Below are 57,671 nucleotides of genomic sequence, written 5' to 3'. Positions count from 1 at the left end.
GGCGATGGCGTCGGCGAACTTCTCGTTGACCTGGGTATAGACCTTCCACGTCTCGGGGTCGAACTTGGCCTCGTGCGCGAAATCGTGGAACAGCGGCCACAGCGTGTCGTTGGAGTAACCGGCATAATAGCCGTCAATCTCTTTCTGGCTCAGGAAAATCGGGATGCAACGCTGGCGCTCGAACTCGGCGGTGATGGCCTCGACCTCCTCCTTGCTGCGCGTCTGCGGGTCGATGCCGCTCCAGCCGAACCAATAGCAATCGTTGTGGGCCTTGTGGTAAGGGCCGATGGCCGTGGCAAGACCGCCGATATTCTGTTTGAGCGCAAACGTCCCGTCAGGCCTGGCGTACAGCGACATAGGCAGCCTGTTGGAAACGATTATCAAACGAGTCATCCCGACACCTCACATTTCATCAGCGAAACCGACAACCCGGATTGACACGAGCCGCAAGAGAACCAGACATCCCCGGCCGCGATCGGCGGCACGCACTGCGCGAAACCACATCACGACCTGCGCTCCCAGTCGAAACAGGTCACATTTATACCTTTATTATAAGTTAATCGCGTGTAGTTTGTGAACTACTTCTCACAAGGCCGTGTATAGCAAGGGTTTTTCAAGGGTGGTGGAGCGGGTACCACCTAGGGGTCGGTGAAGTATCAACGGAACCCCTTGTCAGGGTGTCGTCGGAATCTTTGCAGGTATCAATGAGGGTGCCACTAGGGGTATCGCATGAGCATCGTCAGGGTGTCAACGAAATCCGAACGAAACCAGCCACGCACCGCGCGCCCCTTTCTCCACCAAGTGGGCACAAGAAATTCAGCTGAATTGACAGAACCACCACTATCCTTGTGAGAAGCAACAGATATATGAATGCGAGCGCGCATGGCGAACGCATGAATGTGAACCCAAACCGTAGGAGGACGTATGTGCGGCATCATCGCTTTTTCTGACCGCAAGGTGCTTGACAAGGACCTGACGATCCAGTCGATGATGAAGATGATCCAGCATCGCGGACCCAACGTCAAAGGCAGCGGATTCTACACGAACGACCAGGTGGCCATGGGCTTCCGGCGCCTGAGCGTCATCGATCTCAAGGGCGGCAAGCAGCCGATCTTCAACGAGGACGAGTCCATCCTCATCACCTTCAACGGCGAGATCTACAACTACAAGAGCCTGCGCAAGGAACTGCTGGCGGCCGGCCACACGTTCCGCACCGAGGCCGACACCGAAGTGCTGCTGCACGGCTATGAAGAGTGGGGCATGGAAGGGCTGCTCGGGCGCGTGCGCGGCATGTTCGCCTTCCTCATCTGGGACGACAACAAAAAAGCCATGTTCGGCGCTCGCGACTTCTTCGGCATCAAGCCGCTTTACTACTATCACGAAGACGGCACCTTTATTATCGGCTCCGAAATCAAGTCGTTCCTCGTGCATCCGAACTTCAAGAAGGAACTCAACGAGAAGGCCGTCAAGCCGTTCCTGATGAACCAGTACAACGACCTCAAGGAGACGTTCTTCAAGGGCGTCTACCGCTTCCCGGCCGGCCATTGGTTCGAATATAAGGACGACAAGCTCGACATCCACGAGTACTGGGATGCGCACTACGATATCGATTACCAGCGCAGCGATGAGGAGACCATCGACGAGATCGACAAAACCGTCGAGGAGTCCGTCGAGGCGCACCACATCGCCGATGTGCCGGTGGGCGCTTTCCTCTCCGAAGGCGTGGATTCCAGCTACGTGACCTCGATTCTGCGGCCCGAGGAGGTCTTCAGCGTCAACTTCGATGAGGGACCGTTCGACGAGGCCGGCAAGGCCAAGGAGCTCGCGGACCACGAGGGGCTGCATTTCAACCAATACAGCGTGAAGGGCGACGAGGCGTTCGAGGACTTCGCCGAGATGCAATACCACTTGGACGAGCCGGACGCGAACCCGTCGGTGATTCCGCTGTGGTACCTCTGCCGCCTGGCGCGCAAGAAGGTGACCGTCGTGCTTTCCGGCGAGGGCGCGGACGAGCTGTTCGCGGGCTATATCAACTATGGCGTGCACACCAAGAGCAAGGCGATCTGGGACTTCGCCTCGGGCGTGCACAAGCTGCCCAACGGCATCCGCAAGGTGATCGCCAGCACCGCCAAGACGCTGCCGAACTTCCCGGGACGCACCCAGATCTACACGCAGGCCGCGCACCCGCGCGAGTACTACACCGGGCAGGCCTGGGGCTACACGATGGAGCAGCCGACAATCTTCAGCTCCTCGGAGGCCAACAATGTGCTGCAGCCGGAATACCGCAATTCGCTGACGGTCAACGGCATCTATCAGGAGGACTTCGACAAGGTGGCCGGCGCCGAGGAACTCAAGCAGATGCAGTACATCGACCTGCACCACTTCATGTTCAGCGACATTTTGCAGAAGGCCGACAAGATCTCGATGGCGCATTCGCTCGAGCTGCGCGTGCCCTACCTCGACCGCGAGGTGGCCGAGCTGGCGAACACCATCCCCTCCTCGAAGCTGCTCAACGAGCACGATTCCAAGGACATCTTCCGCAAGGCCGCCAGCCGGCACCTGCCGGAGGAATGGTCGAAGCGGCCGAAGCTCGGGTTCCCGACGCCAATCAAGGCGTGGCTGCGCGAGGAGAAGTATTGCGCGCAGGTGCGGGCGCTCTTCTCTGAGGATTGGGTGGCTCAGTTCTTCGAGCAGGACCGGATTCTGACGCTCTTGCAAGACAACTTCGACGGCAAAGTGGACGCGCGCCGCCAAATCTGGAACATCTTCACGTTCCTGACCTGGTACAAGCTTTTCTTCGTCGACTTCGACGGGACGCGGGAACGTTACGAGCATCTGCAGCCGGATGTGCAGAAGTTCATGGACGACGGGGTGCTGGTCTGAATAATCAAGGAATCCTGCTGGAAAGCGTACGTTTTCGGACTTTGGAACGTACGTTTTCCAGCGGGATTCTTTTTCTGCGGTCATATTAAGTCGGATATGCCCAATAATCGGCGATTCCGCCCTATCATGGTTCGCATAGCGGGTCATCGGCGGCGCGACGGAGACGTCGTGGCCGCGGCGACGGGATAATAAGGACGATAAAGCCGGCAGAGGCGACAGCGACAGAAGGCGGGCATGAGCGAGCAAACGGACGAGCGACGAACCGATGGCGGTGAAAACGGCGAGCCGAAAATTGAGCCGGACGCCAAGCGCAGCCAAACCCAGCAAATCGTCGTCATGATCGTCGTGGGGCTTGTGGCGGGCGCGTTCTCCGGGCTTTTCGGCATCGGCGGCGGCTCCATCATCGTGCCGGCGCTGGTGTGGCTGGGTATGAGCCAACGCCACGCGGCGGCTACCTCGCTGGCGGCCATCATCCCACTTTCGATATCGGGCGTGGTCTCGTACGCGACGGCGGGCAATGTGGATTGGCTGGCGGCGCTGCTCATGGTGGTCGGCACAATCATCGGCTCTCAGATCGGCAGTTGGCTGCTTTCGCGCCTGCCCGAACTTTTCCTGCGCTGGTTCTTCGTGGCGTTCCTCGCCGTGATGGTGGTCTCGCAGCTGGTGTTCACGCCGTCACGCCACTCCTCAATCCACATCACCGTCGTCAAAGGCATTCTGCTCATTGCCCTCGGCATCATCATCGGCATGCTTTCGGCGCTGCTCGGCATCGGCGGCGGAGCGATCACCGTGCCCACGCTTTCGCTCTTCTTCGGGGCCAGCGACCTCATCGCGCGCGGGACTTCGCTGCTCGCCATGTTTCCCAGCGCCATCACCGGCACCATCGCCAATTGGAAGCGTGGGCTTGTCCATCTGCGCAACGGGCTGATACTGGGCATCGCGGCCGCCGTGGCCACGCCGTTTGGCGCGAGAATCGCAGAAGGCATTTCGGCACGGCTGGGGGCTTATCTGCTCGCCGCATACCTCTTTATCATCATGCTGCGTTCGGCGTGGACGGCGCTTAAGATCACACCCGGCGTTGGGCCGAAGCTCGCGCGGAAATAGGCGATACGCATATTTTTTTCATAATTCCATAATTCGGAATAACCGTGCGAACAGCACATCATCATACTTATTCGGATAATAGGGGGGTGCAGCCGCGCCAGGGACACAACCACGTCGATGAATGCAGCACTAACCGCTGAAATATTCGGAATATAAGTTTAGTGCTGCATTGATATGGCGTCTGCTGGAATCAGAAATTACAAAACGGCGGAATTCCAACGATGCGGTATTCCACACTTATTCTCGGCATAGCAGGGAACGGCAAAAAGGCCCAAAACGCTCACTAGTGCTGCAAAAACGACGAGTTCTTCACGAATTCATTACAAACCAACATATGAAGATAATGCCACTACCGTTTCGCCGAGAAGAAATCGGTGAGGAGCTGGGCGCATTCCTGCTCGCGCACGCCACCGAAGACCTCGGGTTGGGCGCCGATGTGCGGGTCTCGCGGGATGTCCCAGACCGATCCGCATGCGCCAAGTTTCTCATCCCACGCGCCGAACACGATGCGGCCGATGTGGGTCTGCAGGGCGGCGCCGGCGCACATCGGGCAGGGTTCAAGGGTGACCACAAGCGTGCAATCGGCGAGATTCCAACCCTTTTGCGAGCGCGGCCTTGCATTGGTGGAGGCCGGCACGAAAAGCATATCGTCCTTTGAAGCCGAATCCCAATCTCTGGCGGAATTACTACGTGTATTTGTGTCATTCTTATTGGACGTCAAGCGATTCGCGGCGGCACCAAGCCGCGTGGCCGCATCACGCATGGCCTCCACCTCGGCATGGGCCAGCGGGTCGTCGTCAATCTCGCGACGGTTCCGGCCACGGCCGATGATGTTGCCATTGGCATCCAACACTACCGCACCAACCGGCACCTCGCCTTCGATTGCGGCCTCGCGGGCCAATCGCAGTGCCTCGCCCATCGCGTCCTTGATATTCATAGCTCCCAGTGTATAAACATGCGTCCCGTTATTGGTGCCATGAACCTCAGCGATAAAGCAATTAAAAGAACTCATCTCAATCTGCTGACCGCGATGTCAGCGAACCTCCAAACGGCAGAGAACAGACGAGAACCGGGTCAAGAATATCCGAACTCTGCCAACATAAACCCTTGATGGCAACGAACGGACCGAATATCACGAATTCCCGTCCGAAATATGCCGTCGGAAGCAGCAACGACAGAAAAACAGATAACGTCGAGACCCAATCTGCTCGAAATACGCCGCCGAAGAGCGGGCGGAACGCTCGGGGCGTAACGAAGCGCTAGGGCAAACAAGCGTCATGTATAGTGAAAAATGTAAGTATATGTATAACTGCAAACGATGATGTCGGATGCCACAGCGCAAGATGACTAGCTCCAAAAAGGCCACGTCAAAAAACGGCAGAAACGGCAGCGGCAAGCGGAAGCTCCGGAGGAGACTCCGGGTGACGAGTGCCCAGGCAGCGGGAAGTGACTGGACACGGCAACAGCGACCAGAGGTCTCGGAAGAAAGCTCCGAGTGACAACGCACAGACCGCAAGAAGTGGCTGGCCACGGTTGTTTTCAACGACCGGCCCGACGTGTGGAGACAATCGGAAGCACTGGACGCCGGCTTCGAACACAGCCAGACAACGAAGCCGAACGGATGCGAAAGTAGCCGACGCGCATCGGCACTGGAATAAGCACCTGCGTCTGGAGCGAGTCAACCGGCATCATCACACACAAACCGCCAAAAGACGGCGGGCGCAACGACGAGAAAGGTACTGTAGTCTGTGGAAATTTTCGAGCTGATCCTGTGCATCCTGGGAGCCGTCGTGCTCTCGTCGTTCATCAGCAGGTTCATCCCACGAATATCCACGCCGCTGGTCCAGATCGCGCTGGGCGTGGCGGTGACCTACCTGCCCTCGTTCCCCGACGTGAAGCTCAACCCGGCCCTCTTCATGGTCCTGTTCATCGCGCCGCTGCTCTACCTCGAAGCGCACGAAATCGACAAGCCGACGCTATACAAGACGCTCAAATACTCGCTTCCCATGGCCATCGGGCTGGCGCTGGGCACGATGGTGATCATCGGATTCGCGCTGCACGCCGTATGGCCGGCGATTCCCCTGGCCGCGGCCTTCGCGCTCGGCGCCGCGCTCGGACCCACCGACGCCGTGGCGGTTTCCTCACTTTCCAGCGAGGCCTCGTTCAGCAAGGAACAGAAGGGCATCCTGCAAGGCGAATCGCTGTTCAACGACGCATCGGGCGTCATCGGCTTCCAGTTCGCCATCCTCGCGGCAGTGACCGGCAGCTTCTCCATGGCCACGGCCACCAAGGAATTCATCCTCTCCTTCGTCGGCGGCGTCGTAATCGGCCTGCTCGCGGGCGTGCTCGCCAACTGGATCTTCGGCCTGGTGCGCAGGCTCGGCTGGGAAACCATGACCACTCGCATCCTGATGGAGCTCTTCCTGCCGTTCCTGGTCTATCTCGCCGCCGACGACCTGATTCACGTCTCCGGCATCCTCGCCGTGGTGGCGTTCGGCCTGACCGTCCACTTCGACCACACCGGCATCAGCCCGAACGCGGCGCGAACCAACATCGTCTCGAGCAGCGTGTGGTCGGTGCTCTCGTTCAGTCTCAACGGTACCGTCTTCATCCTGCTGGGCATGCAGCTGCCCGGCGCCATGCGCGCCAGCTGGGACGACCATGTGGTGAGCAACGGCATGCTTGTGGCCATCATCCTGCTGGTCTCGGTCATCGCCATCATCGTGCGGTTCCTGTGGGTCTGGCTCATCGCCGCGCCCAAACGCGACCCCGACGGCAACCGGTTCCGCCGCAAGCCGCGCTCGTTGCGTGACGCCGCGGTGATGACCTTTGGCGGGGCAAAAGGTACCATCACGCTTTCGTTGATGTTCACCATCCCCTACACCCTGCAGACGGGCGAGGCGTTCCCGATGCGTAACGAGCTGATATTCGTGGCCTCCGGCGTCATCGTGGTCACCCTGCTGCTCGCCAACTTCATGCTGCCGCTGCTCGCGCCCAGCAAGGATTCCGCGGAGACGGACTCACAGCTCAAAACCATCAGCATCGAGGTGCTGCGCAGGACCGTCGAGGAGCTCAGCAACCGCGTTACCGACGAGAACCGCAGCGTGCTGCTGCCGATCATCGACTCGTACAACGGGCGCATCACCCGTCTGCGCCAGCGCATGGGATCAATCGACAACACGAGGCTTGAGGCGCTGCAGATCGACGCGCTGCATTGGGAGAAGGACTACGTCAAGGAACGGCTCAACACCACCAAGGCCGACGAGACGATGGACAAGCACGCTCAGGAGCTGCAGATCGAGGCGTGCGAGCGCATGCTCGACCAAATCATGGACACGCTGCGCCACACCAACGACAAGAAGAACAACCATCCGGCGGTCTCGCAGATACGCGGACGCGCACATCGGATGAAGCGGCGCATCGTCACGTTGGCCAGGCGGGCCAACCACAAGATCCGTCGCAGCGCGCCGATCCTGACCGAAAACGAGATCTACAACTACATGCGCTCCACACAGATCGACGCCATCAACTACGTCATCGACAAGCTTTACGAAGAGATGCGCGAAGGCAACTACCCCATCGAATACTGCTCGCTGCTCATCCTCGACTATCGCCGCGCGCTGGCCGAGCTGCGCAGCCGCGGGAACTTCAACCGCAGCGCCGACACCATCTCTCGGATCGACGAGGCCAAGCACGAAAGCTTCGCCATTGAGCTCGAGGAGATTCAGAACATGCTCGAGGATGGGGAGATTACCAGGGGCCAAGCGAAGTATTTGAGAAGGAATGTGTATGTGATGCAGGTCGACGCAGACGCTGAGTTATAACGGTATCTGACTGCGCGAACACACTAATTTCGACCTGCATCCTTCGCGTTCGATACTTCGCGCTCACTTCAGCTACGAGAAGCTCACTGGGCTATTGGTGTTGAAAAAACATACTCCAGTTGGGTCCCCATCGCTCTTTCGCGCTCGATAGATCGCGCTCTCATCGGCTAGGCGAAGCGCTATTCGATGCCGGAGGAGATGTTATTGAGGACCAGCCACTGGCGGATGTCGGTGAACTCCTCGAGGCTGACGGCGTGGTCTAGGGTGCGGTAGTCCTTCGCGGTGAGCCAGGTATGCTCCTCAAGCCAGGCGCACGTGGCCTTGAGCTCGTACTTCGGCAAGACGGAATCGCGGTCGCCATAGCCGTAGAACACCGGAACCTGAAACACATCAAGCTCGCTGTCGGCGGGAGCGGTGCCGGGCACCGAGCCACGGGCCACGAAACCAGAGAGCGCGACGACGGCGCGATAACGCTTCGGATTGACGCGCAGCAAATGAATCGCGAGCGCCGCGCCCTGCGAGAAGCCGATGGGCACGATGTCGCGACCGGATTCGATATGCTCTTCCACCCAGTTGTCGACGGCGGTGGCCGCAGCGAAGATGTCGCGGTCGAGGTCATCACCGGTCGGCACGCCCTCATGGAACCAGCTGAACGCGCCGGAACCGGAGCCAAACTCGCCCGGCCCCTCCTCCTGCAGCACCAGCGGAGCACGCAGCGAGGCGAAATCGTTGTAGGGCGCGACGTAGCGCATCATGTCCGCCAGATCGGCCTCGTTGGAACCCCAGCCATGCAGACACAGGAACAGCGGACGCGAAAGCGCGGCCTTGCCGCCGCCGTGCGAATATTGGACGTGGCCGACCGACATGGGCTCGCCGAAGCGCCCAGGAATATCAGGGGATTGGCGGCCAATCAGACCATCGTCGTCGCCATTGTTCTTATTCGTCTCATTCGCAACTTCGCTCATGCCTCAATGATAGGCGGCAAACCCAACAGTCATACAACGAATTTCGCCGGGCGGCACAACGCTGCCGCAGATATAAATCGACGCCGACAACGAATGGCTGATAGTTAACAACTCAGCCACAACCAACCATCACGGCTGACACAAGCCTTCGCGGCCTTACTGCGAGTCCCCGAGAGTCTCGATCTTGCCGCCCCATTCGCTCTGCAGCGCGGTCATCTGGCTTTTGTCGCCGACCGCCATCCACTGGCCGCCATCGAGCAAGCGGTAATCGGCGGCCGCATCGCCACCGCCGCCAAGATATTGGTTGAGCAGACCGCCGGCCTTGGAACGCACCACGGGGCCGTCAACCGTCGCGGCGGTCTTGCTTTCGAATGTCACGAAGGCGTAGCGGCCGGAAACGCAGACGGACACCGCCGAGACCCCAGGAAACTGACTCGCGTCGACGTCGTTCCAGCCTCCCGAGCACGTGCCGGCTTTCGCTTCCATGCCCTTTTTCATCTGCGTGACGCTGGAATATGGGGCCGAAGACGAGGCTGACGCCGCGCCGCTACCCTTCTTGTGGCCAGTCAAAACACCAAGGGACATCACCAGCGCGACCACGACCACAGCCGTTACCATAAGCACAATAAGGGCTACGAGAAACTTGTTCTTATGATGGCGCGTAAGACCGGGAACGGCGACGCCAGCGTCGTCACCGACTTCAACGCGAGATCGGCTCGGCTCCCCGGCTCGATCGGCGAGATAATCGAAGTCGTCTTGCATAGCGCCTCCTTTAATCTGGCACAGATTAGGAATGTACTAACACCGTCGCCAAAGTACGAATAATGCCATTCTAACGGGCAAAGCTATCATCAGACAGCCATCAGTTAACGGTCCAAAAAGGGCAGAAACACGACACTATGCCTAAACGGGCCACTGACGCCCCACCCACGGCCCGTTTTGGGGACGCAAATTACAGGACGCTGGAAACAAGCCACTGGCGAGCGCTCAACGTCATGTTTCCGGCATGAAAACGATGCCATGCTGGAAACCGGCCATTTGTTGACGACCAATGTCACGTTTGCTCAGGAAAGTGCCCGAGAAAAAGAGAAACCCCGGTGCGTTAACACCGGGGCGAGAAAGGAGAGAAGAAGAAAGGTTAAGTTATCGAAAACCGAAATCCAAGTCCTCGGCCAGCTCTTGCTGACAGTTATTATGTAACTCCCCAATACTTAGTGAATCGGCTAAATAGCCTGAAAATTCGCTGAAAATAACGCGTTCCCGGCCTTTATTCACATTTCCCACACCACTCGCGCCATCCACGATAAAGCGATTTACCATATTTACCGTCACAATCAGTGATATAAAATCACCAATTTTCGTTGCAATTTCAACGAAACCAAGCTATAGATAAAACGCTTTATCAAAGTTTGCCTGCTTTGTCGCTCCTTCCACGCCGCCACGTTAAATCCACGCAAGACCAAGCGAACGTCTACACTGAGAGCAGAACCACAATTCAAGCGCAGGGGGATTCATCATGCTGCTGTCCGATCGCGACATTCTGGGCGCCCAAGCCGACGGCCATATCTCGCTCGAGCCATGGACCCCCGAGATGGTGCAGCCGGCCTCGATCGACGTGAGGCTCGACCGATACTTCCGCCTGTTCAACAACCACGCGTACACCTATGTGGATCCGGCCGAGAACCAAGGCGACCTCACCGAGCAGTTCGAGGTGCCGAAGGGCGAGCCGTGGATCCTGCATCCGGGCGAGTTCGCGTTGGCCTCGACTTGGGAATATGTGAAGCTCGACGCGACCATGGCCGCGCGACTCGAGGGCAAGAGCTCGCTGGGCAGGCTCGGCATCCTCACCCATTCCACCGCGGGCTTCATCGACCCGGGCTTCGAGGGGCACATCACGCTCGAGCTTTCGAACGTGAGCACGCTGCCGGTGAAGCTGTGGCCAGGCATGAAGATCGGGCAGATGTGCTTCTTCGAACTGAGCACACCGGCCGCCCACCCCTACGGTTCCGACGGTGTCGGCTCCCATTACCAAGGCCAGCGAGGCCCGACCCCTTCGCGCTCCTACGAGCACTTCTACTGCGCCGAGATCAACGACTGAGCTCAGACGGCTCACCCCTCACGGTGCCAACCAATGAGAAAAGCACCAAAATACGCCCAAAAAGGTGCTTTCCCTGCAGTAACAGCCTGTTTCAGTGGAAAAAGCGTCATTATCGGGGGATTTTGGCGCTTTTTTCACTGAATCAGGCCCCTTGCGGATGGAGACCGGATGGGCTGGCGCGCGGGCCGGGTTAGCGGGGTTGGCGCGGGGTGCTGGGACAATGGGAGCATGGCTAACAAGAAGGGCCCGGTCAAAGGTTCGGGCGGAAAACATCGCAATGCACTGAAGGGCCGCGGGCCGACGCCCCGTGCCGAGGATCGCACATACCACAAGGCTTACAAGGCGAAAAAGCGTAACGAGAAGCGGCAGTTCGCCGACCCCAGGCTGGCGGCACGTCGTCGCGCGGCCAAATACACTTCGGATTCCGATGACTTGGTGATCGGCCGCAACGCCGTCCTCGAGGCTCTGCGCGTGGGGGTGCCCAGCACGCAGCTCTACATCGCCAACCGCATCGAACATGACGACCGCACCCGCGACATCGTGCGCCTGGCCGGCATGCAGGGGCTCAACCTGCTGGAGGCCGACCGGCTGGAGATGGACCGCATCGCCCACTCGCGCAACCACCAAGGCATCATCCTCAAGGTGCAGCCCTACCAGTATTCGTCGCTGAACGAGCTGGCCGACCGCGCCGAAAAGAAGTCGCACGCGATGGAAGAGGCGGATTCGCAGAGCGCCCGCATCGGTGCTCGCCCGCTGTTCATCGCGCTTGACGGCGTCACCGATCCGCAGAATCTCGGGGCCGTCATCCGTTCCGCCGCGGCATTCGGCGCCAACGGGGTCATCCTGCCCGAGCGCCGTTCCGCCTCGGTGAACGCGGCGGCTTGGAAGGTATCGGCCGGAGCCGCGGCCCATCTGCCGGTCGCGCGTGTGGTCAATCTGACCAAGGCCATCGAAGGGCTCAAGGAACGCGGCTATTACGTGGTCGGCCTCGACGGTGGCGGCGACGCGCTCGTAGGCGAAAGCGGATTCGAAAGCGACCCACTCGTGGTCGTGCTCGGTTCGGAAGGTAAAGGCCTGAGCCGCCTGGTGCGCGAGGCTTGCGATTCGATCGCCGGCATCCCCATCAGCAGCACCGTGGAGTCGCTCAACGCTTCGGTGGCCGCGGGCATCAGTCTCTACGCCGTCGCCCGCGCCCGCCGCGAGGCGGCCGCCAAAGCGGATAAAAGTAAAAAGTAAATAGAGAACAGAATAATTTCTGGAAGAAAGGGCCTGCCCGGGCGCTAATAAAACTCGGCCCGAGCAGGTTTTACCTAACGGCGGCGCCTATCCCGATAATCCATAATCACCAGGTAGCCGGTGAGAGCCACCAAAATGATGTCGGCCACGACACTGTCGGTTCTCGAGACAAAAACCGCCAGAATCGCGACGACGAATTCATGGAGATAGTTGCTTCCGCCAGGTCCTTTCTGCTCCTCAGGCATTTCGCTGCCTTTCCGTTGAGTGCCGCGCCACGAATGACGCGGCAACGGCGTATGAGCCGGGCAGCTCATACGATCGCTTTCACCTACGCTACATAGGATAAGCGATGAATTTCATCATATATGAACTGCCGAATCTTCAGAATGCGTTATAATGAATGTTGTTGATACGGCACGCTACTCATCTGCGATATAAAGTCGGGCTATAAGCTTTAGCAGATGATGCCGCAATCAATAGGGCATTGTTCCTTGTCCTCTTTGAAGTGCCGCGGGCCGGTATCCGAATTCGGGTACCGGCCCTTCGGGTATCCGGACGGCTTAAGAGAGTTGCGACAACTACCCCTCAGTGGCTCCAGACGGCGGCGTCTTGGTCGTATTCGTCGGGGTCGTAGTCATCATCGACGGCGGTGGCGGCCTCGCTCCAATCATCGTCGTTGCGAGTACCCGCGTCTTTCACACCTTTAGCGCCTTGCTTGGCAATGCCCTTCGCACCTTCGGCGTCATCCGCACCATCCGCGCTTTCGGCGGCATTGCGCGCGCACGCGATCTTTTCGATGGGCACGTCATCGGCGAAACCAAGCGATGCGCCGATGTTGTCGACCTCGTCGTTGTCGGCGCCGACCGTGTCGGGAATGTCGGCTCCCGCGCCAGCCTCACCCCCGTTGGCCGCACCGTCACCAGCCACGCCAGCAGGATCGTCAAACGTCGAGCTCTCGTCGATGACCCCGGAATCCGCGTCGCCGTTGATCTCCGCGATCGCCTTCGAGTCGAGGTCGTACTTGGGCAGAATCCGCTTGATATAGTCGTTCGCGGCCACGGCGGTCGGCACGTCATGCCCGGCCTTTTCGGCGAGATACCAACGATTCTCAAGCACCTCATGGAAGAACTGCGCCGGTTCGATCTTGGAGCGGTATTCGCGCGGAATCATGCGCACGGTGGGCTCGAAGACCTCGCGCATCCAATCGGTGGCGACGATTTCGAGCTCTTCGCCATCGCGCCAGGTCGAAGCGCGGTAGGCGTCGAGGTCGTTCAACAAACGCCTGGCCTGGTTCTCCTGCACGTCGAGGCCGGTCAAGCGCAGCAGCTTACGCGAGGCGTACCCCGCGTCGACCACGCGCGGCCGCACCAACACGCGCTGCCCGTTGTCGACGGTCTTGACCTCAAGCTCGTCGACGTCGAACCCGAGATCGTTGAGCTTGTTGACGCGCTTCTCGATCTTCCACATCTCGTCCGGCCCGAAGTCCTCCTCGCCGGTGAGCGCGTTCCAGAGCGAATCGTAGCGCTCGAGCAGCCTGTTGCCGACCTCCACCTCGTCGACCTCGTCGGGCAGCAGTTTGCCGGAGCTCAGGTCCATCAGCTCGCCGATGATGTTGGTGCGCGCCAAATCCATATCGTAATTGCGCTGCCCGGGCGAAAGCGAGGTGTGCAGCGCGCCGGTCTCGGCGTCGACCAGGAACGCGGAGAAAGCGTAGGCGTCGCGCATGAACAGGACGTTCGAAAGCGACACGTCGCCCCAATAGAAGCCGGCGAGATGCAGCCGTACCATCAGCACAGCGAGCGCGTCGATCAGCCGGTCAGCGGTGTCGGGGCGGAGATTGCCGGCGAACAGCGCGCGGTATGGCAGCGAGAACTTGAGCTGCCGGGTGACCAGCATCGATTCGAGCGGCTCGCCCTCGCGCGTGTGCCGCCCGGTCACCACGGCGATGGGCTCGACGGTGGGGAGCTCCAGTTTCTGCAGCCGGCGCAGCAGCTCGTATTCGCGGGCGGCCACACGGCTGGTGATCTCCTTCATCGCGTAGATCTCGTCGCCCACATGCACGAAACGCACGACGTGGCGCGAGATGCCGCGCGGCAGGTTGGCCAGCAGGTCCTTGGGCCAGCTCGCCAGCGGCTTCTCCCACGGCAGCGTGAACATTTTCGGATTGGAGCTGGTCGCGGTGATCTTGAGCGCCTTGGGCTCGGCCGCCTCGCCGTCATCCGCCGGCACCGAGACGGACGTCGCCTTCAACGCCCGCGGGTCCAGCTGCGCATTCCCAGTCAATTCCATATCTCCAATCTAGTGCAGACAAGCGATGAATGACATTGGATTTCGCGCACATATATATTGCCTTCCATGCCCAAAAACATTGTCTGGTATCACCCACAAAAAGCGCGAAAAACGCCTAACCAGCCAGCCCATTTCAAGACGCAAAAACCCATGCCACAGCAAACGCGCGGCATGGGTTCGAAAATGGAGTCGGCTAAGAAGGCACTCAGTTCAGGCGCAGCTCGGTGGCCTGGGAGAAGAGGTGCATCTTGGTCGGGTCGATCTTGATCTTGACGGTCTCGCCGACCTTCGGCAGCTGGCGCGGGTTGACGCGAATCGTGGTCAGCTTGTTCTGGTCGGACATCGTGGCGGCCTGCTCGGCGACGGAGCCATCAGTGATGATGTTGCCGTAGATATAGCCGTCGGAGCCCAGGTCCTCGACGTTGGCGACGCTGAGCGAGAAGGCGTTCGGCTCGTCGGCGGCGGCAAGATCCGCGTCCTCCGGACGGAACCCGACGACGATCTGGCCCTTGTCGTCCGCGGTCAGCTTGTCGACGGCCTCGGCGGGCAGATCGATGGTGTCGCCGCCGATCTTCGCCTTGCCGTCGACCACCGGATGGGTGTTGATGTTCATCGACGGCGAGCCGATGAAGCCTGCGACGAAGACGTTCTGCGGCTTGTCGTAGAGCTCGGTGGGGGCGCCGACCTGCTGCAGCTCGCCGAGCTTGATGACGGCGATGCGGTCGCCCATCGTCAGGGCCTCGGTCTGGTCGTGGGTGACGTACAGGGTGGTGACGCCGAGCTGGCGCTGCAGGGCCGCGATCTGGGTACGGGTCTGCACACGCAGCTTCGCGTCGAGGTTGGAAAGCGGCTCGTCCATCAGGAAGACCTTCGGCTTACGCACGATGGCTCGGCCCATGGCCACACGCTGACGCTGACCACCGGATAGCGCCTTCGGCTTGCGGTCGAGGAATTCGGTGAGGTCGAGGACCTTGGCGGCCTCCTCAACGCGCTGGCGAATCTCGTCCTTCGGCACGCCGGCGATCTTCAGGGCGAAGCCCATGTTGTCGGCCACGGTCATGTGCGGGTAGAGGGCGTAGTTCTGGAAGACCATCGCGATATCGCGGTCTTTGGGCTGCATGGTGGTGACGTCGGTGTCACCAATGAAAATCTTGCCTTTGTTGACTTCCTCAAGGCCGGCAAGCATACGCAGCGTCGTCGATTTGCCGCAGCCGGAGGGGCCGACGAGCACGAGGAATTCGCCGTCTTTGATGTCGAGGCAGAGGTTCGAGACTGAAGGCTCGGTGTTGCCGGGGTAGATACGGGTGACATGGTCGAATACGACTTTTGCCATAATAATGTTCCTTTCATCGGCAGGTACGTGCCGAACGATCCGAGTGAGAGGTTCTGCATCCACCCAACAGCCAGCTTCGGCCTTGGATTTCCGCACTTTCATTCATTTATGACGCCCCACGAAGTACTCTCTCCGTCGAGCCAATTCCAACTATACACTTATGGCACCGATGTGCTACGAAAAACGTGACAGAAAAAAGGAGCCGCCTCGCGACGGCTCCGAACAATTCCTTAGCTAGTAAAAGCTAGCCTGTGACCTCAGCCTCGACTGCCTAAAAACTTTGACGACCATCACGACCTTCAATTGGCAATCGGTCGGAAAGCTTCAGCCACTATTCATAGAATAGCACAGCAGAAATATTTATCTCAGATCATTCATCTCGCAGCGTGTCTAGACAGTATTTACATTTTTGTCGAAATCAACTCTCTTACGATATGCTTATAAACGTTCCATTCGGAGTCGGATCCGTTTGGAGCAGAACAATTCCACGGCTAATGAAAGGAGTGTAAACCGTGAGCACTCAAGGAGGGCCGACAGGACCATTTTCCTGTCTAATAGCAGAGGTGTTCAGGTTGCTTCGCATTCTGGCAGGCAATTTGAGCAAGAGGACGGCCAGTATTTGTTTTGTCTTGACCATGGCGCCCCTCTGGCTTGCAGGTGCCGGTTTCGCCATATTGGGCATATTGACCATAGGCCAAATGTTCTGAACCGGTAGGGTCTGAATCGCAGCCGGGCCTCCGTTGGATTTTGTGTCCGGCGGAGGCCTCCCCTTTAAGCATTACGGCCACGAACACGACGTGTGACGACACTCACAACGCATTACATATCCACGGTTCGATAAGTGAATTGGACAGATAGCGCAAGTCTGTGGGTCACGAAATATCGGAATGGATAGTTCGGAGTTGCGCGAGGACGATCAGGCCGCTTTTCATAAGGGTTTTGCGAGGTTCGCCACACTTTCTGAACGCCTCGCGAACGCCCTCTGTACGCTTTCTGAACACTTTTCGAGCGCCAATATACGCCCAGCGAACATCACCGCCAATCGAAACGGCAACCCTTATATCTTTTTGGGACGCAATTCGACGGTATTTTTGCACTCCACTATGCCGCTAACATCGATTGCCCGCCTTATTTCATGCGGTTATCAACGACGTCAAATTCTCGACGAACCACCAAAAGGTAATGCGACGGAAACGCTTTTAAAGTATGATGTAACAATGCAGAAAACGCAATAAGACATCATTTTGACCCCCTTCAGGAAACCTTCACAATTCCCATACTTATCAGGAACGAATAGAAACATTTCTCGTATTTTTCGCTATTTCGATAGGAAAAGTGGGCCTATGAATTCTCCAAAACGCATTACAAATAGTCTATCGGGCCAAAACGTACCTCTCAGGGCTGAAAATTATGCTTTACCTGATTAATATATTTTCCAGTGCGTTTGCGCATTTGGTTTTCCCAATTATTACAATTCGTCAGGCAAACCAATCAAAAGGATTATTTTTACACAATATTCTGCGACAGACGCATTTTAATTATTAAGGTTTATCGCAGATAATCAGGAGCATGAATATGGATTCAAACGAAAGCCCAATCGAGTGGCTGAAGCAGATCACCCACAGTGATTCGATCAACAAGATCTCGAAGCGTAGCGACATCCCCTACGCCACGCTTTACAAGCGGTTCAAGATGGATGACCTCGCCACTGACGAGATCATCGCCATCGCACGCGGCTACGGCATCAACCCCGTCGACGCGCTGGTGAAGACCCACGTGCTCAGCGAGGAGGAGGCCAGCGGCATCCGCGGCGCCAACGCCCTCAAGCTCTGCAGCATCCAGGAGATCGCCAGCGAGATCGTACGTCGCGACGAGTCGAAGAGCTGAACGAGCTCGACGCACAGCCAGGCGCGCTGACGTCAACGTTCCAAACAGGTTGACGTAGCGGCCAAGGCAAGCGAAAGGCTGGCGGCCTGAACCCGACATATTCAAGGGGAATGTCTAGGGTTCGGGCCGCCAGCCTTTCGCGTATCCGAGGGTATTCAGATGTGCTCAGATTCCGGCTCAGCCGTGCGGATGCGTCTCCGGCGGAATCACCGACTTATACGGCTTGTCCTTGAACTGCTCGTTGTATGCAACCTTGGCCTCGCCCAGCAAATCGGCGTCGGTGAGGGCGTCGTATGCAGTCAGCGCGATGGTCTTGGCGGCCTGCACGAGCCCCTTGTGGGCCACGCTGGACTGGCCGTTGGCCACCCATTGCCACGAATGCGCGGGCGTGCCCAGCGGCTCGAAACCGCCGTAGTACTGCGCCGTGGGGGTGCACCAGCTCACGTCGCCGACGTCGGTAGACGCCTGGCCCTTGGTGTCGGTGGTGTAGATGAGCGGGAACTTGCGCAGCGCCATGCTCGAAGCGGCGATCTTCTGCGCCTCCTCCTTGCTCATACTCGGGTCGGCGGCCTGCAGGCGCTCGGCGAGAGGACCCTCGTAACCCTTGGGGTTGTTGGCCTGAATCTTGCGCTCGAACTCCAGCTCGTCGGCGGTGAGCTCCAGCGGCCCGACCAGGTCAAGGTTCTTATCCATGTCCTCGCTCAACGGGTGGTTCGGCACGTAGTTGGCGCACGCGGAATCGAAGTCAATCGAAAGCTCGGTGTCGGTCATCATGGCGGCGCCCTTGGCGATCTTGACGACGCGGTCGTAGATATCCTTGGCCTGGTCGAGGAACGGGGCACGCACGAAGAAGTAGAGCGTGGCCGTGGGGTGAACGACGTTGGCGGACTGGCCGCCGGCGTCGAGATAGGCGTAGTGGATACGCGCGGCGTCGATGATGTGTTCGCGCAGGAACTGCACGCCCACGGTCATCAGGGTGGCGGCGTCGAGCGCGTCACGGCCCTGCTCGGGAGCGGCTGCGGCGTGGGCCGCGACACCCTTGAAGCTGAAGTTGGCCTGCATCACCGCAAGGCCCGATCCGCCGGCGACCGCCGTGGTGTCGGAGGGGTGCCAGGTGAAGGCCGCGTCCACGTCATCAAAGACGCCATCGCGGGCCATGAACGCCTTGCCGTAGCCGCTCTCCTCGGCCGGGCAGCCAAAGAGCTTCAACGTGCCCTTGAGGTGCTTCTCCTCCATCAGCGTCTTGAGCGCGACGGCGGCTCCCAGCGCGCCTGTGCCCAGAATGTTGTGGCCACAGCCCTGCCCGGGAGCGCCCACGACGAGCGGCTTGCGGTCGGGGTTGCCGGCCTCCTGGCTCAGGTTGTCGAGCGCGTCGTATTCGGCGGTGATGCCGATGACCGGCTTGCCCGAGCCGTAGGTGGCGATGTAGGCGTAATCCATGCCGGCCACGCCCTTTTGAATGTCGAATCCCTCGGCCTCGAGGACCTTATAGTGCTGCGCCACCGACTTCGGCACGGTGAAACGCGTCTCCGGCGTCTCCCAAATGCGGTCCGCCGCCTCGATGAACTCGCCCTTCTTCTCGTCGACGATGTCCATGATCCGCTGCTTGTTGCTGTCAACTGCCATGAAACACTTCCTTTCGAATCTCATCAAGCGCTGGCGGCTTTCGGCATCTCGCCAAACGACCTCGCCAAACGCATGAGACGGACACAACGATGTGCTCGGGCGCACTCATCGAAACGTCCATCCGGTTTTCACACCATAAAGCCGCAGGCGTTGCGCACGCTTGGAAAGTCCGAATAGCGGGCGGCGGAGGGGCAACACCCACTTAACCGCGGCGACACCCACTTAAAAAATCCCGCGAAAAGTATAAAACGTTGAGATTCCGGCGCGTACTGGCGATTGGGGCGTGATTTGAGCGAAGTTAAGTGGGTGCCGGATCCCGAAGAGCGCTTGCTTTCACTCCACCACTTTCACATCTGCCACCGCAAGCATGCGAAAACGCCTTTGGCGCCTGATGCGAGGCCGGCGAAGGCCACCGGAACGCACCAGCCGCCAAAGGCGTTGGGAGAATTCGCCTCAGCGGACGCGACGACATGACACGAGGCGCCCGCCAGCAAACTCAAGCTCAGGCGAAAGCTCAGAGCTCCGGGGAGATCATCACCTTGACCTGGTCCTTGTCGGTGGCCAGGGCCTTGATGCCCTCGATGGCGTCGTCGAGGCTGACCTTCTTGGTGATGACCGGCTCGAACTGGTCCTTGTGGTTGTTGATGATGCCCAGGACGGTGTCGAAGCTGTTCTGATAGCAGAGCGTGGTGTAGATGTCGATGCCCTGCATGATCACGTCATCGGTGATGTTGATGGTCAGCGGGCGGCCGAACAGGGCGACGATCTGCAGCTTGCCGGTACGCTTGGTGACGCTCAGCGCGGTGTTGAAGGTGGGCTGCACACCGGCGCACTCGAAGGTGATGTCGACGCCGTTGGGGCATTCCTTCTTGATCTCGGCGGCGACGTCCTGCTTGCTCGGGTTGAGCACGTCGGTGAAGCCGAGCTCGCGGCACTTGGCGAGACGGTTCTCGGCCAGATCGGAGATGTAGATCTTGTTGGCACCGGCGATGCGGGCCAAGATGGCGCAGATCAGGCCAATCGGGCCGGCGCCCATGATGGCGACGGTGTTGCCTTCGCGCAGGCCGCACTTCTTGATGGCTTCGTAGACCACGGAGACCGGCTCGCACAGCGCGCCGAGCTCATAGCTCATGCCTTCAGGCAGCTTGTGGGCGAAGACGTCATCGACGTTGCAGAACTCGGCCATGCCGCCGTCCTCGGAGAAGCCGAGGAAGTTGCCGGCACCGTCCTCGGCGACGACGTTGTTGCAGAAGTTGTAGTTGCCGGCGCGGCAGTTCTCACACTTGCCACAGGCGAGCAGCGGCTCGACGGCGATGGGGTCGCCAACCTTGAGATCGGTGACGGCGCTGCCGACCTTGACGACCTCACCCGAGAACTCATGGCCGAGCGTGATCGGGACGGTCTTGCCGGTCAGCGGGTGCGGATGCGTCGGCAGGCCCCAGCCCGAAGTGTATCCGTGCAGGTCGGAACCGCAGATGCCGCAGTCCTTCACCTTGATCTGTACCTGATCCGGCTTCGGATCGTTAATGCTGACGTCCTCTACGCGAACATCTTCCTGACCATAAATGCGAACAGCTTTCATCATTGAATCCTTTCGTGGTGTTAGGGCTTCAGTGCCCTTATTCACGTATTGTAGAAAATTGTTTGCTGTGTTTATCTCATCAAAGTATAGATTCATGTCTAATTATTGCATTGAATCTTTCGCTCTTGCCCTGCTAAAAACGTGAGAATCGTTGATATTGCAAGCATTTTCAACTTTGGGACAATGCTATGCATCGGCCAAGCACGGTAACGTGATTGTTATCACAATAAAGGATATTCCTTCGCGTCAATCGTTTTCCCCTTGCCGTACAGACGAGCGTCGTCGCGCGCAGTGAAACAGAATTGCGCCGAATGAACCACGCCTGATCGGAGTTTCTTACGTTTCTTCATCACGATGCGACCGAAAACTTGCGTTTTCGTGCGACCACCGTTACCATCACAACCATGACATCGCAAATTCTATTCACAGGCAACGCCGCTGAGCCCATCTCCGGCCAGCGTTGTCTTCTCTGCCTGCCCGCGATGTCCTGTTGTCGCCGCTGAGCGCGCTTGCACGCCGTTTTTGAATACGGGATTCGCGGATCATTCATCGGTTGATTCATTATGCGTTGAGCATTTGAAACCATCGACTTTGCTATCGCGAATTGCATCTGCGCCTCATTTTTGCGACTAATAGATAATAAATAGTCCCGAAATAGGGAATCCCATATCAAAACGGCTGATTCAGCAGTTTCTTTTATCGCGCTCGGCACCCAGCCATCCGCACCGTTTGCGGAAAATCGGCCGTGGGTTCCGACATCCAAGACGTCCAAGACGCCCCAGACATCCCTCGCATCCAAGACACCAAAACATCCAATCAACAAACCAATCAACCATCAAACAAACCACACGAGCCCACCGCCTCCAGCGGCCTCGGAAAGGAATACCAGATCATGACGGCAATCGAATGGGAATGGGTGGCGCTCGGCGTCACCGTGCTGCTTTTCGCGGGGCTCGCGGCCCTGAGCATCAAGAAAAAGGCCGGGTTCAGCGCCCGCGTCATCATCGCCACGGCGCTCGGCATCGTGCTGGGCCTCGTCTTCAAGGGCCACACCACCTTTGTGGCCGCCTTCGGCATGGTGTGGTCGAACGCGATCTCCGCCATCGTGGTGCCGCTGCTGCTCTTCAGCGTCATCTCGAGCATCACCAACCTCGGCACCTCGCTGCGCCTGCGCAACATCGGCGTGAAAACGGTGATCTTCCTGCTGCTCAACACGCTCACCGCCTCACTGCTCACGCTCGGCCTGGCGCTGGCGTTCCGCGTGGGCCAGGGCTTCACCTTCAAGCTGCCGACCAACTACCAGGCCAAGCACGTGCCGTCCACGCTGAGCACGCTGGTGGGCCTCTTCCCCTCGAACCTCGTGAGCAACTGGGCCGCCAACCAGGTGGTGCCGGTGGTCATCTTCGCCATCCTCGTGGCGCTGGCCTACAACGGCGCGGCTTCCACGGCCAAGGGCGCGGCAGCGGTCAAGCCGTTCAAGACCTTCGTGGACGCGGGCAACGTGGTGCTCTCCAAGGCCACGCAGATCGTGGTCGGCTTCACCCCTTACGCCGTGCTGGCGCTGATCGCGGCGGCCGTGAGCAACAGCAACCTCGCCACGCTTCTTCCGCTGCTGCTCGTGCTCGTGGTGGCCTATATCGCCATCGCGCTTCAGCTCTTCGTGGTGCAGCCAGTGATTCTGGGCGTGACGACGCGCACGAACCCACTGCCGTTCTTCAAGATGTTCTGGCCGGCAGGCGTGGTGGCGTTCACCTCTGAGAGCAGCATCGGCACCATCCCGGTGACCGTGCGGCAGCTGCGGCGCGGCGGCGTGCCCGGCGACATCGCCTCGTTCGTCTCGAGCCTCGGCGCCAACCTGGGCATGCCCGGATGCGCCGGCGTGTGGCCCACCCTGCTCGCCGTCTTCGCCGTCAACGCGATGGGCCTCAACTACTCGCCCCTGCAATACCTCATGCTCGTGGGCCTGACGCTGCTGGTCTCCATCGGCACCGTCGGCGTGCCCGGCACGGCCACCATCACCGCCACCTCGCTGTTCGCCGCAATGGGCCTGCCGATCCCGTTCATCGCCATCTCGCAGCCGATCTCGCAAATCGTGGACATGGGGCGCACGGCGCTCAACGTGGCGGGCGCGGCCAACACCGCCGTCATCGTGGCCGCCACCGAGCACGAGCTGGACCAGGACCTCTACCACGGCCGCAAGGAGTTCGTCGACAGCGACGAGAACGAGCTGGATATTAAGGAGCAGCATGGTGGGACGGTTGAGGATGGCGCGGCCGCTGCCAGCACGGGCGTTACAGCTGGAGCTGGCGACAGCGCGAGTGCGAACGCTACGGTTGGAGTTGAAGCCAATGCTGACGCGAACGCAAACGTTGCGGCCGGAGTCGGCACGGATACAGACACTAGCGCAACCGACAAGCCCGCGGTCACGCTCAACCTCAGTCAGTCAAGCAACTTGCTCGACTTCTCCCCCGCCAGCGCCCTCGACGGCCAAGGCGACGACATGTGCGGATTGAAATCCAGCAAGCCCAGTAATAATAAGGAGTGACCAGCCCGATTCCAGCATCGGCCAACAACGTGCACGCCACACCAATCCAGTGGCGTGCACGTTTGGTTTCACGAACCATATATAAGGTATGATTTCACCTCCCGCCGTTGGAAACCGGGAAGACGAAACCCCAGCGTGGTGATTGGTGATGGTGAGTTTATTCAGTTGTAGTTGGTGGTGAGCTTCTCAGTGGTGGGCCGTGATGAGTTTCTCTCCGTGATAAGCCATGGCGGTGATTGATCTGGTGTGCGTTACGGCCGTGGTGGATGCCGCAGCGCACACCAGTAGGTGGTCAGTGGCGTGCTCGGCGGTATTGGGCGTAGACGCTCGTGGCGATGGAGAGTGCGGCGATTGCAGTGAGCAGGATGAGGTTGCTGGCTTGCCACTGGTTGCCGGTCATGGGCAGCTTGTTGACGGTCGGCGGGGTGAGACGCACGATGACAGAGCTGTGGTTGGCCTTGTTCTCGTAGCCCGCCGGGTGGGCTGTGCTGGTACCGGGGCCATCAGCGTTGTCGTAGACGGCAACGGTTGCGTTGCTGCCATTGAGAGCGGTGCCGGCCGGCACATCGACCACGAACGAGCCGTCCGACCCGGTGACGATGCTGCCCGGGTCGCCCGCGTCGAGCGGCGACCCGTCGGCCTTGGCGCCGCTCCTCGTGCCGTCCGGCCAGGTGACCACGATCCGATCGTCGGCCTCCACGGCCCGGTTGGTCTGGGCTGACTGGTCGCCGCTGGTCCAGGCGACGCCCCTGACGGTCGCCTTCACGCCCAAGCCACTAGAGGTGCTGCGCTCCGCGGTGCGCGTGTCGGCCAGACCGGGCGCGACCGTGTCGATGGTGAGCTTGGTACGCGGGTCGGACTCAGCCGAGGTAGTGTTGTCCTTTTGCGTAAGCGTGGAGGTGAACCAGTAAGACACACCCGAGCCAACGTCATCAGACGGATACGGGTTGGTGGCCGTGGTGTAGTCGATGCTCCAAGGCGCGTCGCTGGGTGCGGTGGCAGTAGCGGGAGTCACTGTGTCACTCACAGCTGGAGTTCCCGCCGTACCGCCGGTCTCGGCCACGTATGGATAAGTAGTGAATTTATCCCCATCGAGTGTGCCACCCGGCAAATTGCCATGCACACTTAACGTGCCATCCGAATGAGGCGTGACCTTGTTGATACCCGGCGGATCGAGCGTCTGCCACTGCGCAGTGAGCTTGCTGCCGGGCACCTTCCATGGAATCGTCGAACCGAACGCCCTCGAGGTACCGTCACCATCTTTCCAGCCATTGAGGCGGCTATTGGCTTTGGTTGCGGTCTCGCAAATCTTCGTGCTGGGCACCGGGTCGGCGCAGGTGGTGATGTCGCCGCCGTTGGCGTCGTAGGTAGTAGAGACGAGATAGAGCCAGGTGGGGTCAGTCATCGTCGGCGTAGCGCCCAACCCCGCGTTTGAACTCTTGGTACCTCGCACCGACCAAATGCCTGACACGTCCTCGAACACTGGGTCCGACGAGGACGCACCACCATCCTGCCACAACGAATAGTGACTATACGGAACTGAGTCGCACACAATCGAGCCAACTGACGTCCAGCATAGTGTATCGTCACCCGGACTCAAATTTACCTGCTCTCCAACACGTAACTTCAATAGCGAAGAAGCGTCTTGCAGCATCCCGTAATTCATGTAATACTCACCTGTGTGCGTTTTATTCACACCATCGTAGCGGCCACGCTGCGGCACCGACCCCATGTCCCAGCCTGAGATGTCAAGTGACTCTAATGACGAGCAACCGTAAAACATGTAGCGCATGTCCGTGACTCTACCCGTGTCCCAGCCTGACAGGTTCAGCATCTTACCATTCGGAGTGGGGTCAGCTCCCGTATCAGAATCACCAACCAAGGCAGTATCTTCAGAGAACATGTCGTCCATCGTAGTCACATTGCCTGTGCGCCAGCCCGACAGGTTTCCCACCGTAGTCAGTTTTGCGTCACTCTGGAAGAGACCGCTCATGTTTGTGGCGTTCGATACGTTCCAGTTACTGAGGCCGTCAATGGACTCGAGTTGGGGATCATTCCAAAATGCGGCGTAGAAATCATGAGCAGTTGAAGTGTCGAGATTGGTGACATCAGCACTAGTAAGGCTGGGCATATTACTGAACAAAAATCGGCCACCGGTGTTTGCAATACTGACTCCATTACGGACAATCACCTTGGAGACATTATCTCCAGTCCAAGGAAGGCCAGGATGGGAATCAGTCCCGGTATGGTCAGGCACCTGGCCGTTTTCCAATTCGAGGACACATTCAGGGTTCTCGGTGGTACCTCCAAAGGTTTCCTTCCAGTGAAGTTTATCGGTAGTGCCCCAAGTGTTTTCGCCCGGATGTTGGCAACGAATGAGTTTGACGCATCCATCAAACATACGGGCTTGATCCGCTTCCGAGGGAATGGTGAGGCCGGGCACGCCGATGGTGGTGAGCTCGGCATCGTTACAGAACATGCTACCCATATCAGTGACGCTGCCGGTATCCCAGCTACTTAGATCGACCCCAGTGAGTTTAGGACAGGTGTCGAACAGGCTGTTCATGTTCTCTACGTTGCCGGTATCCCAGTGATCCAGTCCGATGATGGCCTTCAGGTTAGGGTCGTTCCAGAACGCCGCGTAGAGATCGTGGGCCTGACTAGTGTCGAGTCCACTGACGTCTGCGGTAGTGAGGATAGGCAGGTTACTGAGCAGGTAACGACCGCCAGTCTCCCCTAAGCTCACGCCGTTATGAATGATTGCTTTGGTGATGTGGTCACCAGTCCAGGGCAGTCCCGGATCGGCGTCGGTTCCGTTGTGGTCAGGCACTTGGCCGCTGACCAGCTCAAGGATACACTGTGGATTTTCGAGAGTACCTCCCATTGTTTCTTTCCAAGTGAGCGTGCTCCAGTTGTATTCGCCAGGATGTTCACAGCGGACGAGCTTGTCACATCCATCAAACATGCTGGTTTGATCTGCTTCCGAGGGGATGGTGAGGCCGGGTATGCCGGTAGTGGTGAGCTCGGCATCGTTACAGAACATTTCGAGCATGTCGGTGACGCTGCCCGTGTCCCAGTTGGACAGGTCGAGCTTCTGGAGTTTCGGACAGTCCTCGAACATGCTGGTCATGTCGGTGACACTGCTCGTGTTCCAGTTCTCGAGCCCGGTGATGGACGTGAGGTTGGGGTTGTTCCAGAACACACCGTACATATCACGCGCGACGGAAGTACCTAAACCACTAACGTCTGCAGATTTGAGGTCGGGCAGGTTGCTGAAAAGGTAACGCCCTCCAGTCTGTCCTAACGTCACGCCACTGTCAACATTCACTTTGGTGATGTTGTCGCCAGTCCATGGGAGTCCCGGATCGGCGTCAGTTCCGGCATGGTCAGGCACTTGGCCGCTGACCAGCTCAAGCACACATTCGGTGTTTCCCAGGGTGCCGGTAAGTGTCTCTTTCCAAGTAAGGGTGCTCCAGTTGTGCGTGCCGGGATGGGTGCAGTGCACAACGTTCGGGCTTCCATCGAACATGCTGGTCTGGTCGGCGTCCAGCGGGATGGAAAGGCCTGGTATGCCGGTGGTGGTGAGTGCCCCGTCGTTGCCGAACATGCTGCCCATGTCGGTGACCCTACTAGTATCCCAGTTGCTGAGGTCGACACTGGTGAGGCTGGTGCAGGTGTCGAACATGCTGTTCATGCTGGTGACGCTGCTCGTGTTCCAGTTCTCGAGCCCGGTGATGGACGTGAGGTTGGGGTTGTTCCAGAACACACCGTACATATCACGCGCGGCGGAAGCATCGAGACCGGAAACGTCCGCCGACTTCAGATCGGGCAAGTTGCTGAAGAGGTAGCGTCCGCCTGTGGTGCCGATGACGACACCGCTATCCACCTTGATTTTGGTAACCGAGTCGTTGGTCCAAGGCAGACCGGGGTCAGCGTCGGTTCCTGTATGGTTGGGCACACGGCCGCTTTTGAACTCAAGGACGCAATCGTCGCCGTCGACATGTTCGCTCCATTGCAAGGGATTGGTGGAGCCCCAGCTGTGTTCGCCTTCATGTTCGCACGTGGCGTCTTGCGGACCGACGGCGGGCTGGGAACGAGGTAAGAGGTTAGGCGCCGCTTGCGGCGCCGAAAAATTTTGAGATTTTGGTGTTACCGCCGAAGGCGGCGCGCCTACGGGCGCGTCGCCGGTTGGTAAACCAGACGAATCGTTATCGGAATCTAATAAGCTTTGAGTCCACCCCCCCCCGCGGCTCCGGTACCCTCACCAGCGCTCGCGGCGGGCATCGCAAGACCTAGTGACAGCGCGGCGACCAACACCGCGGCCACTTTCAGAGCCTTACCACTCCCAGACATGCTAAACTCGACCCCCATTTGATGCATAAGCCATACAAACTGACAGTAACTGCCCACCAGAATAGCATTACAGGAGAATAAAAACACCTAAATCAACCTAAAAATCGTACGAAAGTCAACAAATTCCACAAACAATCATGCAATAAAAAATACACGAAGAACTTATATAAACACCCTTCATACCAACGATTCAAAGCTTTGAAATAATATACAAAATCAAATAAAAACAACACGCTTTACGTTTTATCGATAATTCACAACTTCTTTTAAATACATTTAAGTCATATGTATATTCAACCGCGATACCGCAACCTCGACCCTATTAAACCACCGCGAAGCCGACGCCGGCAGGCCCAACATCATCCACTCCAACTCAATCCGACGCGACAATCTCCATCAGATGCGGCGACCTCGGTAGTATGGGGAACATGAGCGATTTGAACGCGTTGGACTTGGAACCTGGGCAGATTGTCGGCGGATACACGCTGATATCGCGGCTCGGAGGCGGAGCCATGGGGTCGGTCTGGCGCGTGAAGGACGACGGCGGGCAGGTCTACGCCATGAAGATCCTGCGCGACTCGCTCAAGGACGAGGGGGAGGAGGCTGACGGAGACGGCGAGGACGCCGGAACAGACGCCGCAGCCGACGCACAAAACGCGACCGAAGTTCTTGAACCTGACGGCGAGCCCTCGCACCACCATCACAGCCACAACCCACACGTCACCGCGCGCGAGCGCCTGCGCCGCGAAGCCATGGCCCTGCGCCGTGTGAAGCACCCCGGGGTCTGCGAGATCGTGGATATGGAGCTCGACGACTCGCTGGCCTTCATCGTCACCGAGCTCATCGAGGGGCGCAACCTGCGCGACGACGTGGCGGCGAACGGGCGCTACGAGGGCGAGGACCTCGAACGGCTCGCGCGAAAGCTCATCGAGGCGGTGCGGGCGGTGCACGCCCAGGGGGTGATTCACCGCGACATCAAGCCGACCAACATCATGGTCTCGGCCGCCGGGCCCGTTTTGGTGGACTTCGGCATCGCCATGAGCGCGGGCGAAAGCCATGTGACGCGCACCGGGCTGGTGATGGGCACGCCCGGGTTCATCGCCCCCGAGATCATCGACGGAGCGGAGAGCAGCGAGGCCACGGACTGGTGGTCGCTGGCCAGCGTGCTCGCGTTCGCGGCCACCGGACGGCCTGTGTTCGGCTCCAAGCCCATGATGGCCGTGCTCGAGCGCGAGGCGAGCGGGAGCGCGGATCTCGCGGGGCTGCCGGCGCGCACGCTTGAGGCGTTCCGGGCGGCGCTCAACCCCGACCCGGCGCGGCGCTGCACACCCGAGGCGCTGCTGGAGGCGATCACGCTGGATTCGCTGAACCCGTTCTCACAGGGGGACGAGGACTTCGACGACGATATGGATATGGGCGCGTTTGGCGGGGCTTCCGGGACATCTGGGGACGCCGGGAATAATGGCGCCGACGGAAACGAAAACGGCACCGCTGGAGACAACAGCAATGGCCAGGGGGCGATGCACCCTTTTAGATCGGGCGGCATGGCGGCTTCCGCTCCCCCACCTCCGGCGCGGAACAATCAAGCATCGGACTCGGAGGAATCGACCAGCTCTTCGAACCCGCGCACGTTGTGGCGCGATGACAAGTCCGGCCAAGAGGCGATGACGCAGATCCTCCAGACGAAGGCGGACTCAGGCGACACTTCCGCCACCGAGGTACTCGCCAACAACGGGAGCCGCGATGCCGTACGACCGCAGGCCACGCGGCCGCTCGCCACGCGCACGATGACGGCCAACGCGGCGGACACCGGCAACCCCGACGCTCCAAGCGAGCAAACGATGGCGATACAGCCGCCGGAGACACTGACACAGGCATTCCCGGCGCTCGGCCACAACGTGGTGCAGGCGGGCAGACCGGCGCTGCGGGGCACGAACGAGGGCGAGGCCTACTGGCAGTACCAGCAACGGCAACAGCCACAACCCATGCCCGCACCTGGCACCGACCCTAGCCCGGCGGTGGCACCGTCGGCGCTGCAACTGCCGTCGATGGCCACGGCCTACCCCATCGCGCCGAATCCGGCGGACGTGCGCTGGCGGGCGATCATCTCACGCTCCACGCTGCCCCTGTGGCTGCTCGCCGTGCCCTTCACCCTGCTCGCCGCGCCGCAACCCACCATCACCACGATCGCGATGGTCGCGCTGGTCTGGATTCTGCTTTCCATCGGCTATAGCGAGCTGGCCCAACTGCGGCGCGAGCAGAAGCGCGGCGGTGTGCGCAAGAAGCGCGACACGGCCCTGCGCGTGATCGGCCTGCCGTGGCATGTGCTCAAGGCGCTGATTTTCACCGTTCCCAGGGCACTGATGATAATAGCGATCGCATGGATGGTGCCCATCATCGTCGACGTGGTGTCGGGGCTGCCGACCGTCGACACCCTTTGGACCATCGGCAACTGGAACTTCATGATCGCGATGCCCGCCGCGCTCGGGCCCACGTGGAGCGGGGTGATGGAGTCGGCCTTCGCGCTTTTCGCTTGGATTCTCACAGTTTTCGCGGCCCGGCCGACCATCATACAAATCGGCATGGGGACGCTGTGGGGCGCGAAACGAGGCGCGACCGACGACGGTGCGACGGCGATTGACGCGCAAAATCCGGGCCCGGCGCAACTGGGCGAGGCCGACGATGCCGAACTGGATGAATCGGACGAAGCGCTGGGCGATGGCAAAGGGACCTCGAAACCGCACCTGAAATGGAAAGCGCGCCGCTGGGTCATGCTCATCATTTGGGCCGTGGTCATCGCCGCCGCGATCGCCCTGCTGGCGCAAGGCCGCCAGATCGACTTCACCCCGCTGCCCACCCCGCAGATGTGAGCGCACGAGTTCATGAACCGCGTAAACTGCGAAGGCCACACAAACCGCAAACAGATAATCAAGCCAAAAGCCACGCAACCCTTTATCCGACTTATTATCCGACTTATCTAACGGCAAATTCGTTTGACAGCGCAAAAACAAAGGCGCTCCGGCATACGACAAACGCGCCCATGCGACCATCCTGATCCCGAATAATCGCAATGGCAACGCCGCCAGCAAGCAGGAATTCGGCAACCCATAAACGATGTGAGCAAAACCGCATTATGACGCGAAAGGGACAATCACAAATTCTCTCGCACACGCTATCATGGCGAACAGTGCATGAATATTTGCAAACGTCTTTCAACATGATGGAAAAGGGATAGCATGGCACAGCCCAACACCAAACAGAGCCGCAAACGCCAGACGCGGGCCAACCGCCGCGCCGCCGAGGCCGCCGCGCAAAAGGCGCGCGAGGAGCAACTGGCACGCGAGCGCCAGCAGCAGACCACGATCGGCGTCATCGTCGTCATCATCATCGTGGCGCTCATCGCCATCATCGGCGCGGTCACCTTCCATCAGATCTCCAAAAGCAACGCGGAGCGCAAGGTGAGCTCCACCTCCCTCTACTCCACGCTGCAAAGCACCAAGCCGCGGCCCAACAACGTCACCGACCAGGCCGGGTTTCTCATCTCCAAAGACGGCATGAACAAGAAGGTCGACGGCGCGCCGACCGTCGAGATCTACATGGATCCGCTGTGCCCCGGCTGCGGCTCGCTGCACCGCCAGATCGACAGCGACCTCTCGAAGATGGTGAACGCCGGGCAGATCAACCTGGTCTACCACTTCCTCAACTTCCTCGATCAGGACTCCACCGACCAGTACTCCACGCGCGCCTCGAACGCGATCACCTACGTCGCCAGCCACGATTCCGATACCTCGCAGGTGATGGGCTTCGTCGCCAACATCTACGAGCAGGGCTACCAGCCCAAGGAAGGCGCGGAATACCAGCCGACCAGCAACGAGCAGATCAAGGCGCAGGCGCTCAAGGCCGGCGTGCCGCAGTCCATCGCCAACAAGGCGTTCAGCAAGACCTACGACAAGTGGATCACTGCCGCCAACAACTACACGATCAAGCGCACCGAGCTGGCGACGCCGTCCGGGCAGAACAAGGGCAGCTTCAGCTCGCCGGTGGTCACGGTCAACGGCAGGGTGATGGACATGGCCAAGCTCAACGACCTGGGGATGACGCAGAAGGCGGCGTTGCTCAAGGAGCTCGGGCTCTCCGAGGCGCAGGTGGGGCAGGATGGCAAGATGCCGTCCATCGGCGCGAAGGGCCAGCCGAACTCGCTCGACTGATTGCGGGGATTTCGAGGCTGGGCAGCTAAGCAGCTAAGCAGCAGGCCTGCGGATTCGCTGAGTTCGCGGGTTTGCCGGACTCCCTAAGTCCACAGGCTATACGCTCCATGAACTAGCGGCCGATTGTCTTCGGGATTTCGGGGCTGTCTGGCAAATACATAAACGGGATTGCCGGGGCCATACCGAAGCCTCGCCAATCCCGTTTCTCGTCTCAGCTGCCCCAGCCCCTGCACGTTTCCTATCGCTTAGGCACCAGTCAGCAATAGGCCCCATTGCATTTGTGACCCAAAACCCACGATTAGCGTCACAAACGCAACACGCGCATCCCCACATGTTGCAAACGCGACGCAAAACACACCATTACCGTCACAAACGCAACATCCAGGCCTCCAACCATTGCATTTGCGACGCAAAACGCTCAGTCACCGTCACAAATGCAATAGGCGCACAAGCGAGAATGGACCACGAACTCAAAAATGGCACCAACCCTGCGACAATCGTCACGAACGCAGCACCACTACCTTCAATCGTTACGTTTGCGACGCGAAACCCAGGATTAGCGTCACAAACGCAACCTGGCGTGAATCCAAATTGCAAATGCGACGCAAAACGTACAGTTATCGTCACAAACGCAACCTGACGCGGACCCACGCTGCAAACGCGACGCAAAACACAGAACCTGCGTCACAAACGCAACCCGGCACGCACCCACATGGCAGATGCGACGCAAAACGCACAGTTGGCGTCACAAACGCAACACACGCCGACCCACACATTGCAGATGCGACGCAAACCCTACGATTGGCGTCACAAACGCAACCTACGCAGTCTGCTTCGGGTACTTGGGCTGGCCGTTGGAGCCAATCTCAGGCTGGACGCCGACCACACCCACCTCGTCGTTGGTGAGCCCAATCGCCTGCAGAATGGCCTGCTTGTAGGTGAACCCTTGATCGGAGATGGCGGAGATGTCCATCATCGCGCCGTTGATGAGCACGAGCGGCGTGGTGGTCTTGCCCTTGAACTCGCCGGTCGTGTTCTTCAGCTCGTTGCGGCGCAGCGTGTATTGCGCCACCGCCTGCAGCCAGGGCTTGTATTCCCCGCCGAACGCCTTGCTCGCGATGTCCTGCGGCACCCCCGCGTTCACAGCCTGCTGCTGGAGCTTGTCGTTGCTCACGGGCTGGTAGTCCTGGTTCTCGAGCGGTTGGAAGTCCTCGGAATGGATGTTGGTGAGGAAGTCGAGCAGGTGGTCCGGGTTGGGGTCGTGGCTGGAAATGTAGGCGACGGCGCCCGAGGCTCGCGTGGAATATTCGTCGGTGGAGCTGGCGTCGAGGAAGGTGACGGGATGCACCGACATGTTGACCTGGCCGGCGTCGAGCATCGAGCGGAACGTCTCGTCCATCTGCTGGTGCAGCACGGCGCAGCCCGGGCACATCGGGTCGGTGTAGATCTCGAGGGTGGGCGCGTTGGGCTCGGCCTTGCCGTAACCCAGGTGGGAGAACATGATGCCGCCCTTGTCGTCGGAGTATTTCGGCTTCACCTTCACCTGTTGGAGGCTCTGGTAGGCCTGGTCGACGGTGACGCTTTGGGCAAGGCTGCGCTTGCGGATCGACTTGTAGCTGACCATGCCAATCACGGCGACGAGGACGACCACGAGGACAATCGCCACAAAACCAACGATGTGGCGCTGCCTGCGCTCCTTTTCCTCTTGTTCCTTGTGCGCCTGCAGCAACAAATAACCGGCGTCATAGCCAAACGCGTCAGGTTGCGCTTCGTTCGGCAGGTACCGTTTGTCATGCCGTGCCATCTCTCCCCTTTCAGGCTCAGCATCTCCCCGCAGCAGGGACCGCCTACACAAAGCAATACGTAGAAAGGAACTTGCTCGACCCTTCTACGTATCACATCTTAAACCTTCAATATACAACATAACTATAGAATCTGTCGTATGACATGAACTGATAGCTACCCTGTGTCCATATTTACTATACCAAAATAAGGCCATTTTGTCGCCGTGTATAACGTCCGTTGAAGCGACTTTGCGTAAAACGCAACAAAACTGACAGAATTTTTGTGCTTGTATACATAATTACACACATCACGAAAGATATCCCCGTAATTTCACTTGCTCCGCTTGGCTGCGGTCGGAATTCCACAAGCAATGGGCTTTATTTACAATTACGCGGCTCGCCCGGGGCGCGGTTTCAATTCATTGTTACGCTAGCTTGATCCGATGCCTGTATGCCACTAGTGAATATTATATACAATTATTAAAAACTCTCATTGTATGACAATTACAGAGCTCGCTATCTGCAGTTCGCGACGATTTTCAAATAGACAAATCCGATGATATGACCAATTTTCGTAAACGTCCGATGTTTTGCCGGCGGCGCGCACGCATAGCGACCTATTACGCCGCAGCCAACGCGCACCCGTTGCGCGAAGAAACTCGTGGGCCATCCGGCTGAAGCCCTATCGCCATTTCACCAGTATCCCCCGAACGGCCTAACGCAGCGCACGAACGCGGCGCAACCCCCGACGCACCCTCTCAAACACTGCCTACAGCCCAGCTCACACCACAGCCAACGAACCACACGAACCGACCGCGAGGCAATCTCCCGGTAATGCTAAAATGAGCTAATGTTTGGTCGTTTCGTGGGCTGCCGGCCCGCCTGAACGGCCGATGCCTCCTTAGCTCAGATGGCCAGAGCGGCCGCCTTGTAAGCGGCAGGTCGTCGGTTCGATCCCGACAGGAGGCTCACCGACGCGAAGGGGCTACGGTGGTCGCACAGGCGCGATGGATCGTCTGGAAACCAATGCAACTCTTGCTCGGGTAAGTAGTGGCGCCTTCCAACGCAAGGCCCCACCGACAGGGCGAAACTCCCCCAAATTGCTTCGCCCTTCAGGGGCGGGACGATCCCCTTCAATCCCGCCCCTTTCCCTTTCTTGTGCTGGATTACCGATTTCTTACGCTGAATTATCGACGCGCGCCAGTTCTCAAGCCTCCCCGAAAACCTTCGAAATGGTTCGCCCGATAGCCAAATAATTCATCAAATCTGAATGTTTTTCAATGAATTCGCGGCGGCAATACATTTCTATCGAAAATCGGTTAGACTGCGGAACTAGGAACATAGCACTGAGCTCGCGATTGCTCGGACGTTAATCGCTGAATTGGGGGATGCACGATGGCTCGTCGATGGACACCGCAACACTTCATCACGTTGCGACGCATTCGCGTGATGGTGACCGCCGCCGCCGTGGCGCTGGCCAGCGTCGGGACGTTCGCGGTGACCGCGCGCAAAAGCGTGGCGCTGACGGTCAACGGCGAGACGAAAACCGTCACGACTTACGCCAACAGCGTGCCAAGGCTGCTGCAGGAGCAGGGCGTCAAAACCAAGACCCACGACTTCGTGCAATCGACAGGCGGCACGCAGAACCTCACCAACCACGACGTGGTGACCGTGCGCAGCGCCTACCAGACCACTATCAACATCGAGGGGCGGCAGGTGCCCTTCTGGACGGTGGCGACGAGCGCGGACCAACTGCTCGGGTATTTCAAGGAGAACGACAAGAACGCCACGAAGGTCACCGTCAGCATCACCAACGTCTACAACCAGCTCACCGGCGGGCTCGTGATCAACAAGGCCGGCCCCGTCACCGTGATCGCCGACGGCAAGTCGTCGGTGGCGCCCAACGGCAAGCTTACGGCCGCCTCGATCCTGGACTCCAAGAGCATCACGCTCGGCAAGGAGGACCGCGTCAGCGTCGAGGATGACAACGGGCAGACCGTGCTGCGCGTGCAGCGCGTGACCCATGGGGAGGAGACGCGCAACGTCGCCATTCCCTTCGGAACACGCAACGTAGTGGACCCCAAACTCCAGCCCGGGCAGACCGTGGTGGAGCAGCAGGGGCAGAACGGCAACAAGCAGCAGGTCTATGACGTGACCTACGTCGATGGAGTGGCCGAGAGCGAGACGCTCAAGTCGGAGACCGTCACACAGGCGGCGCTTGACCAGGTGGTGGCCACCGGGCCGGCGGCGGCCAGCGCGGGCGGCGCTAATGGGTCCAACAACGGCTCGAACGATAAGGACAAGAACAAGTCGGACGCCGATACCGGCAAGGCCGACGCGGACGCTGGTAGCAGCGCTGGCTCCAGCAGCACGGGCGGCGGCTCGTCGAGCGCTCCGAGCTCGGGCGGCGGAAGCTCTACTCCTGCACCTACCCCGGATCCCACACCTGCTCCCGCACCCGCACCAACGCCTCCGCCGGCACCGTCAGGCAGCGGTCTTTACCACGCCTCGCCTGGCGCTGCTCAGGCTTACGCAGCCGGTGCGGCGGCCCAATACGGTTGGACCGGTGCGGATTATGACGCTTTGGTCTGGATTTGGAATCACGAGTCTGGCTGGCGCTGGGACGCAGCCAATCCTTCCTCAACCGCATACGGGATCCCGCAGATGCTCTATTACACCAGTGGTGGCGATTGGCGCAATGATGCCGGTGTGCAAGTGGATGCCGGCCTCGCCTACATCGCTGGCCGTTATGGCAGCCCCTCGAACGCCAAGGTGTTCTGGCTGCAGCACAACTGGTACTAAGTCGTCGGTATTCGGTTAAAACCGGAGACGGGCTCGTAATCATTGGATTTTTGACCAAGAATCGCGAATCCCCGTCTCCGGTTTTTCGTTGTCTTCAATTTGCACGGTTACAAAAGTGACCGATACAAACTCAAGAACGGCGGAAAATCAAGGTTCTCGGTTTTCTATCTCCCACTTTTGTAACTCGAGTTTTGGGAACCCACACACTAATTCAAAAATTAAGACTCAATCCCTCGAGATTCCTACAGTTTCTTTGGGAAACCTTGGGTTAGTGTGTGCGGGTATCTTGGAACCATGACGAAACGGACGGCAGACGAGACACAAGACAGCGCGAAAGACAACATGGACCTCGACAACAGCCATACCAGCGAGCAAACCGAAACTGGCCACCTGCTGGGGGCGGGCGACATCCGGCGTATCGCGGCGGAGGCGGGCATCAGCCCGACCAAGAAGTTCGGGCAGAACTTCGTCATCGACCCTGGCACCGTGCGACGTATCACGCGCGAAGCGGGCGTGGACGCCAGCACCAATGTGCTTGAGGTCGGCCCGGGGCTGGGATCGCTGACCCTGGCGCTGCTGGAAACCGGCGCGCGCGTCACGGCGGTGGAGATTGATCCGGCGCTGGCCGAACGGCTGCCGGAAACCGTCGCGGAATTCATGCCCGAGGCCGCAAATCGTCTCACCATCGTCAAGGCCGACGCTCTGAGCCTGAGCCCGGAGACCTTGCCGCAATTCGCGCCGAATCCGCGGACTTCCAACCCATTCACGCTCGTCTCAAACCTTCCTTACAACGTGGCCACGCCGATTGTGCTCACCCTGCTCGAGCGGTTCAGCAACCTCGACCATTTCCTCGTCATGGTGCAGAAGGAGGTGGCCGACCGGCTCGTCGCGAAGCCCGGCTCGAAGATCTACGGGGCACCGAGCGTGAAACTGGCGTGGTATGGCGTCGCCGAACGCGCGGGGCTAGTGGGGCGCAACGTCTTCTGGCCAGCGCCGAATGTCGATTCCGCGTTGGTGTCGTTCACGCGGTATCAGGATGCGCCGGCGACCGACGGCAGCGAAGATAGCGGCAACACCAATAATCCCAATGCAATTGAGCACGTTGGTAGTAACAAACACGAAGGCCGAAACGTCGAAGCGACCAGTCCGAAAATTCGACCTGCAAAGCCCGTCGAGATAGCCACGGAACCCAATCACGAGAAGGTGTTCGAGCTCATCGACGCGGCGTTCGGCCAGCGCCGCAAGACCCTGCACGCCGCCCTGAAGAAACTGGTGCCGAACAGCGCCTACGAAGCGGCCGGAATCGACCCGACCCGCCGCGGCGAGACCCTGACCATCGCCGAGTTCGCCGCGTTGGACAAAGCCGTGGCAAACGTTGGCGCGTAGCCGCTCGCCGCGTCACGCTCTCAGGCTAAAGTGAGGGTCGTCGATATTTCGCCAAAAGCCATGCGCGCCAAGCGCCGCTGGCGGCACGAGTTGACGGGAATGTGAAGTATGCCGGAAAACATGGATGAACGCGAGGCCCGCAGGCAATATGTGCGCCACCGCCAGACGCGAGTGATCCTCACCACGGTCGCGGCGATGGTGGTCGTGCTGATCATCGCGCTGCTGATGTTCTTCCACGTCTTCAGCCACGGCGACAAGAACACCCCCGCCACCCAGCCGAATTTCGGCGCCACTTCGGTGTGCGCGCCGGCCGACCAGTCGGGCACGCCCGCCAAGTACGCGCAGAATTCCGAGGTCAAGATCCGCGTGCTCAACGGCACCAAGTCCGTCGGCTTCGCGAAGGCCGTGGGCGAGGCGCTCGACAACCGCCATTTCGTGGTGACCAACGTCAGCAACTACACCACGCAGAAGATCGAGCGCACGACAATCTATTACGGCGCAAACGCCATCAACGAGGCCTACACGCTCAATTCGAACTTCAACGACGCGAAAATGGTGATGGACAACCGGCAGGACAAGCTCATCGACGTGATCGTGGGCGCCACCTTCAACGACCTGAACAACAAGAAGAACGTTCCGGCGCCGGGCACCAAGATCAAGAACATCCAGGGCTGCACCCCGCTGAAGAAGATCAACACCGCGAAGCTTCCCCAGGCCATCCAGCACGACGCCGCGTGAGCCGGGTTGCGCTGCGCGAAATAAGTTCACCTACCGTCGTTTGCCGGGCGCAGCTCGCTTGACACGGAGCGCCTGAAGTAATCAGTAGTTTGCTCGCATACGAGGCAGTTCTGCACACATTGCAGATTATTCAGCACGCCCCGTTTCGCCATATCTTTTGATACCGATACGGCGAAAAATAGCACTCAGCCTATGTGGCAAGATTCAGCCGGCGATGCCCTCTTCGGCGGCCCAGCGCTTGAGCTCGGCAACAGCGGTATCGTGGTCGGCGGGGCCGTGATCTAGGCGGAAATCGAGCATATGCTTGTAGGCGCGACCAACGGCCGGACCAGGCTTGACGCCAAGGATCTCGATAATCTCGTTGCCGTTGACGTCGGGACGGATCGCGTTGAAGTCCTCTTTCTTCTTGAGCTCGCGCACGCGATCCTCCATCTCATCCATCGCCGAGGAGAACATGAGCGCCTTGCGCTTGTTCTGCGTGGTGGCGTCGGCGCGGGTCAGGCGGTTCAGGCGCTCGTAAAGGCGGCCGGAATCCTTGACATACCGGCGCACGGCGGAGTCGGTCCAAGGCTCGTCGACGTAGCCGTGGAAGCGCAGGTGCAGGCTCACGAGCTCGCTGACGTCGGAGATGATGTGGTGGTCGAAGCGCAACGCCTTCAAGCGCTTGCGCACCATTTTCGCGCCGACCACATCGTGGTGATGGAAACTCACCTTGCCGTGGGGCTCGAAACGTCGGGTGGCGGGCTTGCCGATGTCGTGCAGCAGCGCGGCCAGGCGCAGCGTGAGGTCGGGGGCGGGCACGGGGCCGTCGGGGCCGGTTTCCAGCGCGATCGCGCGGTCGAGCACCATCAGCGTGTGCTCGAAAACGTCCTTGTGACGGTGGTGCTCGTCAATCTCCAGCTTGAGCGCCGGAATCTCAGGGAGCACGATGTCGGCCAGGCCGGAGTCGACCAGCGCCTCGATGCCTTCGTGAGGGCGCTCGGAAAGCAGCAGCTTGGTGAGCTCGTCGCGCACGCGCTCGGCGGAGACGATGGAGATGCGGTCGACCATGTCGGTGATGGCCTCGGCGGTGTCTGGCTCGATACGGAAACCAAGCTGGGCCACGAAACGGACGGCGCGCATCATACGCAACGGGTCATCCTCGAAGGATTGACGCGGATCGACGGGCGTGCGCAGGATGCCCTTGGCGATGTCGCTGGCGCCGCCGAACGGGTCGACGAATTGCAAATCGGGCACGCGCAGGGCCATCGCGTTGACGGTGAAATCGCGGCGCGAAAGGTCGCCTTCCAGCGAATCGCCGTAGCTCACTTCCGGCTTGCGGGAATCGGGGTCGTATTGGTCGGAGCGGTACGTGGTCACCTCGACCTTGACCTCGGTGCCGTCCTTGCGCCGACGCATCGCGCCGAGTGTGCCGAACTTGCGGCCCATATCCCAGAAGCCGTCGTGGCCGAAACGCTTGAGGATCGGCTCGAACTGCTCGGGCCTGGCGGAAGTGCAGAAATCGAGGTCGTGGCTGCGACGATGCAGCAACAGGTCGCGCACGGGGCCGCCGACCAGCGAGAGCTCGTAGCCCTGCTCGGCGAACATCCGTCCCAGCTCAATGGCCTCGGGCCACACCTCAAACTCCACGACTTGCCTCCAACGTCTGGAAAAATCACACTGCTCCCCAGCATACCGTCACCGTTCCACCCGGCGGCAGACGTCGGACGACCATCCGTCCCTCGCTGGTACTCCGGCTCGTTCCTGCTGCTAACCGGTCAATCCTGCTAGAAAACGTACGTTTTTGCTGTCGAAAACATACGAAAACTAGCAGGATTGACTTGTTAGCAGCAGAAACGGAAGGATATTGGCCTCGGACGGACGGTCAAGGCGAGCGGCGCGGCCTGTTAGACGCGGGAAGAGAGTATTGGGCCATAGAAATGGGCTGAGAGTGTACTGAGATGATGGCCGTTACTCTACCTGCACATTGGTCTGAGTAAGGTTGGAACTATGATTACGCCCGCAGACCTGGCCCGCATGATGGCCAACGCCTCGGGCGAGCACGCCCAAAATGGCAGCCAAAGCGACGCTCAGACCAGCCAGCCCGGTGCGATGGGACGTTCCATTGGCGATACAGGCGACAATATATATGACTCGCCGAATACGGTTCAGCCACAGCAATCTGAGGAAACCAAGGATTCGCCGAACGCAACCGTCCACGTTCCGCACCGCTTCACACCGAACGACCTCGCCAAGGCGACGAACGCTGGGGCGAAAGACGCGGATAAGGCAACCTCGGCGCAGGAATCCATCGCGCGGGTGGCGAGCGCGACGCTCGGAGGAATGGCTTCGACGGCTTCCGTCATCAATGCGATTCATGAGGCGGCGAACGTTGGGGATGCGAATGGCGACGCTGATGATGCCATAGCTACCAGCAATACCAACGAAGCCCGGGATTCCATCGCTGCCAATCATGGCCACAACTCGGCCAATCAGAAGAGTACGGATGACGTACACGGCACAAGCGATTCGACCAACAGCGAGGTGGCGAGCGCGGAGAATCGCGGAAATGCCAACGATACCAATAACGACGAAAACCAGAACCACGCTGGAGATTCCGCTGATACCAGCGATACCAATAACTTAGCCTGCCAAAGAGATACCGCCAGCACCAGCGAAAAGGACGAACGGGGGAGCGCAGACTCCGAGACGGCCCAACCTGAAAGCGCGACGTCTGCGGCGACGGCAAACGAGCATCATGTGGTCACCCCGGCCGTCATTCGCCGGATGATGCGGACGACCAGGACGGCGACCGCGTATAGCGTCGGCGACGAGGCCCAACAGCGGGACGATAAAGGCAGCGGCAACGGCGCAGATAACTCCACGCTCATCCACCGGGCGACCAACGCTAGCTCGGCCAGCGCAACCACCGATTTCACGAGCATCGCCCACGTCGCACGGTTCACGCGCATCGAGCGCGGCAAGCACTTCATCAAGCCCGACGGCGGCCCGACGCCCAAGATGATGCCGCTGCACCGCCACAACGACCGCCCCACGAAATTTGCGACGCTGGAGATGCAGGAATTCCCGGTCGTGCGCGAGTATTCCGCCGGGGGCCTAATTTTCGACGACCAGCAGCGCGTGGCCATCATCGCGCGCCATTCCCGCAGCGGCCACATCGAGTGGTGCCTGCCGAAGGGCCATATCGAAAAGGGCGAGACGCCGGAGCAGACCGCCGTGCGCGAGGTGCACGAGGAGACTGGAATTCTGGGCGAGGTGATCGATTCCATCGCCACCATCGACTACTGGTTCACCGGCACCGAAGAGCGCATCCATAAGCTGGTGCACCACTTCGCGCTGCGCCAGATCGGCGGCGAGCTGACGGTGGAGGGCGACCCGGATCACGAGGCCGAGGACGCCGATTGGGTCGCTTTCAAGGATTTGGACAGTGTGCTGAGCTATCCTAATGAACGCAAAATCGCATGGCTCTATGCCAGGAAACTGAACAGGCAGGCAAAAGGTTGACGTCACACTCGCACCCCTGCGCGCTTGACACGCTCGGCGCGCACCCGCGGCCACTCCGGGCAACCCGGCCGACCCGCCGTTTGAGGGCCTTGACGGCCAAGGCGGTTGGCGCGGTGACGTTGCTGTGCGCTCTCGCCACGCTTGCGGCGCCGTCGATGGCGAGCGCCGAAACCATTGCGGCGCCAGAGTCCGCGCCCGTTTCACAGAACTTGCAGGCCGCCTCCACCACGGCCAAACATAACGAATCGCAATCTGCCCCGGCCACCATCTCAATCGCTGAGGCGACGTCTGTGGTCACGGCCAGTTCCGGCTACCACATCAAGGCCGAGGTGCGCAACACAAGCGGCAAGGCGCTGGATGCGGGCACGCTCGTCGTGGCGACCAATGACTTCTACACTTTCGTCTCGCGCACCGATATCCAGCAGTGGGCCGACGGCGACTCGCGCATCACCGTGCCCAACGAACTCGGGCGCGTCAACGTGCCGGCACTGGCCAATGGCGCGGCGACCACCGTCTCCATCGATGTCAACGCCGACGACGCCACGCTCAAGGAACTGGTGAGCTGGGGACCCAAGCCCGTGCGCCTGACCTACAGCGCGAGCGCGGGCGACGGCTCGGACCAAGAACAGGTCGCCACCCATACCTTCTTCACCCGCTCGTCCGATGGACTGAACACCGCGGGCACGCCGCCCATGAACATCACCATCACGATGCCGCTGACCAGCGACGGCTGGCGCGTCAACGATTCCACGCTCAAATCGCTGATGAGCACCGGGCAGCTCGACGGCGATAACAGCAGCAACGCCGGCACTGGTAATAACAATGGTTCCAGCAATAGCAACGCAACGAGCGGCGGCAATAATTCGAACGGCAGCAGCGGCAACAACTCGGCCGCCGGCGTGGCCGACAACCAGACCACCATCAACGCGCTGCTGAAGACGGGCGACGCGAAATCCGCCAAATCTCAGGATTCCGATGACAAGAGCGCCAAGCTCGAGCACGCCATTGACCAGCTCGTCGCCAAGCACCCGCAGTTGCAGGTGGTCACCGATCCGACCTACGCGCAGACGCTTTCGCTGCCCCCGAAATCCAGCGGCATCATGCAGCCCGGGGCCTTCGACATCACGTCCTACAGCGCCATCAACGAGGGCGGTTCCTATGAGCAGGCGGGGCTGAGCGCGCAATCCTGGAACGAGGCCACGGCGGTCTCGCGCTTCCAGAACGCGCTCAACGACAAGAACGCCAAGCCCGCGAGCTACGCCTGGCAGGGGCGCGGCGCATGGACGCTGGAAGCGGTGACCAACGCGCGACGGCAGGGCTATGGCACCGTGATCGACACCAGCGGCACGACGGGCGCGAACGAGGACCTCGACGACACCCTGCGCACCGACAAATACGTGGTGCCCACCGACGCCGGCGATGTCACCGTGCTGAGCGCGCAGAGCGAGCTGAGCCGCCTGGCGCAGGGCGAGGCGACGGACAAAAGCGCGGACGGCGAGCAGAGCACGGCGGGCCGGCTTTCGCGGTTCATGGCGCAGAGCGCGTTCTATCAGATGGAGCGGCCCTACGCCTCGCGCAACCTGCTGGTCTGCCTTTCGCAGGATTCCACGGATTCGATGGACGCGGTGGGTGACACCGACGACCTGATGCACGCCGTGGAGCAGGCGCCGTGGCTTGCGCTCAACGACCTGGGTGCGCTTTCGAACTCGGACGCCCGGCTGAGCGGGGCCAACGCCACGCGAGCGCTGGCGGGTTCCTCGGGCATCCATATGCAGACGCTGGCGGAGATCCGCGGGACGCTCGCCTCGCTGACCGCCTCGCGCACCGATATCGCGCGGTTCGGCAGCTCGATCCTCACCACGCCGGTGGTCGCCGGGGCCGGGGATGGCGCGAATAGCGGCGACGATTCCAGTAGCTCCAATAGCGCCGATAATTCCAGCAAATCGAGCAATTCCACCAATAACTCAAGCAACAGCAAATCTTCGAACGATACATCCGACAAAAAATCAACAGATACATCAACCGGCAAATCAACCGATACCGGCAACAACAAAAGCCACAGCGACTCCGGCGACGTGCAATCCCTGGCCCGCCAGGACGCCAACGTCACGGCGAAGCGCTCGAAGGACGGCTGCACCTGGTTCGACGCCATCATGGACCTGCACGACAACCTGGCCCTGCACGCCCTCTCGAGCGACACCGCCACGGCCAAACGCATGAACGCGAGCGCCCAAAGCCTCGCGACCCAGCTGCTCAACGGCGTCTCCATCACGCCCTCCGAGTCCATCACCGTGGTGAGCGAATCGGCGCAGATGCCCGTCACCGTCAGCAACAGCCACCCCTACCCGGTGAAGGTGAAGGTCTCCTCGCTCACCAACTCCATGGAGATCGCCACCTCGCGCTTCGCCACCGTTGAGGTGCCGGCGCGCAGCGAGACGCAGACCACCTTCCGTGTGCGCGTCTCCACCTCCGGCAGCGCCACCGCCCGCCTGCAGCTGCTCGACCGCAACAGCGACGCGTTCTCGACCCCGCAATCCACCCGCATCACCAGCACCCTGCGTCTGAGCGACATGAGTGGCATCATCTTCGTGGCGGTCGCGCTCCTGCTCGGCGTGCTCGGCCTGTGGCGCCAATTCCATCGCGTAAAGGATCCCGACGAATGAGTTCTTCAGTAGGCCACAACTCCCTGGTGATGGCCGTGGGCACGGCCGCATCCCGCGTGACCGGCCAGGTGCGCACCATCCTGCTCGCCGCGGCGCTGGGCACCACCGGTCTGGCCGCCAACGCCTACCAGGCCGGCTCAACCCTGCCGCAGGTCGTCTTCACGCTGGTCTCCGGCGGCATCTTCAACGCCGTGCTCGTCCCGCAGATCGTGCGCACACTCAAGGCCAAGGACGCCCAGGACCGGCTCAACAAGCTCATCACCTTCGCCATCATCCTGCTGCTCGGCGTCACCCTGCTCATCGCGGTGCTCACCCCCGTCCTCGTGCGCCTCTACGTCAACAGCGGCGAGGACATGCTGGCCCTGACCACCTCGTTCACCATCTGGTGCGTGCCCCAAATCTTCTTCTACGGCCTCTACACGCTGCTCGGCCAGATTCTCGCGGCGAAGGACCATTTCGGCACCTACGCCTGGAGCTCGGTGGGCGCCAACGTGATCAGCTGCGTGGGCCTGACCGTCTTCATCCTCATGTTCGGCCGCGCCAGCCACCAGCCGCTCGGCTATTGGACCAGCGGCAAGATCGCGCTGACGGCGGGCACGTGGACGCTCGGCGTCGCCTTCCAGGCCCTCATTCTCTTCGCGCCGCTCACCCGCATCGGCCTGCGCTACCGCCCGAGCTGGGGCGTGCACGGCATCGGCCTGCGCTCGATGGGCTCCGTGGCCGCGTGGGGCGTGGGGATCGTGGTCATCGATCAGATCGCCAACGTCGTCTACCAGCGCGTGCTCACCAGCATCCCGGGCCGGGCCATGGCGCAACTGCATATCAGCGAGTTCGACGTGGCCGGCAACGCCAGCTACCAGAACGCCAACACCATCGACCTGCTGCCCTATTCGCTCATCGCGGTGTCGGTGGCGACGGCCGTCTTCCCCAAGATCGCGCAGGCCATCGCCGACCACGACGTCGATTCCGCGCGGCGCGACCTGAGCGAATCGTGGCGCAACGTGTGGCTGATGATGTGCTTCTTCACCGTCGCCTTCGTGGTGATGCCGGTGCCGATCACGCTCGCGCTGCTGCCCTCGATCAGTGTCAAGGAGGCGGTGCTCATCTCGGGACCGCTGATGTTTCTGTCGATCGGCCTGCCGTTCTCGTCCACCTACCTCATCGTGCAAAGAACGTTTTACGCTTTTGAGGACGGCTTCCACCCGTTCCTCTTCATCGCGGCGCAATCGGGCATCCAGGTTGTGTTGCTGTTGGTCGGGACGCTTTTCGTTTCGCCATTTAATTGGGCATCGCTTACCGCGTTTGTGCTCTCGATCAGCTATGTGCTCTCATATCCGCTATTATTCGCAATGTTACGTAAACGTTTTGACGGTACGCTTGACGGGCGGCGGATCGGCACTACATTTGTAAAGGGTATTATCGCTTCGTTTGTCGCGATAATCGGCGGTCTGGTCATGCGTTATCCGACCTATGCTCTGTTCCACGCCGATATCGAGACCGGCGCCGGAGTGCGGGGAGGGCACATGAACTGGTTCCAAGCGGTTGGCACCTGCGCGGTGCTCGCCATCATCATCCTGCTGCTCTACGTGGGCACGCTTTCGATCCTGCGCACCCGCGAGCTGACCCTGCTTTGGGATGGCGTGACCGCCCGGTTCGGCAGGGTGGCGCCGGCGGATCCGGACATGGCCAATATGGCCGACCAGCCGGCGGCCGCGCGGCAGAATTCCAGCAGGTTCGACGGGGACGCGGAGAACCGTGGAAACAGCACGGCTGGCGGAGCCAACGGAGCCGCGCAATCCGACGACACAGACGACACGTTGGACGAACCGGACACGCTCACCGAGCCGGGCGCACCGGTCGAGCCGACATCCGAAAGCGCACAAATCACGCCGCCGCGGCGTAAAGGCCCCGCGCAACACCACGCCGAGGTGCCCTTCGATCCGCTTGAGGAGAAGGCGCGCAAGGCGTTGGCGGACGCCGTCCGCAAGGAGATGCCGGGCTTCGGCGAGACGCCGGGCGCGGATTCCGATTCGAGTTCGGATTCGCCCTACGAGGCATTCCCCCTGGAGCCGGAAGTGCTGGGGAACGGCATATTCGTCCCCTCCAGCGAGCGTGCCGCGCAGGGGAGTTCGGCAGACGACGAGTCCGCCTTCTCGTATCCGTTGGAGCCGACCGAGCCCGAGAACACGGTGCATCCCACCACGCTCATCAGCGCGCAGGGGGCGCAGCGCGCCGGCAACCGCGGGGTTCCGAGGCGCACGGGAGGCCGGCAGGGGCGGGCTCAGGCCCCGCTGCAGGTTCCGCTGCCCCGCAATAGCGGTGAAACCGCTGACGAACACGGGTCGGGTGGCTTCGACAGTCGCCATGCCGGCAACAGCGCGAACCTCGCTGATATCGACTCCGGCACGAACGCCCCGGCACCGGCCGACCTCGGCTGGCTCACCCGGACCGCTCTGCACCTGCCGTACGATTTTGACGACGGCTTTGACCTCCCCAACTCGCCGGCGCGCCACGCGGCCGAATGACGCGAAACATGCGCCCAAAGCCCCGCCAACACCTCTTCACAAAACCTTGCCAGAACACCCAGGCGTAGGGATACCCGCACGGATAGAATGAAAATGACGGCCTCGACCGCCGCAACGCCTTACGATTCGACCACGAAGTAGAGATCACTATGAAGCCACAGCTTGGAGACATCATCAGCAACCGTTATACGTTGGTGTCGCTGTTGCGCAGTGTTCCCGGGCTCGAGGCGTGGAAGGCGAACGACCGCATTCTCGCGCGTGACTGCCAGGTCTTCATCGTCACCGACAAAACCGCTTTCGCCAGCTTCGAGGCGATCTCCTCATCGCTGGCCCTTTCGCGCAACTCGCATTTCACCAAGGTCATCCAGATGCGGCACACGGGCGACGTGCCCACGCTCATCACGCGGCTCGACGAGGGGCTGAGCCTCAACGCCTACCTCGGCGGCGACAACAAGCGCACGCTGGGCTACGAGGCCATGCGCTCGATCATCGGCGAGACGGCCGGGGCGCTGCAATTCCTGCTTGACGACGACCTGGAGTTCGGGGCGCTGAGCACCGATATCGTGCGCGTCACCGCTTCGGGCGTGCAGATCGCGGATGCGCCAATCGTCGGGCTGCTCAAAGACACCGTGAAGACGCCGGATATGACGCCGGAGGAAGTCGCCGTCTACCAGCTCGCCGCGCTGCTATACGCGATGGTGACCGGCCAGAGGACCAGTGACATCAATGGTTTCGACCTCTCGGCGCTGGAGGAGAAGACGCCCGAGGAGTTCCACATCATCTGCGAGCGCGGCCTGACCGTGAGCTACCTGAACGGCAAGCCCACGATTCCTATGGTCTCGCTGGCGGAGCTCGTCGCGTTGCTGGGCGATTGGAAGCCGGTCGCGGAGCTGGGCAAGTCCGAGATCGACAGGCCGAACATGGACGGGCCCGCGTCAATCGTCAAGGTGCCGCTGCGACGCAGCGAGCGCAACGCGATCGTCGACTTCCCGGCGGGGCTTTTCCAGAGCCAGGCGCAGTTCAGGGCGAACAAGGGCGCGCGCGGCAGGGGAGCGGCCGCCGCTGCCGGCGTCGCTGGAGCTGCCGGAGCTGCCGGAGCTGGTGCCGGAACCGCAGCCAACGGCAAAACTGGGGCCGCAAAGCGCGGCGGGAACGCCGGAGCGTCTCAAAACGCCTCCGCAAATCGGAATAACAAGAACGCCTCGAACCAGCGCAACGGGCGGAAATCCCAGAACGCGCAAGGCAAGCAGGCCGGCCAAGACGGCAATGCAGTGCCGCTGCCCGCAACAGGGGCCAATGGCAAAGCGTCGAAGCAAACCACCGACGCCGATAATCCTTCCAATACCAACGAGAGCGCCAAGACCAATGGCGCGAACATCCCGCTGCCGTCGCGCGACGAGGCCAACACGAACGCGGCTTCCGACAAGTCCAGAAAATGGTGGGCCCCGCGCAACCACAACCATGACCCCGAGCAGCGCCGCACCGGCGACGAGAACATGGATCTGCACGACCTGACGGCCGCGGAGATGGCCGACGTCTTCAAATCCTTCGATTCCACCGCCGACGACTCGATCTTCCCTGATTTCGCGCGCTCGGAAGACATCGGCTCGACCACCAATCCGACCATGCAGTTCGACTTCTCCACGCACGCCGGCAATGGCAACGGCTTCAACGGGGACGACGGCGACGACGGCCAGGGCGGCAACAGCCACGAGTTCGAGGCCACCGGCCGCATCCCGATGATGGACGAGAACGGCATGGAGATCCTGCCCGGCGACGAGTCGGCCAGGGCGCTGCGGGCCGAGCAGGAGGCCATCGACGCCGCCAACCCCGTCATCACCCCGCCGAGCTTCACGCCGCAGACCTCGCAGAAGCCGCAGAAAGAGTCGAAGGATATCGCCGACACCCCGCTCTTCGGCAAGCTCACCACGAAGGTGGTGGCCATCATCGCCGTGGTGGTGCTCGTCATCGCGGCCCTCGGTGTGGCGGTCTACGCGCTTTCCGACAAGCCCGGCAAGGACCACACGAGCTCGGTGAAGAACAATCCATGGCCCGACATGAACGTCGACAAGGTGCCCTTCGGCGACGACAGCGACTCCGGCAATTCGGGCGACAACAGCTCGCAGAACAACTCGCAGGGCGGGAATTCGCAGGATTCCAACCAGCAGGCCAACAAACACAAGACCCACGTCTCCAGCCGCGACAAGAAGGCCGCCAGCGTGCCCAAGCCCAACGTGCCGGCCAACGACACCCCGTTCGACATCGACAAGCAGGAGTTCCTCACCAACCCCGCGGGCCAGCAGGGCTTCGGCTACTACATGCATCTGAGCGAGCCGCAGGACGTCTACCGCTTCGTGGTCAGGATCCGCTCCTCCGGCGGCAACGCCTTCCTGATCGCCGGCTCGAGCCGCGACCCGTCGCAGGGCCAGCAGGTCGCGCAGTTCAGCTTCGACGCAAGCGGCACCACCGACGTCAAGCTCAAGAAGAAGGTGAACGCGCAGGACTTCATCCTGTGGGTCCCCGCCTCTTCCCTGCCCAACAACCAGCTCTACATCGAAAAGGTCCAGTTCTTCTAAACCGTGATTGGATATTGTGCCTCATGCTTGCCACCAAGGCACAATATCTAACCGGCATTAAATTCGCCTGAGAACATATGATTGTTTTTCAGGCGAATTTTTTCATTTTATTTGATACCATATAGACATCATTTCGATACCAAAGGAGTACCAAATGTCTACCGCAACTACTTCATTTACCCTTCGTATGGACACCAACCTCAAGCACCAGTTCGACGATATCGCCGACAAGCTGGGGCTCAGCACAACAGCCGCCCTGAATGTCATGGCCAAGAAATTCGTCACCGAACGGGGATTCCCCTTCTCGGTGCGGCTTGACGATCCCATACCAAACGCCACCACGGCGAAGGCCATGGAATATGCGCGTTCACGTGCCGATGGAACGGTGAACGACGATTCCCCGTCGTTCACGAACGGCTCCGACGCCATCGCCTATTTGGAAGACGAGGCCGCCCGTGTTTCAAATTAAAATCGACCCGCAATTCACGAAAGATTACCAGACGTTTCGGCGTCGCTGCCCGCAGCTGATTGACGAGCTGAGAATCGCCATCGACGAACTCGCCCAAAATGGCGAGGTGTCGCAGGGATATCGCCCGCACATGCTCAACAACGCGCGCGGAAACTATAACGGCCACATCGACTTCCACCTTTCGGACGGAAAGACCGACGTGGTCGTGCTCTATTTGCCGCATAAAACCAACCCCATCATCCGGCTCGTGCGTATCGGTGAGCACAAGCAGCTCTTCCAAGGACCCATGCAATAACCCTTAACCTGCCAACGACGCAAGACGCGCCGCCCAACAGACAGATTGGCGAAGCGTGTCGAGGCGGTGACGGTTCGGCGATTGGGGTTGCATGACACGATTCTCCGACTAGAGTCGCTGTTATGCCGTGCGAATCCGGATTCGCTGGCCCGCGCCGGATTGACTCGAGAAAGGCTTGAAAGCAATGTCAACTGCCGATGATCACCCCACCTCCAAGGTCATCAATAGCGACCCCTGGTACGATTCCTACGCCAGCCGCGCCGACAACATGCGCGCCTCCGAGATCCGCGCGCTCTTCTCCGTGGCCTCGCGCCCGGACGTCGTCTCGCTGGCCGGCGGCATGCCCTATCTGGAATACATGCCGTTCAAGGAGCTCTCGCAGCTCATCGCCAAGATGATGGTCGACAAGGGCGACGTGGCCTGGCAGTATGGCTCGGCGCAGGGCGACCCGCATCTGCGCGAGGACGTGCTGCAGATCATGGAGCTCGAGGGCATCAAGGACGTGCAGCCCGACGACGTGGTGATTTCCAATGGCTCGCAGAACGCCATCGACCTCATCACGCGCATCATGTGCGACCCGGGCGACGTGGTGATCGCCGAAGCCCCGAACTACGTGGGCGCGCTCGGCGTCTTCCAGTCCTTCCAGGTCGAGGTCATCAACGCGCAGACCGACGAAAACGGGCTCATCCCCGAGTCGTTCGAGGAGACCATCGTCGCGGCGCGCAAAGCCGGCAAGAAGGTCAAGTTCCTATATACCGTCCCCAATTTCCACAACCCCGCCGGCGTGACGATGAGCGTCGAACGCCGACCGCGCATCCTCGAGATCGCGCGAAAATACCATGTGCTCGTGGTGGAAGACAACCCTTACGGACTGCTTGGTTTCGACGGCCAGACCTACCCCGCGCTGCGTTCGATGGACGCCGAGAACGTGGTCTACTTGTCCAGCTTCTCCAAGATCATCGCGCCGGGCATGCGCATCGCGTGGATCGTGGCGCCTCCGGGAATCCGCAAGAAGCTCATCCTGGCCAACGAGGCGTCGATTCTCTGCCCGCCGAACATGAGCCAGATGACCATCACCACCTATCTCGATAATTTCGACTGGAAGAAGCAGATCAGCCAGTATCGCGGCATGTACAAGGAGCGCTGCGACACCATGGACGCGGCGCTGCGCGAGTATCTCCCGTACTGCTCCTGGAACAAGCCCAAGGGCGGCTTCTACATCTGGCTGAAGATTCCGGAAGGGCTCAATTCCAAGGAAATGCTGCCTCGCGCCATCACCGCGAAAGTGGCCTACGTGGCCGGCACCGGCTTCTACCTTGACGGCAGCGGCACGCACCATATGCGCCTTTCGTTCTGCTATCCGACGCCCGACAACATCACGATCGGCATCCAGCGGCTCGCGGGCGTGATGAACAACGAGCTCAAGACCGCCGAGCTTTTCGGCACCGCCGAGGCCAAGGGCGCTGCGAAATCCGGCGCTGCGGCCTCCACCGGCAACGCGGCGAGCGCCACCGAAGCCACCGACACCACCGATGCCAATACCCACGACAAGAAGCACTGAAGGAGCGTATATCATGGCCAAGCACATCAAACAAGCCAAACCCGCGCCCGTCGCGAAGGACCAGACGCCCATCGACCGCTCCAAGACCTCGATCCTCATCATCTGCGGCGGCATGAGCCACGAGCGCGACGTGTCGCTCGCCAGCGGCCACCGCGTCGGCGGCTACCTCGAGGAGGCCGGCTGGGACGTCCGCTTCCACGACATGGACAGCGACCTGCTGCCCTACCTCTCCGACCCCACGACCCGGCCCGACATCGTCTGGCCGCTGCTGCACGGGGCGAACGGCGAGGACGGCTCCATCCGCGACATCCTCGAGATGGAGGGCCTGCCCTATATCGGCTCGCGCGCCAAGGCCTCGCGCACGGCCTGGAGCAAGCCGATCGCCAAGAACGTGGTGCGCAAGCTCGCCGGGCTTTCCACACCCCATTCGGTCACGCTGCCCGAATCGATGTTCCGCGAGCTGGGCGCGAAGAAAGTGGTCGATCTGCTCGTCTCCTCGCTCAAGCTGCCACTGTTCGTCAAGCCGACCATGGGCGGATCGGCGATGGGCTGCACGCGCGTCAACAAGGCCGCGGAATTCCCGCAGGCGATGGTGGATTGCTTCGCGTACGGCGATGTGGCGCTGGTGGAGCAGGCCGTCACCGGCACCGAGATCTCCGTCTCCGTGCTCGAGATCGACGGCGAGCCGCTGGTACTGCCCCCGCTGGAAGTCACCACGACGGACGGCAAATACGATTACGAGGCCCGCACCACGCCTGGGCCGACTGATTTCTACGTGCCCGCACGCCTGCCTGAGGACGTGCTCAAGGCCGCGCAGGAGGCCGCTTTGGCCGCGCACAACACGCTGAGCCTGCGCGACATCTCGCGTACCGACTTCATTGTCGATTCGGATGGCGTGCCGCAGTTCCTCGAGTCGAATGTGGCGCCCGGCATGACCGCCACCTCGCAGCTGCCGCAGGCCGCCATCGCCGCCGGATACCATCTGCCCGACCTCTACTCCAAGCTGGTCGAGTCGGTCATCCGCCAGCATCGCGCGAAATAGGCGGAGGCACCGGCAACATAATTACCGGCCTAAAAATGGCGGGATACAACAGTCTCGCCATAAATAAGCCACTGACGACAACCAAGCGGCCTATTTATGGCGGAATAATGCAGTGACGCCATTTTCAAGCCACTGAGAACGACCAATCGGCTCGTTTATGGCGTAACAAGAAAATTTCGCCATAATCGGGCCGATTACTATTGCCGTCCGAGACTACTCGCCTGTAGCGCGACTACAACCCGCCTATAACCCCAACATGGCGCGGCTGGGCACGCACAGCACAATCAAAGCGACCAGCACCACCACGATCGCGCCGCCGTAGACCAGCATGCGCACGGTCAGCGAGCGCTTTTGCAGCGCCGGCACGCCGCGCACCAACAGCCAGGTGAGCGCCAGCCCAATGATGAAGCCACCCACGTGCGCCTGCCAGGCCACGTTCGGCGTGAGCAGCGGCATCGCGAAGTTGATGGCCATGAAAACAAGCATCGAGCGGATGTCCTCACCCGCCCGGCGGAACACGATCAGCACCGCCGCGAAGAGACCGAACAGCGCGCCCGAGGCCCCGTAGGCCGACATCATCCAGTTGCCGGCAATCCGGCAATACACCACCAACCCGGCCGCGCCGCCGAGCCCCGAAATCAGGTAAAGGGCGAGAAAATGCCAGTGCCCCATCAATTTCTCGAGGAACGGCCCGATCGAGAGCAGCGCAAGCACGTTGAAAAGCAGATGGAAGAACGACGGCGAATGCAGGAACATCGAGGTGAACCAGGTCCACGGCTTGGCCACCGCGAACGCCGGGATGAACGCGCCGTTGGTGAGCATGTTGTTGAACGCGAGCGGCGCGGCGTGCTCCAGCACGACCTCGACCACCCACATCGCCAGGCACAGGACGATGATGACCCACGTGATTACCGGCCCGCCGCCGCGCCACTGCGTCTTGAGGTCGCCGCGACGGCCGTTGAAGTTGATCCGCCCACCGAAATTCGCCATTCCCTCAGGATAGCGCACACCCAAACCGGGGCATTTGAAAACAAAAGGGTCATTTTCCGCGATTCAGGTTTTAAATACCCCGGTTTGGGTGTGCGCCAATCGGCTTTCCGACCCTTCCACCCAATCGTCACAAAAAATCGGCTACCATAGAAGGGGAATTGGTTTGAACGTACAAGCCAACAAATTCTGGAAAGGAGCCGTCATGGAGAACAAGTCTTCTAACGGTTGGAAGTTCTTTGCGCTGCTCTTCGGTGGTCTGCTCGCGGCGGTCGTCGGGCTGTACATGTACAAGCAGCAGAACCCCGACTACGATCCGTGGGAGGAGCCTTGGGAGAATAGCTCTTCGCCGGTCGATCTGGGCCTCGAGAAGGAAGCGGACCCGAAGCCCGAAGAGGGCCCGGAGGCTGCAACCGCCTGATTTCATCGGATATAAAAAGGGAACCGACCTTATGGTTGGTTCCTTTTTTATTTATCGTTTCAGTTACAGATTGAATTGCCGGATTATAAGCCATTTCGTGGTGTTTCAGAATTAGTTTTCTAGTCGGTGGCGGCGGCGTAGTCGGTGGCGGTGCGGAATTCGTTCCAGTCGATGCCGGTGCCGATATCAGGCTCGTCTCCGGTTCTTGCCTGTTTCGCGGCCGTTTCCTTCCGTGCTTTCGTGCCCTTCACCCGTCCGCTCGCCTCGAGGTAGGTGTCCAGGATTGCCCCGGTGCCGGAGCTTGGGCCGCGCATATTTCTTTTATGCTTTGCCAAACGCTGAACTATCGGCGATTATCACCAACGATGCCCTTCGGCCACCACGACGCAGCCACCTGACTCGCGCGAACCGATGCCGGATACAATGGGCCTTATGGCAGCGATTAGGGAACAGGATATTTCGAAGGGCATGGCGGCGCTTGACCAGTGGCGCAAGGCGGCCGACGCGCATCGTGGCGAGCCGGCGGAGGCGAGACTGGCGTTCTCGCCGGAGGGATTGCCGCGCAACACTTGGGCGATGGCGGTGCGCTATTCGCTCTATCTCTTGGAGAACAAGGCCCCCGGCCCCGGCGTCGAGGTGCGCGTGGCGCCTTGGGGAGCGATCAAGATCCTCGACGGCCCGGCTTCGGACCCGCATAATCTCACGCCGCCCGATGTCATCGAGCTGGAGCCGGACGTGTGGCTGCGCCTGGCGTGCGGCCTGACCTCGTGGGCCGAGGAGAAGGACGCCGGCCGCATCACCGCGGTGGGCGAGCGCGACGATTTGACCGCGCTCTTGCCGCTGGATTGAGAATCGCGTGGCCACTTTTTGACCCCCATCCAAAAAGTGGCCACATAATCGCGCCACCCATGCATATATGCGTTAAAAGGAAACCGCAGAATACCAACGTTTTACCGGGTTGGCGAAAAATCGGCCGCATAAGTATGTGGACACTTTTCCAACCCCATCGAAAAAGTGTCCACGCAGTCAAGCATCAGACCTCAAAATCGAGGCCAATCCGGTCGGAAAGCCAGCGCGCGAACCACGAAATCGCGTAATTGATGAGCACATAGATGATGGACGTCACCAAATAAACCGGCAGCAGGCTGTTGTAGTTGGCGATGAGCACCTTCGTGTTCTGCATCATCTCGGGGTAGGTGACCACGTAGCCGAAGGTCGTGTCCTTGACCACGACGACGAGCTGGGCGACCATGGTGGGCACCACGATGCGGAACATCTGCGGCAGGACGATGGACTGGTACATCTGCCAGCGGGTGAGGCCCAGCGAAAGCGCGGCCTCCTTCTGCCCGACCGGCACCGCCTCGACGCCCGAGCGGAAGACCTCGGCGAGCACGGCGGAAGCGTAGCTGGCCACGGGGATGACCACCATCCAATAGGTGCTCATGTGGATGCCGAACTGCGCCGGCACGAGGAAGAAGAAGTAGATGAAAAGCAGGGTCGGGGTGCCGCGCACGAACTCGATGACGGCGGTGGAAAGCCAGCGGATCGGCGCGAAGCCGGACATACGCCCGAACATCAGCACCAGGCCGCACACCAGTCCGATCGCGCCGGCCCCCAACGCCGCACGCAAGGTGCCGACGAGGCCCATGCCCAGGAATCCCCAGACCTTCGGGTCGGCGAAAAGGCTCCAATACATGGGTGCGAATTGCCCGTTGATATACAGACGATAAACCACCCAGGCGAGCAGCGCCACCAGCGCGACGACGGCCACAGCGGTGCCCACGGCGATGCGGCGCTTGGTACGCGGCCCACCCGCCTCGAACAGCGCGGCCTCGGTGGGGCTCAACGATCTCGATTTCACCGACATAGCGCCACCTTCTTCTCGAGGAACCGGCCAAACGCGGCGATCACCAGGCCCGTGCACACGTAGAACATCGCGGCGACGAAGAAGGTGGGGATGCCGAGCGCGTCTTTGGTGTTGATCTGGTTGACCAGGCCCGTGAGCTCGGTGTGGGCCAGCGGCACCATCGCGCCGGTCGAGGAGCTGACGATCACCGAGATGAAGAGGGTGACCATCGGCTGCACCACCGTGCGCAGCGCCTGCGGCATGATGATGGAGGTGACGATGTCGAAGAACGTGAGGCCGAGCGACCGGGCGGCCTCCACCTGGCCCGGGTCGATGGCGTTGATACCGCTGCGCAGGGCGTCGCAGCCGAACGCCGAGGCCACGAGGATGAGCGTGACGATGACGCTGGGCTCGTAGTCGATCACCACGCCGACCTCGGGCAGCGCGAAGACGATGAAGATCAGCAGCGCGAGCACCGGAATGTTGCGGAAAACCTCGACATAGAACGAGACCGCGGCGCGCAGCGGGGGAATGGGGCTGACGCGCAGCATGGTGAGCAGGAACGCGAGCGCCAGGCCGCCGAGGAACGAGAGCACGCCGATGCGCAGCGCGACACCGTAGCTGGAGACGTACTGCCAGCCGTAGTGGGCGAGGAGGTAGACCAGCGACCCCCATAACGATTGATGTGTGGCCATATCCGCCCTTCTTCACCATCCCTGTTCACGATGTACGCGAGCCCTCGCAACGTCCGCGATTGTCTGCGGCCGTTCGCGGTGTCTGCGGTGTTCGCAGCGTTCGCGCCGCGCGATTTCGCCGTTTCCGACGGCTCGCAATCGCGTTCATACGCTCGCCGCATAGTCTTCCATCACGTTACGCCCCATGTGTTTCGCGCCGAAGACGTTGTTTCTTAAATCACAAATCTTGAGGAAGAAACGCATCAGAAGGCATTGAAATGATTGGGTTCAGCGGTGTCTCTCCCGCACCCCGCGTTCCCACCAATATCTCATTGACGCCCCGCCAACATCCCGCCGATATCTCGAACGCGCGAGATGGCGCCGCCGCCCTTGCGAGACAGCGACGCCATCGGCGTGCATTACGGTTTGATCATATTGCTATTTCACCGTATCCAGGACTTAGCC

The 57,671-nt window shown here is 60.5% G+C and carries 40 protein-coding genes and 1 tRNA gene (1 of these 41 only partly in view); 24 read left to right on the top strand and 17 right to left on the bottom strand.

From position 1 onward, the window contains the following. On the bottom strand, nt 1-393 hold the start of the coding sequence (gene otsB, locus OZY47_RS00385) for a trehalose-phosphatase (RefSeq protein WP_277177989.1). Its footprint begins 2,259 nt before the window's first position; the window shows 393 of its 2,652 coding nt (coding positions 1-393); the start codon lies at nt 391-393; its stop codon lies off the left edge, out of view. A gap of 531 nt (nt 394-924) precedes the next feature. Here otsB and asnB point away from each other — a divergent pair. Together asnB and OZY47_RS00375 are read left to right on the top strand one after the other, a co-directional pair. Continuing rightward, nucleotides 925-2,883, top strand: a complete 1,959-nt coding sequence (gene asnB / locus OZY47_RS00380; RefSeq protein WP_277177988.1) for an asparagine synthase (glutamine-hydrolyzing) — start codon at nt 925-927, stop codon at nt 2,881-2,883. 336 nt (nt 2,884-3,219) lie between these two features. Beyond that, nucleotides 3,220-3,987 (top strand): sulfite exporter TauE/SafE family protein, encoded by a 768-nt coding sequence (locus tag OZY47_RS00375; protein WP_277179270.1) that lies wholly within the window; start codon nt 3,220-3,222, stop codon nt 3,985-3,987. Nucleotides 3,988-4,336: 349 nt separating this feature from the next. Here the strand turns inward: OZY47_RS00375 and OZY47_RS00370 are convergent, their stop codons facing one another. Then, nucleotides 4,337-4,924, bottom strand: coding sequence for a nucleoside deaminase (locus OZY47_RS00370; RefSeq protein WP_348519390.1), 588 nt, complete (start codon nt 4,922-4,924; stop codon nt 4,337-4,339). Nucleotides 4,925-5,735: 811 nt separating this feature from the next. Here OZY47_RS00370 and OZY47_RS00365 point away from each other — a divergent pair. Beyond that, the gene (locus OZY47_RS00365) at nt 5,736-7,811 is read left to right on the top strand and encodes a cation:proton antiporter (protein ID WP_277177987.1); all 2,076 of its coding nucleotides are present in this window, start codon (nt 5,736-5,738) and stop codon (nt 7,809-7,811) included. A 179-nt stretch (nt 7,812-7,990) separates the two neighbouring features. On the opposite strand, the gene OZY47_RS00360 is transcribed toward OZY47_RS00365, so the two are convergent. Together OZY47_RS00360 and OZY47_RS00355 are read right to left on the bottom strand one after the other, a co-directional pair. Further along, the gene (locus OZY47_RS00360) at nt 7,991-8,776 is read right to left on the bottom strand and encodes an esterase (protein ID WP_277177986.1); all 786 of its coding nucleotides are present in this window, start codon (nt 8,774-8,776) and stop codon (nt 7,991-7,993) included. 156 nt (nt 8,777-8,932) lie between these two features. Continuing rightward, nucleotides 8,933-9,394, bottom strand: coding sequence for a hypothetical protein (locus OZY47_RS00355; protein ID WP_277177985.1), 462 nt, complete (start codon nt 9,392-9,394; stop codon nt 8,933-8,935). A gap of 898 nt (nt 9,395-10,292) precedes the next feature. Here OZY47_RS00355 and dcd point away from each other — a divergent pair. Together dcd and rlmB are read left to right on the top strand one after the other, a co-directional pair. After that, nucleotides 10,293-10,874: a dCTP deaminase gene (dcd, locus tag OZY47_RS00350; protein WP_277177984.1), complete on the top strand. Its 582-nt coding sequence runs from the start codon at nt 10,293-10,295 to the stop codon at nt 10,872-10,874. 228 nt (nt 10,875-11,102) lie between these two features. Next, on the top strand, nt 11,103-12,110 hold the full coding sequence (gene rlmB, locus OZY47_RS00345) for a 23S rRNA (guanosine(2251)-2'-O)-methyltransferase RlmB (protein WP_277177983.1): 1,008 nt from the start codon (nt 11,103-11,105) through the stop codon (nt 12,108-12,110). 74 nt (nt 12,111-12,184) lie between these two features. Here the strand turns inward: rlmB and OZY47_RS00340 are convergent, their stop codons facing one another. The 3 genes from OZY47_RS00340 to ugpC form a co-directional block, all read right to left on the bottom strand. Further along, a complete protein-coding gene (locus tag OZY47_RS00340; protein WP_277177982.1) occupies nt 12,185-12,355 on the bottom strand; it encodes a hypothetical protein in 171 nt (56 codons plus the stop codon). A 340-nt stretch (nt 12,356-12,695) separates the two neighbouring features. Beyond that, nucleotides 12,696-14,399, bottom strand: coding sequence for a DUF4032 domain-containing protein (locus tag OZY47_RS00335; protein ID WP_277177981.1), 1,704 nt, complete (start codon nt 14,397-14,399; stop codon nt 12,696-12,698). A 205-nt stretch (nt 14,400-14,604) separates the two neighbouring features. Beyond that, nucleotides 14,605-15,732, bottom strand: coding sequence for a sn-glycerol-3-phosphate ABC transporter ATP-binding protein UgpC (ugpC, locus tag OZY47_RS00330; protein ID WP_277177980.1), 1,128 nt, complete (start codon nt 15,730-15,732; stop codon nt 14,605-14,607). Between the two features lie 887 nt (nt 15,733-16,619). Here ugpC and OZY47_RS00325 point away from each other — a divergent pair. Continuing rightward, nucleotides 16,620-16,967 (top strand): hypothetical protein, encoded by a 348-nt coding sequence (locus OZY47_RS00325; RefSeq protein ID WP_277177979.1) that lies wholly within the window; start codon nt 16,620-16,622, stop codon nt 16,965-16,967. 340 nt (nt 16,968-17,307) lie between these two features. After that, entirely contained in the window at nt 17,308-17,619 is a 312-nt protein-coding gene (locus OZY47_RS00320; RefSeq protein ID WP_277177978.1) for a hypothetical protein, read from the top strand. Nucleotides 17,620-17,796: 177 nt separating this feature from the next. Here OZY47_RS00320 and OZY47_RS00315 read toward each other — a convergent pair whose 3' ends face one another. From OZY47_RS00315 to OZY47_RS00305, 3 genes are all read right to left on the bottom strand, one after another. Further along, nucleotides 17,797-19,245 (bottom strand): amidohydrolase, encoded by a 1,449-nt coding sequence (locus OZY47_RS00315; protein WP_277177977.1) that lies wholly within the window; start codon nt 19,243-19,245, stop codon nt 17,797-17,799. A gap of 514 nt (nt 19,246-19,759) precedes the next feature. Beyond that, on the bottom strand, nt 19,760-20,830 hold the full coding sequence (locus OZY47_RS00310) for a 2,3-butanediol dehydrogenase (protein ID WP_277177976.1): 1,071 nt from the start codon (nt 20,828-20,830) through the stop codon (nt 19,760-19,762). 346 nt (nt 20,831-21,176) lie between these two features. Next, nucleotides 21,177-21,599, bottom strand: a complete 423-nt coding sequence (locus OZY47_RS00305) for a hypothetical protein (RefSeq protein ID WP_277177975.1) — start codon at nt 21,597-21,599, stop codon at nt 21,177-21,179. 120 nt (nt 21,600-21,719) lie between these two features. Between OZY47_RS00305 and OZY47_RS00300 the strand changes: the two genes are divergently transcribed. Further along, nucleotides 21,720-23,372 carry a dicarboxylate/amino acid:cation symporter gene (locus OZY47_RS00300; protein WP_277177974.1) on the top strand — a complete coding sequence of 551 codons (1,653 nt, stop codon included), beginning with the start codon at nt 21,720-21,722 and terminating at the stop codon, nt 23,370-23,372. A 292-nt stretch (nt 23,373-23,664) separates the two neighbouring features. On the opposite strand, the gene OZY47_RS00295 is transcribed toward OZY47_RS00300, so the two are convergent. Next, complete coding sequence (locus OZY47_RS00295; protein ID WP_277177973.1) at nt 23,665-27,330, bottom strand: BspA family leucine-rich repeat surface protein; 3,666 nt, start codon at nt 27,328-27,330, stop codon at nt 23,665-23,667. An 823-nt stretch (nt 27,331-28,153) separates the two neighbouring features. Here OZY47_RS00295 and OZY47_RS00290 point away from each other — a divergent pair. Further along, entirely contained in the window at nt 28,154-30,595 is a 2,442-nt protein-coding gene (locus OZY47_RS00290) for a serine/threonine-protein kinase (protein WP_277177972.1), read from the top strand. Between the two features lie 366 nt (nt 30,596-30,961). Beyond that, the gene (locus OZY47_RS00285; protein ID WP_277177971.1) at nt 30,962-31,933 is read left to right on the top strand and encodes a thioredoxin domain-containing protein; all 972 of its coding nucleotides are present in this window, start codon (nt 30,962-30,964) and stop codon (nt 31,931-31,933) included. Nucleotides 31,934-32,753: 820 nt separating this feature from the next. Here OZY47_RS00285 and OZY47_RS00280 read toward each other — a convergent pair. Further along, complete coding sequence (locus OZY47_RS00280) at nt 32,754-33,737, bottom strand: thioredoxin domain-containing protein (protein ID WP_277177970.1); 984 nt, start codon at nt 33,735-33,737, stop codon at nt 32,754-32,756. Between the two features lie 875 nt (nt 33,738-34,612). Between OZY47_RS00280 and OZY47_RS00275 the strand changes: the two genes are divergently transcribed. The 4 genes from OZY47_RS00275 to OZY47_RS00260 all read left to right on the top strand — a co-directional run bounded on the left by OZY47_RS00275 (nt 34,613) and on the right by OZY47_RS00260 (nt 38,643). After that, a tRNA-Thr gene (locus OZY47_RS00275) sits at nt 34,613-34,686 on the top strand. 426 nt (nt 34,687-35,112) lie between these two features. Then, complete coding sequence (locus tag OZY47_RS00270) at nt 35,113-36,519, top strand: G5 domain-containing protein (RefSeq protein WP_277177969.1); 1,407 nt, start codon at nt 35,113-35,115, stop codon at nt 36,517-36,519. A 342-nt stretch (nt 36,520-36,861) separates the two neighbouring features. Continuing rightward, nucleotides 36,862-37,905 carry a 16S rRNA (adenine(1518)-N(6)/adenine(1519)-N(6))-dimethyltransferase RsmA gene (gene rsmA / locus OZY47_RS00265; protein ID WP_277179266.1) on the top strand — a complete coding sequence of 348 codons (1,044 nt, stop codon included), beginning with the start codon at nt 36,862-36,864 and terminating at the stop codon, nt 37,903-37,905. 108 nt (nt 37,906-38,013) lie between these two features. Next, the gene (locus OZY47_RS00260; RefSeq protein ID WP_277177968.1) at nt 38,014-38,643 is read left to right on the top strand and encodes a LytR C-terminal domain-containing protein; all 630 of its coding nucleotides are present in this window, start codon (nt 38,014-38,016) and stop codon (nt 38,641-38,643) included. A gap of 204 nt (nt 38,644-38,847) precedes the next feature. Here the strand turns inward: OZY47_RS00260 and OZY47_RS00255 are convergent, their stop codons facing one another. After that, on the bottom strand, nt 38,848-40,272 hold the full coding sequence (locus tag OZY47_RS00255) for a CCA tRNA nucleotidyltransferase (RefSeq protein ID WP_277177967.1): 1,425 nt from the start codon (nt 40,270-40,272) through the stop codon (nt 38,848-38,850). A 1,371-nt stretch (nt 40,273-41,643) separates the two neighbouring features. On the opposite strand from OZY47_RS00255, the gene OZY47_RS00250 reads away from it, so the two are divergent. The 8 genes from OZY47_RS00250 to OZY47_RS00215 all read left to right on the top strand — a co-directional run bounded on the left by OZY47_RS00250 (nt 41,644) and on the right by OZY47_RS00215 (nt 53,278). Then, nucleotides 41,644-42,147 (top strand): NUDIX hydrolase, encoded by a 504-nt coding sequence (locus OZY47_RS00250; protein WP_277179264.1) that lies wholly within the window; start codon nt 41,644-41,646, stop codon nt 42,145-42,147. Between the two features lie 89 nt (nt 42,148-42,236). Further along, entirely contained in the window at nt 42,237-44,810 is a 2,574-nt protein-coding gene (locus OZY47_RS00245; RefSeq protein ID WP_277177966.1) for a DUF6049 family protein, read from the top strand. Continuing rightward, entirely contained in the window at nt 44,807-47,335 is a 2,529-nt protein-coding gene (murJ, locus tag OZY47_RS00240; protein WP_277177965.1) for a murein biosynthesis integral membrane protein MurJ, read from the top strand. The genes OZY47_RS00245 and murJ overlap by 4 nt, the downstream gene beginning before the upstream one ends. Nucleotides 47,336-47,484: 149 nt before the next feature. Next, the gene (locus OZY47_RS00235) at nt 47,485-49,911 is read left to right on the top strand and encodes a hypothetical protein (protein ID WP_277177964.1); all 2,427 of its coding nucleotides are present in this window, start codon (nt 47,485-47,487) and stop codon (nt 49,909-49,911) included. Between the two features lie 154 nt (nt 49,912-50,065). Continuing rightward, nucleotides 50,066-50,380, top strand: a complete 315-nt coding sequence (locus OZY47_RS00230) for a type II toxin-antitoxin system RelB/DinJ family antitoxin (RefSeq protein WP_277177963.1) — start codon at nt 50,066-50,068, stop codon at nt 50,378-50,380. Next, entirely contained in the window at nt 50,367-50,675 is a 309-nt protein-coding gene (locus OZY47_RS00225; protein WP_277177962.1) for a type II toxin-antitoxin system YafQ family toxin, read from the top strand. Before OZY47_RS00230 ends, OZY47_RS00225 begins: the two co-directional genes overlap by 14 nt. A 184-nt stretch (nt 50,676-50,859) precedes the next feature. Continuing rightward, on the top strand, nt 50,860-52,236 hold the full coding sequence (locus tag OZY47_RS00220; RefSeq protein WP_277177961.1) for a PLP-dependent aminotransferase family protein: 1,377 nt from the start codon (nt 50,860-50,862) through the stop codon (nt 52,234-52,236). 13 nt (nt 52,237-52,249) lie between these two features. Further along, nucleotides 52,250-53,278, top strand: a complete 1,029-nt coding sequence (locus OZY47_RS00215) for an ATP-grasp domain-containing protein (protein ID WP_277177960.1) — start codon at nt 52,250-52,252, stop codon at nt 53,276-53,278. Between the two features lie 243 nt (nt 53,279-53,521). Here the strand turns inward: OZY47_RS00215 and OZY47_RS00210 are convergent, their stop codons facing one another. Then, nucleotides 53,522-54,268 carry a rhomboid family intramembrane serine protease gene (locus OZY47_RS00210; RefSeq protein ID WP_277177959.1) on the bottom strand — a complete coding sequence of 249 codons (747 nt, stop codon included), beginning with the start codon at nt 54,266-54,268 and terminating at the stop codon, nt 53,522-53,524. Between the two features lie 202 nt (nt 54,269-54,470). Here OZY47_RS00210 and OZY47_RS00205 point away from each other — a divergent pair, with 202 nt between their 5' ends. Further along, nucleotides 54,471-54,686, top strand: coding sequence for a hypothetical protein (locus OZY47_RS00205; protein ID WP_277177958.1), 216 nt, complete (start codon nt 54,471-54,473; stop codon nt 54,684-54,686). 119 nt (nt 54,687-54,805) lie between these two features. Here OZY47_RS00205 and OZY47_RS00200 read toward each other — a convergent pair whose 3' ends face one another. Further along, a complete protein-coding gene (locus OZY47_RS00200; RefSeq protein ID WP_277177957.1) occupies nt 54,806-55,000 on the bottom strand; it encodes a hypothetical protein in 195 nt (64 codons plus the stop codon). Nucleotides 55,001-55,118: 118 nt separating this feature from the next. On the opposite strand from OZY47_RS00200, the gene OZY47_RS00195 reads away from it, so the two are divergent. Beyond that, on the top strand, nt 55,119-55,535 hold the full coding sequence (locus OZY47_RS00195) for a sterol carrier family protein (protein ID WP_277177956.1): 417 nt from the start codon (nt 55,119-55,121) through the stop codon (nt 55,533-55,535). 184 nt (nt 55,536-55,719) lie between these two features. Here OZY47_RS00195 and OZY47_RS00190 read toward each other — a convergent pair whose 3' ends face one another. After that, a complete protein-coding gene (locus OZY47_RS00190; RefSeq protein WP_277177955.1) occupies nt 55,720-56,553 on the bottom strand; it encodes an amino acid ABC transporter permease in 834 nt (277 codons plus the stop codon). Further along, a complete protein-coding gene (locus OZY47_RS00185; RefSeq protein ID WP_277177954.1) occupies nt 56,544-57,227 on the bottom strand; it encodes an ABC transporter permease subunit in 684 nt (227 codons plus the stop codon). The genes OZY47_RS00190 and OZY47_RS00185 overlap by 10 nt, the downstream gene beginning before the upstream one ends. Between the last annotated feature and the right edge of the window lie 444 nt (nt 57,228-57,671).

Source organism: Bifidobacterium sp. ESL0790 (assembly GCF_029395435.1).
GTDB lineage: Bacteria > Actinomycetota > Actinomycetes > Actinomycetales > Bifidobacteriaceae > Bifidobacterium.
The sequence above is the reverse complement of the archived record's forward strand: the minus strand, read 5'-3'. Positions and strand labels throughout refer to the sequence as shown.

Bases quoted from the DNA above. Each gene is read 5' to 3' on its own strand.
- asnB (WP_277177988.1), top strand. From the start codon at position 925: ATGTGCGGCATCATCGCTTTTTCTGACCGCAAGGTGCTTGACAAGGAC.
- OZY47_RS00375 (WP_277179270.1), top strand. From the start codon at position 3,220: ATGATCGTCGTGGGGCTTGTGGCGGGCGCGTTCTCCGGGCTTTTCGGC.
- OZY47_RS00370 (WP_348519390.1), bottom strand. From the start codon at position 4,924: ATGAATATCAAGGACGCGATGGGCGAGGCACTGCGATTGGCCCGCGAG.
- OZY47_RS00360 (WP_277177986.1), bottom strand. From the start codon at position 8,776: ATGAGCGAAGTTGCGAATGAGACGAATAAGAACAATGGCGACGACGAT.
- OZY47_RS00355 (WP_277177985.1), bottom strand. From the start codon at position 9,394: ATGGTAACGGCTGTGGTCGTGGTCGCGCTGGTGATGTCCCTTGGTGTT.
- dcd (WP_277177984.1), top strand. From the start codon at position 10,293: ATGCTGCTGTCCGATCGCGACATTCTGGGCGCCCAAGCCGACGGCCAT.
- rlmB (WP_277177983.1), top strand. From the start codon at position 11,103: ATGGCTAACAAGAAGGGCCCGGTCAAAGGTTCGGGCGGAAAACATCGC.
- OZY47_RS00340 (WP_277177982.1), bottom strand. From the start codon at position 12,355: ATGCCTGAGGAGCAGAAAGGACCTGGCGGAAGCAACTATCTCCATGAA.
- OZY47_RS00335 (WP_277177981.1), bottom strand. From the start codon at position 14,399: ATGGAATTGACTGGGAATGCGCAGCTGGACCCGCGGGCGTTGAAGGCG.
- ugpC (WP_277177980.1), bottom strand. From the start codon at position 15,732: ATGGCAAAAGTCGTATTCGACCATGTCACCCGTATCTACCCCGGCAAC.
- OZY47_RS00325 (WP_277177979.1), top strand. From the start codon at position 16,620: ATGGATAGTTCGGAGTTGCGCGAGGACGATCAGGCCGCTTTTCATAAG.
- OZY47_RS00320 (WP_277177978.1), top strand. From the start codon at position 17,308: ATGGATTCAAACGAAAGCCCAATCGAGTGGCTGAAGCAGATCACCCAC.
- OZY47_RS00315 (WP_277177977.1), bottom strand. From the start codon at position 19,245: ATGGCAGTTGACAGCAACAAGCAGCGGATCATGGACATCGTCGACGAG.
- OZY47_RS00310 (WP_277177976.1), bottom strand. From the start codon at position 20,830: ATGATGAAAGCTGTTCGCATTTATGGTCAGGAAGATGTTCGCGTAGAG.
- OZY47_RS00300 (WP_277177974.1), top strand. From the start codon at position 21,720: ATGACGGCAATCGAATGGGAATGGGTGGCGCTCGGCGTCACCGTGCTG.
- OZY47_RS00290 (WP_277177972.1), top strand. From the start codon at position 28,154: ATGAGCGATTTGAACGCGTTGGACTTGGAACCTGGGCAGATTGTCGGC.
- OZY47_RS00285 (WP_277177971.1), top strand. From the start codon at position 30,962: ATGGCACAGCCCAACACCAAACAGAGCCGCAAACGCCAGACGCGGGCC.
- OZY47_RS00280 (WP_277177970.1), bottom strand. From the start codon at position 33,737: ATGGCACGGCATGACAAACGGTACCTGCCGAACGAAGCGCAACCTGAC.
- OZY47_RS00270 (WP_277177969.1), top strand. From the start codon at position 35,113: ATGGCTCGTCGATGGACACCGCAACACTTCATCACGTTGCGACGCATT.
- rsmA (WP_277179266.1), top strand. From the start codon at position 36,862: ATGGACCTCGACAACAGCCATACCAGCGAGCAAACCGAAACTGGCCAC.
- OZY47_RS00260 (WP_277177968.1), top strand. From the start codon at position 38,014: ATGCCGGAAAACATGGATGAACGCGAGGCCCGCAGGCAATATGTGCGC.
- OZY47_RS00250 (WP_277179264.1), top strand. From the start codon at position 41,644: ATGATGCCGCTGCACCGCCACAACGACCGCCCCACGAAATTTGCGACG.
- murJ (WP_277177965.1), top strand. From the start codon at position 44,807: ATGAGTTCTTCAGTAGGCCACAACTCCCTGGTGATGGCCGTGGGCACG.
- OZY47_RS00235 (WP_277177964.1), top strand. From the start codon at position 47,485: ATGAAGCCACAGCTTGGAGACATCATCAGCAACCGTTATACGTTGGTG.
- OZY47_RS00230 (WP_277177963.1), top strand. From the start codon at position 50,066: ATGTCTACCGCAACTACTTCATTTACCCTTCGTATGGACACCAACCTC.
- OZY47_RS00220 (WP_277177961.1), top strand. From the start codon at position 50,860: ATGTCAACTGCCGATGATCACCCCACCTCCAAGGTCATCAATAGCGAC.
- OZY47_RS00215 (WP_277177960.1), top strand. From the start codon at position 52,250: ATGGCCAAGCACATCAAACAAGCCAAACCCGCGCCCGTCGCGAAGGAC.
- OZY47_RS00210 (WP_277177959.1), bottom strand. From the start codon at position 54,268: ATGGCGAATTTCGGTGGGCGGATCAACTTCAACGGCCGTCGCGGCGAC.
- OZY47_RS00205 (WP_277177958.1), top strand. From the start codon at position 54,471: ATGGAGAACAAGTCTTCTAACGGTTGGAAGTTCTTTGCGCTGCTCTTC.
- OZY47_RS00200 (WP_277177957.1), bottom strand. From the start codon at position 55,000: ATGCGCGGCCCAAGCTCCGGCACCGGGGCAATCCTGGACACCTACCTC.
- OZY47_RS00195 (WP_277177956.1), top strand. From the start codon at position 55,119: ATGGCAGCGATTAGGGAACAGGATATTTCGAAGGGCATGGCGGCGCTT.
- OZY47_RS00190 (WP_277177955.1), bottom strand. From the start codon at position 56,553: ATGTCGGTGAAATCGAGATCGTTGAGCCCCACCGAGGCCGCGCTGTTC.
- OZY47_RS00185 (WP_277177954.1), bottom strand. From the start codon at position 57,227: ATGGCCACACATCAATCGTTATGGGGGTCGCTGGTCTACCTCCTCGCC.